The sequence below is a fragment of the Phocaeicola faecicola genome, assembly GCF_013618865.1.
Taxonomy (GTDB): domain Bacteria; phylum Bacteroidota; class Bacteroidia; order Bacteroidales; family Bacteroidaceae; genus Phocaeicola; species Phocaeicola faecicola.
In genome coordinates this window covers 57,672-107,992 of the sequence record NZ_JABSOE010000005.1, presented here as the reverse complement: position 1 = coordinate 107,992, position 50,321 = coordinate 57,672, and the positions used below count along the sequence as shown (strand labels likewise).

40 protein-coding genes, 4 tRNA genes and 2 pseudogenes (1 of these 46 only partly in view) are annotated in these 50,321 nt (G+C 49.7%); 25 read left to right on the top strand and 21 right to left on the bottom strand.

Annotation, left to right across the window (positions count from 1 at the left end; genetic code table 11):
• Positions 1-182 precede the first annotated feature (182 nt).
• Positions 183-1,073, bottom strand: a complete 891-nt coding sequence (locus H3001_RS02800; RefSeq protein WP_178244835.1) for a helix-turn-helix transcriptional regulator — start codon at positions 1,071-1,073, stop codon at positions 183-185.
• Between the two features lie 265 nt (positions 1,074-1,338).
• Between H3001_RS02800 and H3001_RS02795 the strand changes: the two genes are divergently transcribed.
• The 5 genes from H3001_RS02795 to H3001_RS02775 all read left to right on the top strand — a co-directional run bounded on the left by H3001_RS02795 (position 1,339) and on the right by H3001_RS02775 (position 6,416).
• Positions 1,339-2,742, top strand: a complete 1,404-nt coding sequence (locus tag H3001_RS02795) for a S41 family peptidase (protein ID WP_181214019.1) — start codon at positions 1,339-1,341, stop codon at positions 2,740-2,742.
• Between the two features lie 118 nt (positions 2,743-2,860).
• Positions 2,861-3,304: a LexA family protein gene (locus H3001_RS02790; RefSeq protein ID WP_178244839.1), complete on the top strand. Its 444-nt coding sequence runs from the start codon at positions 2,861-2,863 to the stop codon at positions 3,302-3,304.
• Positions 3,305-3,311: 7 nt separating this feature from the next.
• A complete protein-coding gene (locus H3001_RS02785; protein ID WP_181214018.1) occupies positions 3,312-4,580 on the top strand; it encodes a Y-family DNA polymerase in 1,269 nt (422 codons plus the stop codon).
• Positions 4,581-4,905: 325 nt separating this feature from the next.
• Positions 4,906-4,979: transfer RNA gene (locus tag H3001_RS02780), tRNA-Arg, on the top strand.
• Positions 4,980-5,927: 948 nt separating this feature from the next.
• Positions 5,928-6,416, top strand: coding sequence for a hypothetical protein (locus H3001_RS02775; protein WP_178244844.1), 489 nt, complete (start codon positions 5,928-5,930; stop codon positions 6,414-6,416).
• Positions 6,417-6,822: 406 nt separating this feature from the next.
• Here H3001_RS02775 and H3001_RS02770 read toward each other — a convergent pair whose 3' ends face one another.
• On the bottom strand, positions 6,823-7,428 hold the full coding sequence (locus tag H3001_RS02770) for a hypothetical protein (RefSeq protein ID WP_181214017.1): 606 nt from the start codon (positions 7,426-7,428) through the stop codon (positions 6,823-6,825).
• Positions 7,429-7,655: 227 nt separating this feature from the next.
• Here H3001_RS02770 and pflB point away from each other — a divergent pair, with 227 nt between their 5' ends.
• Entirely contained in the window at positions 7,656-9,878 is a 2,223-nt protein-coding gene (gene pflB, locus H3001_RS02765) for a formate C-acetyltransferase (protein ID WP_178244848.1), read from the top strand.
• Between the two features lie 136 nt (positions 9,879-10,014).
• Complete coding sequence (gene pflA, locus H3001_RS02760) at positions 10,015-10,743, top strand: pyruvate formate-lyase-activating protein (RefSeq protein WP_178244850.1); 729 nt, start codon at positions 10,015-10,017, stop codon at positions 10,741-10,743.
• 358 nt (positions 10,744-11,101) lie between these two features.
• On the opposite strand, the gene H3001_RS02755 is transcribed toward pflA, so the two are convergent.
• The 6 genes from H3001_RS02755 to tilS all read right to left on the bottom strand — a co-directional run bounded on the left by H3001_RS02755 (position 11,102) and on the right by tilS (position 16,752).
• The gene (locus H3001_RS02755; RefSeq protein WP_178244852.1) at positions 11,102-11,716 is read right to left on the bottom strand and encodes a LutC/YkgG family protein; all 615 of its coding nucleotides are present in this window, start codon (positions 11,714-11,716) and stop codon (positions 11,102-11,104) included.
• A gap of 2 nt (positions 11,717-11,718) precedes the next feature.
• A complete protein-coding gene (locus H3001_RS02750) occupies positions 11,719-13,086 on the bottom strand; it encodes a lactate utilization protein B (RefSeq protein WP_178244854.1) in 1,368 nt (455 codons plus the stop codon).
• Positions 13,083-13,823, bottom strand: coding sequence for a (Fe-S)-binding protein (locus H3001_RS02745; protein ID WP_178244856.1), 741 nt, complete (start codon positions 13,821-13,823; stop codon positions 13,083-13,085). The genes H3001_RS02750 and H3001_RS02745 overlap by 4 nt, the downstream gene beginning before the upstream one ends.
• A 254-nt stretch (positions 13,824-14,077) precedes the next feature.
• Positions 14,078-14,686 (bottom strand): response regulator transcription factor, encoded by a 609-nt coding sequence (locus H3001_RS02740; protein WP_178244858.1) that lies wholly within the window; start codon positions 14,684-14,686, stop codon positions 14,078-14,080.
• Positions 14,683-15,378, bottom strand: coding sequence for a hemerythrin domain-containing protein (locus H3001_RS02735; RefSeq protein WP_394367785.1), 696 nt, complete (start codon positions 15,376-15,378; stop codon positions 14,683-14,685). The genes H3001_RS02740 and H3001_RS02735 overlap by 4 nt, the downstream gene beginning before the upstream one ends.
• A gap of 84 nt (positions 15,379-15,462) precedes the next feature.
• Positions 15,463-16,752 carry a tRNA lysidine(34) synthetase TilS gene (gene tilS / locus H3001_RS02730; protein ID WP_178244862.1) on the bottom strand — a complete coding sequence of 430 codons (1,290 nt, stop codon included), beginning with the start codon at positions 16,750-16,752 and terminating at the stop codon, positions 15,463-15,465.
• Between the two features lie 130 nt (positions 16,753-16,882).
• Here tilS and feoB point away from each other — a divergent pair, with 130 nt between their 5' ends.
• The 7 genes from feoB to H3001_RS02695 all read left to right on the top strand — a co-directional run bounded on the left by feoB (position 16,883) and on the right by H3001_RS02695 (position 20,967).
• The gene (gene feoB / locus H3001_RS02725) at positions 16,883-19,363 is read left to right on the top strand and encodes a ferrous iron transport protein B (protein WP_178244864.1); all 2,481 of its coding nucleotides are present in this window, start codon (positions 16,883-16,885) and stop codon (positions 19,361-19,363) included.
• 12 nt (positions 19,364-19,375) lie between these two features.
• Positions 19,376-19,564, top strand: coding sequence for a FeoB-associated Cys-rich membrane protein (locus H3001_RS02720; RefSeq protein WP_178244866.1), 189 nt, complete (start codon positions 19,376-19,378; stop codon positions 19,562-19,564).
• 69 nt (positions 19,565-19,633) lie between these two features.
• A tRNA-Cys gene (locus H3001_RS02715) sits at positions 19,634-19,705 on the top strand.
• 33 nt (positions 19,706-19,738) lie between these two features.
• Positions 19,739-19,810, top strand: a tRNA-Cys gene (locus H3001_RS02710).
• Positions 19,811-19,824: 14 nt separating this feature from the next.
• Positions 19,825-19,897 (top strand) — tRNA-Lys (locus tag H3001_RS02705).
• Positions 19,898-20,055: 158 nt separating this feature from the next.
• Positions 20,056-20,562, top strand: coding sequence for a flavodoxin (locus H3001_RS02700; protein WP_181214016.1), 507 nt, complete (start codon positions 20,056-20,058; stop codon positions 20,560-20,562).
• 30 nt (positions 20,563-20,592) lie between these two features.
• A complete protein-coding gene (locus H3001_RS02695; protein WP_178245400.1) occupies positions 20,593-20,967 on the top strand; it encodes a DUF2023 family protein in 375 nt (124 codons plus the stop codon).
• A 112-nt stretch (positions 20,968-21,079) separates the two neighbouring features.
• Here the strand turns inward: H3001_RS02695 and H3001_RS02690 are convergent, their stop codons facing one another.
• Both H3001_RS02690 and H3001_RS19750 read right to left on the bottom strand, forming a co-directional pair.
• The gene (locus H3001_RS02690) at positions 21,080-21,928 is read right to left on the bottom strand and encodes a helix-turn-helix domain-containing protein (RefSeq protein WP_394367784.1); all 849 of its coding nucleotides are present in this window, start codon (positions 21,926-21,928) and stop codon (positions 21,080-21,082) included.
• Between the two features lie 60 nt (positions 21,929-21,988).
• Positions 21,989-22,094, bottom strand: a pseudogene (locus tag H3001_RS19750) (AraC family transcriptional regulator); the annotation flags it as partial.
• Positions 22,095-22,454: 360 nt separating this feature from the next.
• Here H3001_RS19750 and H3001_RS02685 point away from each other — a divergent pair.
• The 4 genes and pseudogenes from H3001_RS02685 to H3001_RS02670 all read left to right on the top strand — a co-directional run bounded on the left by H3001_RS02685 (position 22,455) and on the right by H3001_RS02670 (position 25,378).
• Positions 22,455-23,426, top strand: a pseudogene (locus tag H3001_RS02685) (alpha/beta hydrolase).
• Between the two features lie 12 nt (positions 23,427-23,438).
• Positions 23,439-24,230, top strand: coding sequence for a carboxymuconolactone decarboxylase family protein (locus H3001_RS02680; RefSeq protein ID WP_181214015.1), 792 nt, complete (start codon positions 23,439-23,441; stop codon positions 24,228-24,230).
• A 6-nt stretch (positions 24,231-24,236) separates the two neighbouring features.
• On the top strand, positions 24,237-24,779 hold the full coding sequence (locus tag H3001_RS02675; RefSeq protein WP_178245391.1) for a flavodoxin family protein: 543 nt from the start codon (positions 24,237-24,239) through the stop codon (positions 24,777-24,779).
• 26 nt (positions 24,780-24,805) lie between these two features.
• Complete coding sequence (locus H3001_RS02670; protein ID WP_181214014.1) at positions 24,806-25,378, top strand: sugar O-acetyltransferase; 573 nt, start codon at positions 24,806-24,808, stop codon at positions 25,376-25,378.
• Between the two features lie 80 nt (positions 25,379-25,458).
• Here H3001_RS02670 and H3001_RS02665 read toward each other — a convergent pair whose 3' ends face one another.
• Complete coding sequence (locus H3001_RS02665; protein WP_178245387.1) at positions 25,459-25,665, bottom strand: hypothetical protein; 207 nt, start codon at positions 25,663-25,665, stop codon at positions 25,459-25,461.
• A 301-nt stretch (positions 25,666-25,966) separates the two neighbouring features.
• Between H3001_RS02665 and H3001_RS02660 the strand changes: the two genes are divergently transcribed.
• The 7 genes from H3001_RS02660 (at position 25,967) to H3001_RS02630 (ending at position 39,546) form a co-directional block, all read left to right on the top strand.
• Positions 25,967-28,492, top strand: coding sequence for a heavy metal translocating P-type ATPase (locus tag H3001_RS02660; RefSeq protein WP_181214013.1), 2,526 nt, complete (start codon positions 25,967-25,969; stop codon positions 28,490-28,492).
• Between the two features lie 38 nt (positions 28,493-28,530).
• Positions 28,531-29,361 carry a hypothetical protein gene (locus tag H3001_RS02655; RefSeq protein ID WP_181214012.1) on the top strand — a complete coding sequence of 277 codons (831 nt, stop codon included), beginning with the start codon at positions 28,531-28,533 and terminating at the stop codon, positions 29,359-29,361.
• Between the two features lie 80 nt (positions 29,362-29,441).
• The gene (locus tag H3001_RS02650; protein ID WP_181214011.1) at positions 29,442-33,707 is read left to right on the top strand and encodes an AAA domain-containing protein; all 4,266 of its coding nucleotides are present in this window, start codon (positions 29,442-29,444) and stop codon (positions 33,705-33,707) included.
• A 33-nt stretch (positions 33,708-33,740) separates the two neighbouring features.
• Positions 33,741-34,475: an SDR family NAD(P)-dependent oxidoreductase gene (locus tag H3001_RS02645; protein WP_181214010.1), complete on the top strand. Its 735-nt coding sequence runs from the start codon at positions 33,741-33,743 to the stop codon at positions 34,473-34,475.
• Between the two features lie 160 nt (positions 34,476-34,635).
• Complete coding sequence (locus H3001_RS02640; RefSeq protein WP_181214009.1) at positions 34,636-37,026, top strand: TonB-dependent receptor; 2,391 nt, start codon at positions 34,636-34,638, stop codon at positions 37,024-37,026.
• A gap of 14 nt (positions 37,027-37,040) precedes the next feature.
• A complete protein-coding gene (locus tag H3001_RS02635; RefSeq protein ID WP_181214008.1) occupies positions 37,041-38,417 on the top strand; it encodes a DUF4374 domain-containing protein in 1,377 nt (458 codons plus the stop codon).
• Positions 38,418-38,436: 19 nt separating this feature from the next.
• Positions 38,437-39,546: a PepSY-associated TM helix domain-containing protein gene (locus tag H3001_RS02630; RefSeq protein ID WP_181214007.1), complete on the top strand. Its 1,110-nt coding sequence runs from the start codon at positions 38,437-38,439 to the stop codon at positions 39,544-39,546.
• Positions 39,547-39,731: 185 nt separating this feature from the next.
• Here the strand turns inward: H3001_RS02630 and H3001_RS02625 are convergent, their stop codons facing one another.
• The 10 genes from H3001_RS02625 to H3001_RS02580 form a co-directional block, all read right to left on the bottom strand.
• Positions 39,732-41,459 (bottom strand): alpha-1,3-galactosidase-related protein, encoded by a 1,728-nt coding sequence (locus H3001_RS02625; protein WP_246368423.1) that lies wholly within the window; start codon positions 41,457-41,459, stop codon positions 39,732-39,734.
• A gap of 416 nt (positions 41,460-41,875) precedes the next feature.
• Positions 41,876-43,264: an MATE family efflux transporter gene (locus H3001_RS02620; protein ID WP_181214006.1), complete on the bottom strand. Its 1,389-nt coding sequence runs from the start codon at positions 43,262-43,264 to the stop codon at positions 41,876-41,878.
• 29 nt (positions 43,265-43,293) lie between these two features.
• Complete coding sequence (locus H3001_RS02615; RefSeq protein WP_178245367.1) at positions 43,294-44,562, bottom strand: voltage-gated chloride channel family protein; 1,269 nt, start codon at positions 44,560-44,562, stop codon at positions 43,294-43,296.
• Positions 44,563-44,879: 317 nt separating this feature from the next.
• Positions 44,880-45,914 (bottom strand): UDP-glucose 4-epimerase GalE, encoded by a 1,035-nt coding sequence (gene galE, locus H3001_RS02610; RefSeq protein WP_178245365.1) that lies wholly within the window; start codon positions 45,912-45,914, stop codon positions 44,880-44,882.
• 75 nt (positions 45,915-45,989) lie between these two features.
• Positions 45,990-46,592: an electron transport complex subunit RsxA gene (gene rsxA, locus H3001_RS02605; protein WP_181214005.1), complete on the bottom strand. Its 603-nt coding sequence runs from the start codon at positions 46,590-46,592 to the stop codon at positions 45,990-45,992.
• 22 nt (positions 46,593-46,614) lie between these two features.
• On the bottom strand, positions 46,615-47,199 hold the full coding sequence (rsxE, locus tag H3001_RS02600) for an electron transport complex subunit RsxE (RefSeq protein WP_178245361.1): 585 nt from the start codon (positions 47,197-47,199) through the stop codon (positions 46,615-46,617).
• A gap of 16 nt (positions 47,200-47,215) precedes the next feature.
• Positions 47,216-47,872 (bottom strand): RnfABCDGE type electron transport complex subunit G, encoded by a 657-nt coding sequence (locus H3001_RS02595; protein WP_181214004.1) that lies wholly within the window; start codon positions 47,870-47,872, stop codon positions 47,216-47,218.
• On the bottom strand, positions 47,869-48,858 hold the full coding sequence (locus tag H3001_RS02590) for an RnfABCDGE type electron transport complex subunit D (RefSeq protein WP_178245357.1): 990 nt from the start codon (positions 48,856-48,858) through the stop codon (positions 47,869-47,871). The genes H3001_RS02595 and H3001_RS02590 overlap by 4 nt, the downstream gene beginning before the upstream one ends.
• Positions 48,859-48,866: 8 nt before the next feature.
• On the bottom strand, positions 48,867-50,207 hold the full coding sequence (gene rsxC / locus H3001_RS02585) for an electron transport complex subunit RsxC (protein ID WP_178245404.1): 1,341 nt from the start codon (positions 50,205-50,207) through the stop codon (positions 48,867-48,869).
• A 32-nt stretch (positions 50,208-50,239) separates the two neighbouring features.
• Positions 50,240-50,321, bottom strand: partial view of a Fe-S cluster domain-containing protein gene (locus tag H3001_RS02580; protein WP_178245355.1) — the end only. It continues 842 nt past the right edge of the window; only the last 82 of its 924 coding nucleotides appear in the window; the start codon falls outside the window, past its right edge; its stop codon occupies positions 50,240-50,242.

The window sequence follows — 50,321 nt, the reverse complement described above, 5'->3', positions numbered from 1 at the left end:
TAGTTTGATTCCCTAAGATACAAAAAATTAGGGAAACGGGCAAGTTCTGACTTAGTGAAGTTAGGGCTTGCCCGATTTTTTTTGCAGACACAAAAAAGGCCATCTCAAAGTATTTTGAGACAGCCTCTCATAAAACCTGCTGCAGATTATTCCCACTCATGCCTTTCGGCCGCCGATGTCTTTCACTCGCCAGCATGATAGATTTCACACATTTCTTCGGCATACCTCTTTATCTCGTCCCTCAATGACTTGGGGCTCAGGACCTCCAGTTCGGAACCGCAGGACAACAACTCCTGTACAAAGTCGTAGCAAGGTTTCAGGTACAGTTCAAACGTCATGTAATCATCATCCTGATGAATCAGTTTCTGCGAATGATGAAGCGGCAGTGTCTTCATATACATCCCCTGTTCACACCCCACTTTCAGGACAATTCGTTCCTTTTTCACGGGAAGCAGAATAATGCCATAGTAGTCATTGAATAAGGTTTCCGCTTTCGTTCCACTTTCAAAATGGAACTTTATATCAGAAATGCATACCGACTTCATCCGGTCAAAACCATAGATACGGAATTCCCCGGTATCCCGCTTCTTTCCGATCAGATACCACCTGTGCTTGAACAGTTTAATGTAATAAGGCTCAACACATCTTTCCCGGGGTTCATCCCAGAATGCCTGATACACCATGCGAATACACAGACCTTTCTCCATCGCCTCGGTGATCAGTTCAATAAACTCCTCTCCCCCCGATGTCGTTTCAAGCATGATGCGGTCACGAAGCCGGCTTCTTCTGCTGATGATATTGGAAGCTGCTACCGACTGAAGCAACCACCGGTACATGGTATTTTGCATGATAAAACCCGTATCTTCGATTCCGTATTCCTTAGTGACGGCATTATAGGATATTTCCGTTCCAAACAGTTCTTCAGCCTTCCTTTTATAGTTTCCGAAGGTATTTCTGTGAATTTCCACTTCCTCATTTATATGCTTCGACCATTCCCTGATAATGGTTTCCTGTGTAGCAGGACCTTTTCTGAGCAGAAAGGATACCATCCATATTGCAAATTCAACTTTCATGGCTTTATTGATTTATGACAAAAATAATATAATACTGCACAGGATTCTTGTGCATGCAGCAGATAATTTTGCAGTGTGATTAATTAACAGACAGTTATGGAAAGAGGAAACATACTCCGGAGTTCAGAAGCACAGACAGAGCCCGTCCGTGAATGCGGCAAAAAGCTGACCAAGGATAAGAACTATTTTGGGAACAAATCGGCACAACGGGATTGGGGGATTGAAAATTACGACTGTAACAAATAGGTAATAAAAGAATAAGCACATGGATACATTTGTATTGAGCCAGCTTGTATCACTGATAATTATAACAGGCGCTTCCATATACCTCTATATACAGAGGAAAGCATTGGGCCGAAAAATAGTATGCGCACTGTACCTGCTGATTCTCGGGGGAATCGTATGCGTCGGCATTGAAAACTATCCGAAATACTGGATAAGGTATCACCTTACCATGAACATAAAAGAACAGTTCGTTACGGAACAGGAGATTGAACCGGAGGCATACCTGAAAGATTTTCATGAGATCTGTGACATCGTTGAATCAAAGTACGCATTGGCTGCACAGAAAGGGATATCCCTCAAAGCCTTACGGGAGAAATACTCCGCTATGGTAAATCAAGCCAAGGACAACAGCGGATATTTCATCGCTCTCCAACGATATTTCGCTGAGTTGAAGAATGCACATACATCGTTGATATACAACAGTTATTATGCACTGGCCAAAGCCGAATGGAGGTGTGACTCTTTGTATGTCACCGGCAACCTGACGAAACTGCCCTTCAAATCCGGAGACAGAATCATCTCCATAGACGGGACAGATGCATTGTCATGGAGAGACAGTATGAAGAATTACGTGATTGCCTCTATCGAGAAGGCAAGGAACATACATACTGCCAATTATGTATTTTCAAGCCATATCGATACGGTCAGAACCTTACGCCTCAGCAGGAATGATTCTGTGTTCCAGGTAAAGGTAAGTTTAAGCAGGGACGGCAAGCAGCAGATTCTCAACCATAATAAATCCATCCGTAAGGCTGAGAAAAAAGAAATCCAGGAGACTGCCGAAAAGAAGAAGAAAGAATACCTTGCCGTCTTGACCTTGTCAGGTTTTACAGAGGAAGAGACTGAAGAATTCATTTTCAAATACAAGAAGGTGAAGGATTACCCATACCTCATCCTGGACTTGAGAAACAACCCTGGTGGACTTGTAAGAAACATGAGCAAGATTGCAGCCCTTCTGATCAAACGTCCTTATCAAGACGAGGAAATGATAGAGCCCTCCGAAGAGTCCTTTAAAGGTAAACTGTATGTAATGATAGGTCCATATACATTTTCTGCCGCCGAGCATCTGGCAAGCATACTCAAAGAGTCGGAAAGTGCGATTCTTGTAGGTGAGGAAACGGGAGACGACTTCGGAACGACTCCCTTAAAGTTCCGTACGTCACAGGGCACTTATTTCAGTATTGGATACGGTGCTCCCCAAAAGACTTTCAAGGGTGAGCCCCGCGAAGGAAAGGGCATTGAGCCTCATTTCCGGATTACTGAAAATGCAGATATTACAAACGGGATCAATATCCTGAAAACCACATTCGGGCAATTAATGAATGACGTGATAGAGAGTAAAAAAGACATGATAGAGAGTAAGAAAGATTCCCTCAAGGGGTAAGAAAGATTCCCTCAAAGGGAATGAACGGTTGGAGTAATTCCAACCGTTATTTTATCAGAATGGCACCATCACTTTGAACAATAGTAGAATATATTTACTTTTTATCTACCTTTGCGGTATGAACGAAGTGAAACTACATATCTATTCTGCCGACACCGATACGGTGCTGGCCCTCCCTTATGCAGATGAAGGAATACATGCAGGATTTCTTTCACCGGCCCAGGATTATATGTCCGAGTCCATCGACCTGAACCGGGAATTGATTCATAACAAGGAAACTACCTTCTATGCGAAAGTAGAGGGAAATTCAATGATCGATGCCGGAATCTATGACGGGGATTATGTGGTCATCGACAAGTCACTGGAAGCGAATGACGGCGATTACATTGCAGCCTATGTAGACGGTGAGTTTACCTTAAAGCAGTTTAAGCGTGATCCTCAGCATCATTGTGCCTGGCTGATACCTCACAATCCGGAATACACCCCTATCCAGGTGACTGAGGCAAATCATTTCATGGTGTGGGGAGTAGTGACCAATATCATCCGCAGATTAAAGAAATAACCGTAATATGGAACTTTTTGGCCTGGTAGACTGCAACAACTTCTATTGCTCCTGTGAGCGCGTCTTCCATCCGGACCTTAACGGGAAGCCGGTGGTGGTTCTCTCCAATAACGACGGATGTGTCATCGCCCGCTCCAATGAGGCGAAAGCACTGGGCATTAAGATGGGAACTCCTTTCTATCAGGTCAAAGACATGCTGGAGAAAAACCAGGTGGCTGTTTTTTCTTCCAACTACAATCTCTATGGAGATATGAGCAAGCGCGTCATGTCGCTCCTCTCACGGTATACTCCCCGACTGACCCAGTACAGCATCGACGAGGCCTTTCTCGACTTGTCGGGAATGGACAATCTTCAGGAATATTGCAGGGGCATGGTCCGGAAAATAAGCAAGGGAACCGGCATACCTGTCTCTCTGGGAATCGCTCCGACAAAGACATTGGCAAAGATGGCCAGTAAGTTTGCCAAACGATACAAGGGATACGAAGGGGTCTGTCTGATGGATACGGATGAAAAGCGGGAGAAGGCACTGACGCTTTTTGATGTGGGAGATATCTGGGGAATAGGGCACCGGAACGGCAAAAAGCTGGCATATCATGGAATCAAGACGGCCTGGGACTTAACACAGAAGTCTTCCTCTTGGGTCCGGAGAGAGTTGAGTGTCACCGGACTGAGAACCTGGAAAGAACTTCAGGGGGAAAGTTGTATTTCCATCGAAGAACTGCCGCATAAGAAATCAATCTGTACCAGCCGCAGTTTCCCGGGAATGGGACTGGACAGGTTACAGGATGTTGAAGAGGCAGTGGCCAACTTCGCCGCATCCTGTTCACGCAAACTCCGGGAAGAGCGTATTGCCTGTAAAAATATGACCGTTTTTGTTTACACAAGCAGGTTCGGGACCAATGCTCCGGGAGATTATATCTCTGCAAACCTTATTTTTCCTGTGGCTACCAACAATACTCAGGAACTTGTCGCACATGCCGTTCAGGCCCTCAGAAGTTATTGGAAAGGTGACGGAAAGTTTTATTATAAGAAGGCCGGGGTCTTAGTATGGGATATATACCGGACGAATGAAGTCCAAAGAAATCTGTTCGATGTAGTGGATAGAGAAAGACAGAGGAAGCTCATGCAGGCCATTGACGAAATAAACAAGAAGAACGGGCACAATACGATTCGTATTTCCACACAGGGGTATTCAAAGGCCTGGCATCTGAAAAATGAATATCTCTCCCACCAGTATACCACCAATCTGGACGATGTGATTGTGCTGAAAGTATAGGGCATGATAAAAATCTTCCAGCTATCACCACACGGGGTACTGGAACTTACCGTTTTTCGGGGATCCGCATTTACATTTACACAAAATATTTTATAGCGCCTAATTTCAGACTAATATACCCAAACTATTCACCACATAGTTCTGTAAATCATACAGAAAAGCACAATAAACCCACTACACCCAACATTACCCCATTACCAGTCTCTACAAAAAACTTTCTGGTAAAACGCACTTTTTTTCACGACACACTTGCACAATTCAAAAAAAACACATACCTTTGCACCCGTAATCGAAAAACAACCATATAACGGTTATTAAAAAGGATGGTTCCGTAGCTCAGCTGGATAGAGCAACAGCCTTCTAAGCTGTGGGTCCCGCGTTCGAATCGCGGCGGAATCACGATAAAGAGCTAAAAGAAATCTTTTAGCTCTTTATTTTTTTATCTTCTGCCCACCGTGAAATTGAAATCAACAGAAATCAAGAATCAACGTAAAAACGGATCAACGTAAAAACCTGAGGGATTCTCATATTACGCATAAATTTTCGACAGTCTAAACAGAAAGAAGGAATCAACACACAAATCTGAAGGTTTCCTTGTCCATGCATGCACATTAGCCAAAGGTCCACGTAAAAATTCACCGGAAACCCAGTTCTTCCCTTTTCAGACAAATCACTATTTCCATACACCTTCCCATTACATCCCCAAAAGCAATATTACTATCCCCGTACAAAAGAAACGGGAATTTTTCTTTATTCCCAGTTCAAAATTATTATCAGAGCAATCAATTAATGTAAAAAATATATAAATTTGTCACAGAACATCCAATTACAGATTGCCATGTGCAGTGTGGAAGCAAGTAAAACACAGTAACGAAAGGAATCGGTACAAAAAACAGAATACATTAATGCCCTTAATACAATAACACACAATTATGACAAATACCATGAACGTGATACATCAGAGACGGTAAAATGCCCGCACAGGCACACAGAACATCTTTATAAAGGATGATGTATATTTTATTGTCAGCCCGAAGACAAGCATGCCTACATCGCCAGAGGTGTTCAAGCGGCTTATTCCGTGCATAGACAATACAAGATTCTGAGACGTGGAACAGCCAACGGAATGATTCTGCATCCTTGTGCCATACAGGCACACACCCGTTTCCTCAGTCTAAAAGCCGGATATGAACAGTAAAGTATTTTCAACTATTTCATAAAGAAATATATCAACAAGCTATCCGATTCAGAAAGGTCGACCACATTAAAGTTGCCACCAGTCAGAAGACTACCGCACCTGTCACGTTTGAAAAGAATAGACTATAAACAATTTAAATGTAAATGAATATGAGAAAGAAACTATTTTTCTGCATCACCTTAATGATGCTTTTGTGTTATTTACCTATGTCCGCATTTTCTGCATCGTCTGCATTCCAGCAACGCGGCGCCCAGGTGGTTTCACCCGACCCTTCCCTGACCGTCAAGGTACTGAAAGCCTATCGCTCAGGAGAATATGTAATAGTCGATATGCTATTCTGCAATGTTTCCAGCAAAGATTTCAAAGTAAATATTGCTCTCCAGCGTAACGAGGTTTCGGTATATGATGAACTGGGAAATCAATATACCAAAGGCATTTATGGCAAATTTACAAAAGATGGAAGTCTGAGCGAATTGCCAAGAACCCTATTGCCATCCGAAGTTCCCGTACGTTTCAGCCTCTATATCAAAGACGTAGAAGAAGGAGTAACGTTTCTCCCTAAAATAATATTTGAATGCCGGACAGGGTACTCACCTGCAAAATTAAGCATCAAGAATGTGAGGATTTCAGAGCAATAAATATACTATATTTATCCGACAGGGCTCTGCCCCAAATATTGTGTAAAAGAAAGACACTGTCCACCATATTGTGTAAATGAAAACAGGATTCAGCTATAAGAAAAGACTTATAACTGAATCCTGTTTTCAGAAATACGGATAAATTACCGGATATAATTTTCCAAACGCTTATCCATTCCTCCGAACAAATTATAGTAAAAATCCCACAGCACCGTTGATTCATTAGTTAACGACGCGGATTATTAAAACCATGCCGCGAAGCCAACAGATTCCGCAGCGGATGATTCTTCCTTTTCTGTAATTCCTTCTTTTATTTATTCACGGTTGCAGTTATCCACCACCTTCATTGAAACAATTCATTTCCCGGCCAGTTCTCCTCCATCCACCGGCATCCTCTCTTTTTCATTCAGGCATGCCTGCCGAGAAGCGGTTTTTTCTGCCTCGCAAAATAATCCTCCATCACTTCCATCACCTTCAAGGCCGTCCGTCCCAATGAAGAACGGTCGAAAAGGATGTAGCAAAAGACCAGCTTCAAATCCAGGCCCTCGATGCCACCTGCCCAGTGACACAACTGCAGAGAAGTCGTAGAAGCACTCCCGAAACCCAGATGCTCCTTGAAGCGCTTTTTCAGATTACGCTCCACCTTTCCTACATAAAGCACATTGGAACCGTTGCATACCTTCGGGACATAAGAGACTGCCCTTTCCTGCGACTTCAAACCGGCAGCAGAAGCCTTTTCAATATCGTTCTTGTACTGCAGGACCGCATCATACACTTTTTCAACCACCCCACTTGCCGGTGAGTCAACCTCAAACCAATATACCGCAGCCGACCTCTTATTCTTTTCTGCCTCCAGTTCCGACAAGAAACTATTACATACCGGCTCCGACAGGCAACTGCAGTCTATTTTTACCCTCATGACCTTGGTTTCCTGCTGCCGCATCCGCGAGATCTCATCGCTCAATACCGAAAAGAACCCCTCGACTTCATTGTTAGCATTCCGATTTTCCATTCCAGCCCCGTTTAATATATTATAGGATGATACCGTCTATTATTACCCGCAAATATACAGAATATTCTTCTTACCCTTCAGGCTTTCCTTCCTTATTTATCACGTATCACATAGTTGTAATTATTACAAATTAACAACCTACCTAATATTAGGTATTGCATCATTTCTCATTATTGCGTATCTTTGCACCAGTTTAAGTGAAACACAATCAAACAAATTTATTTACTATGGCAATTAATTTCAAAGAAGGTCGTTGGAACCATGAAATCAACGTTACCGATTTCGTAAAGACGAACATCACCCCTTACGAAGGCGACGCCTCCTTTCTGGCAGGTCCGACCGAACGTACGAAAGCAGTATGGAACAAATGTTTGGAAGCCCTGGCTGAAGAACGTGCAAACAACGGAGTACGCTCATTAGATCCTTCTACCGTATCGACTATCACTTCATTTGCTCCCGGATACATCGATAAAGAAAACGAAGTTATTGTAGGTTTGCAGACCGACGAAGTACTTCGCCGTGCCATCAAGCCTTTCGGAGGTATCAAAGTGGTGGAAAAAGCATGCCGTGAAAATGGTGTTGAAGTTGACCCTAAGGTAAAAGATATTTTTACGCATTACCGCAAGACGCACAATGACGGCGTTTTCGATGCTTATACTGAAGAAATCCGTTCTTTCCGTTCACTGGGATTCCTGACCGGTCTGCCGGACAACTATGCACGTGGACGTATCATCGGTGACTACCGTCGTCTGGCACTGTACGGTATCGACCGTCTGATTGAGGCTAAGCAGGACGACCTGCGTCACCTTACCGGACCGATGACAGATGCCCGTATCCGCCTGCGCGAGGAAGTGGCAGAGCAGATCAAGGCGCTGAAGGAAATCAAGGTAATGGGCGAACAGTACGGACTGGACCTGAGCCGCCCGGCACACAACGCACAGGAAGCTGTACAGTGGGTATACATGGCTTACCTGGCTGCCGTAAAGGAACAGGACGGTGCTGCCATGTCACTGGGTAATGTATCTTCATTCCTGGATATTTACATTGAATACGATCTGGCAAACGGAATTCTGGACGAAATCCATGCACAGGAGCTGATCGACCAGTTTGTCATCAAGTTGCGTATGGTACGCCACCTGCGTATGCAGGCATATACCGATATCTTTGCCGGCGACCCGACCTGGGTAACCGAGGCTATCGGAGGACGCTTCAACGACGGACGTACTAAGGTAACGAAGACTTCATTCCGATTCCTGCAGACATTGTACAACCTGGGTCCTTCTCCAGAGCCGAACCTGACTGTACTGTGGAGCCCTGAGTTGCCGGAAGGATTCAAGAACTTCTGTGCACAGGTATCTATCGATACTTCTTCTATCCAGTACGAGAACGACGAGCTGATGCGTGAGGTCCGCAACTCGGACGACTACGGTATCGCCTGCTGTGTATCTTACCAGGATATCGGCCGTCACATCCAGTTCTTCGGTGCGCGCTGTAACCTTGCCAAGGCACTGCTGCTGGCTATCAACGGCGGACGCTGCGAGAATACCGGTACGCTGATGGTGAAAGACATCCCTGTATTGAGCGGAGATGTACTGAACTTCGAAGAGGTACTGGCCAACTACAAGAAGGTGCTGAAGGAAATGGCACGTGTATATAACGAAGCGATGAACATCATCCACTATATGCACGACAAGTATTACTACGAAAAGGCTCAGATGGCATTCGTAGATACAGACCCGGCTATCAACCTGGCTTACGGTGTGGCAGGTATGTCAATCGCTGTCGACTCTCTGTCGGCTATCAAGTATGCCAAGGTAACAGCTAAGCGTAATGAAATCGGACTGACTGAAGGTTTCGATATCCAGGGCGAGTTCCCTTGCTTCGGTAACGACGATGACCGCGTAGACCACTTGGCTGTCGACCTGATTTACTACTTCGACGAAGAGCTGAAGAAACTGCCTGTATACAAGAACGCGAAACCGACCCTGTCTATCCTGACCATTACTTCAAACGTGATGTACGGAAAGAAGACCGGTGCTACACCTGACGGACGTGCCAAGGGAGTTGCATTCGCTCCGGGTGCCAACCCAATGCACGGAAGAGACAAGAACGGTGCAGTGGCTTCATTGAGTTCTGTAGCCAAATTGCGTTACCGTGACTCACAGGACGGTATCAGTAATACATTCTCTATCGTTCCGAAGTCACTGGGAGTAGATATGGAAAACCGTATCGAGAACCTGGTAACCATGATGGACGGATATTTCGTGAAAGGCGCTCATCACCTGAACGTGAACGTACTGAACCGTGAGATGCTGGAAGACGCTATGGAGCATCCTGAAAAGTATCCGCAGCTGACTATCCGTGTATCCGGTTACGCTGTAAACTTCATCAAGTTGAGCCGTGAGCATCAGCTGGAAGTTATTTCACGTAGTTTCCACGAACGCATGTAATGCGGACGCACGTAATTGATTAATGAAATAATTATTGATCCGATTGTCATTCAGGAGGTCTGAAAAACGGAAGGCAGGGTTCATGCACTTGGTTATCAGATTCCCTGGATGACAATCCTTTTTATACGCATTCACTATGATACGAGTCCATTCTTATGAATCACTGGGCACTTACGACGGACCGGGTATCCGCCTGGTTGTCTTTCTGCAGGGCTGCAATTTCCGTTGCCTGTACTGCGCCAACCCCGATACCATCGATGCCAAAGGAGAGAGCAAGGAGACAGCACCGGAAGAGATTCTCCGGATGGCCATCAGCCAGAAGCCTTTTTTCGGCAAGAAAGGAGGAATCACGTTCAGTGGCGGAGAGCCGACCTTTCAGGCCAGGCAACTGATTCCGCTGCTGAAGATGCTGAAAGAGGCGGGTATCCATATCTGCATTGATACCAACGGAGGCATCTGGAACAAAGACGTAGAAGAAATGCTGGGACTGGCGGATCTGGTATTGCTGGATGTCAAGGAATTCAATAACCAGCGACACCAGACACTGACCTCACGCAGCAACGAGCAAACACTGAAGACGGCTGCATGGCTGGAAGAGCATGGCAAGCCGTTCTGGCTCCGCTACGTGCTGGTACAGGGATACAGTTATTTCGAGGAAGACATGGAGGCACTGGGAGAGCACTTCAAAGACTATCAGTGCATTGAAAGGGTAGAAATTCTTCCTTATCATACACTGGGAGTCCATAAGTATGAGGCCATGAACATGGAATACCAGTTGAAGGACGTGCAGCCCAATACTCCGGAGCAACTGGAGGCTGCAAAAATAATTTTCAAAAAATATTTCAAGACAGTGTACGTTAATTGATTATCAATCAACGTATTGAAAGAAAAGATTAAAATAATCTGATTTTTTTCACAAAAAAATTTCAAATGGGATGCAGTATTTTGAAGGGTCTGTCATTTAATAGATGAAACCTCGGGAAAAGAACTTCTTCCCAAAGGAAGCAAGCGGTTTACCGGTTGATTTCCGAAGTGCGGAAGGAGATGTATCCCTAAAAAGAAAACAACAGAAACACTCACTTCAATTAACTATAAATTCTCATAAAGGACATAACTTTATAAGAGAGAAAAAACTTGCCTTATGTGAATAACGCAAGTTTTTTTATTTTAAATCTTCCTGTCCGGCAACCGCACGGAACAGAAAGATTTCTCAACCCAATGTATTAATACAGAATCACAGTGACTTCTCGGGGACCGTGGGCTCCCATCACCAGTGCCTGCTCGATATCGGCCGTTTTTGAAGGACCGGAAACAAAGACTCCGAATCCGTACTCGCCCGTATCAATCAGCGGATATGCCTCGTGCATATTGTTCACCAGGCAAGTCTTGTCCAGCAGGATAATCAGTGCCTCGGCAATAAAATAGATGCCACGCTCTTCCATCTCCTGCTCCAGCCAGACGGCTCCATTCTCGCAGACTCCTACCTTGCCGCTGACAATTCCCAGATCCGTTCCGTCCAGTTCGGCAGAGGCAGCCACCTCATCCGGATGAAACGTATAACAATTCAGCTGCTGCGATTCGTTTCCTCTTTTCAGCACACGTACCGATGAAGCAATCCGACGGGCCTCGGGATAGAGTTTCCGGATGACCTCGTTCACATCTTCTCCTTCGTGCAAAAGCACCGCCTTGCCTCCTACCCGCTCCATCACGCTGCAGAACTGGCCGATTTTATCCTCGTATTTCACCGCCTTCTGTACCAACGAAGAAAGATCGGGCTTCTCATACCTCTTCTGCGTATTCCGGCGGATATTCTGTAAGATATCTTCTCTACTGCTCATAGTTATTTCACCTTATTTTTCTTCCACAATTCATTAAAACTTTCTTTGGCAAAGACTGGCATGTCATGCTCTTTTCCCCAGTCGTTCAAACCGTTGTAAATCATCCAGTGAGGTATTTTGTTGACCAGAGAAGCATTCTTCAGGGCCCAGTCGAACAGTCCCGGACGCTCCATCAGGAACTTCATGCCTTCCGACATCACATGCTTCGGCGTACTGGCCACTCCCAGACGCTGCAGCTGCTGACGCCAGCAATAAATCTGGTCGGCCAGGTCTACCTTCGCCGGACAGACATTCTGACACGAATGACAGAGCGAACAGGCCGATACATTATCATAATAATGCAACGGCGCCTTCAGCATACCCAGGTTGATACCGATCGGTCCCGGAATGAAATAGGTATACGAATATCCTCCCGAACGGCGGTACACCGGACAGGTGTTCATGCAGGCACCGCACCGCAGGCAGTTCAAGGTCTTTACGTGTTCCTTGTCGGCCAGAATCTGGCTGCGTCCGTTGTCAACGATAATGATATGCAGTTCTCCCCCCTTTCTCGGCTTGCGATAATGAGAAGTGTAAGTTGTAATCGGCTGTCCCGTACCCGAACGTGCCAGCAAACGGGTGAACACTCCCAGTGCCTCCCGGTCGGGAACGATCTTTTCCATACCGAAAGCCGTAATCTGCAGTTTCGGCTGTGAGGTTCCCATATCGGCATTCCCCTCATTCGTGCAGACCACACACTCTCCGGTGGAAGCTACGGCAAAGTTGGCCCCGGTCATGGCAGCCTCCGCCTCAATGAACTTATGGCGCAGGTTCTTGCGTGCCGCATGAGTCAGGTAAGTCTGGTCATTGTTGCCGGGCTCCGTACCCATCTCTTTGACGAACAGTTCTCCAATCTCTTCCTTCCGGATATGAATGGCCGGAAGTACGATGTGACTCGGACGCTTGTGCATGAGCTGCAGGATGCGTTCTCCCAGGTCGCTTTCCACAACCTCTATTCCTTTGTCTTCCAGGTATTCATTCAGGCCGCACTCCTCGGCAAGCATCGACTTGCTCTTGATGAAATGTTTTACATGATGCGACTCCAGGATATGATGGACGATGGAACAATATTCATCGGCATCCTTCGCCCAGTAGACATGGGCACCGTTGGCCTGTGCGTTTTTCTCAAACTCCTGCAGCAACGTATCGAGGTGACTGTTGCTGTACATCTTGATGGCCTCAGCCATGTTGCGCAAGTCCTCCCACTCCGGAAGTTCCTTGCTTATCTTGTCTCTCTTGGCACGCACCATCCAGAGGGTTTCATCGTGCCATGCAGCCAGTTCTTTATGCTGAAGAAACCGGCCGGCTGCCTTAGAATGTTTGGTACTCATAGTCCTGCTGCTAAAATTTCTACAATGTGAATGGTTTTGATGGGCAGATGATCACGGGAGATAATGCCGTTCTGGTGCATCAGGCACGAACTGTCGGCTCCAACGATGTATTCAGCACCCGTATCGATGTGCCGCTGTACTTTGTCACGGCCCATGCGTCCGGAAACCTCATGTTCTTCTACCGCAAACATACCTCCGAATCCACAGCATTCATCGGGACGCTCCGGTTCAACGATTTCAATATCCTTCACCAGGGATAACAGGTCTCGCAGCTTGTTGTAATAAGGAATGTTCATTTCGGAAGGGGAAGACAAATGAAGGAGACGGACTCCGTGGCAGCTGTTCTGGATGCTGACCTTATGCGGGAAAGAAGCCTTCAGCTCGGTAGGGCGTATCTGGTCGTGGATGAACTCACAGATATCGTAGATACGTCCTTCACTGGCACATCGATGTGTCTCTCCGGCAAGCAGCTTGCCATAATGGTCTCTGACAAAGGCCACACAACTGGCGGAAGGTCCCACGATATAGTCGTAGTCTTTGAACAGTTCATCAAAATGTTTAGCCAACTCTACCGACTCGTGTTCAAATCCTGCATTCGCCATAGGCTGGCCACAGCAGGTCTGATTCAACGGATAGTCTACCTCCACCCCCAAACTTTTAAGCAATTTGTAAGATGCCACACCCACCTGGGGGAAAACGGAGTTAATGTAACAAGGTATAAATAATCCTACTTTCATACGTCTTTTTGTTTTTGCACAGCAAAAGTAGAACTTATTATTTATCCAGATAAAAATGGGCGTTAAATATAATTAATACCTGTAAAAACTGCGTGCACCCCGCGAATCACTTCGCAGGGTGCACCCAACTAATAACTAACTTTTTAATTTGTGGTTTTACGTAATTTCATATGACTAACACTGCAAAGGTAAGGAGTTGCCGCCATGTGTGCAATACCCATTTTTAGGTATTTATTTCATACAACTCCCTCGTCTTACAGATTCATTTTCACTTCACTCAATTCGACCAGTTTGTTTACAATCGCATAGATGGTAAGACCTGCGGCCGAATGGATCTGCAGTTTGCGGGTGATGTTGCGGCGGTGCGTAATGACCGTATGCACGGAGATATACAGTTTTTCTGCAATCTCCTTGTTGGTCATTCCACGAACCACACAGCCCACAATCTCCTTTTCTCTCTGACTCAAGGTATTCGGATCACTCTCTTCATTGTCGGCATAGTTCATCAGCGTGGCAAGTTTGTTTTCCAGGACACAGGCATCGTCATACAGACTGATACGTTCATCGTATCCCTTCAGCTGATTGGCATCCACAAACGAACACAGCAAGGCAATGTATTTCACCTCCGCATCCGCATACCGGGCCTTGAACCCCTCGAGGTCGAACCAGCCCTCAAACTGAGGATTGATAATCAGGATATCCGGAGTATGGGCCTCCATACAATGCGAAAGTCCTTCCTTCGAGGTAATCTCCACTGTCTGAACACTCAAATCAGGCAAGCGCTTCAACACCGTAACCAGTCCGCTTCTGACAATGACGGAGGTTTCGGCAACAGCTATAAAAATAGTTTCCTGAGGTTTCATTTCAACTTCTCTTCCAGTTCCATTACCGCAGGAACAAACAGATAATCTTCTACCCTGTTATGCGATGCCAGATCTTCTTCACAACTGAAAACATCAAACAAGACCGCATTCAGTAACTGATTGTTGCCTGTAGCCGGATAATACTTAATAATAATGTTCTTCAACTCTGTCAGTTTGGCGTTTACCTGATCATGACGGCGGGCAAACACACCGATGCTGAAACCCGAGGGATGTTCTCCGTTCAGCAGGGCAGACACGTAGGTAAAGACCTTTACGTTCTCGTATTCCATGTGCTTGCGCACCTCGTTCACATAATCATCGAAAAAGCGGACCACCAGAGGGGTGACCTCGTTCTGCGCCGAGCAGTCGAGCGCCTCCAGCAATTTCCGGCGGAGCGTAGGCAACTGGAAATCAAGGAAAAAGGAATGCGACTGCTGCAGGTAGTTCATCAGGGCAGAGACCGAAATCTCCTTTACATGATCCTGCATGCGGTTCCCGCCCTCGGTCAGGAAATTGACCACTGTCAGGAAGGTATTGCAGTCTACCTGATTCATCTCACAGACTTCCTTTACCGAACGGTCACCGAAGCCCAAGGGAACTCCGAAACGGCTCAGTACTTGCAACAGCGCGTAGTTCTCACAAATCAGATCACTCATCTTGTCCGTTGCCCGATATATCTTAGTGCCACACATATTCAGTTGTATATTCATATTTTAAATTCTTTTGCAAAGAAACACGATTCATACCAAATGCACAATCCCCAAATCTTGGTATTCTTACTGCGCCGGACGGACCGAAAGCACCAGCACCCGCCGGGTAGCGGCCGTCACACAGAAACGCTGGTCGCAACGCTCGTTGACCAGCCACACAATCTCCTCTCCCATGCACACCACACACTGCTCCTGCTTTTCGAACAAGGAGAACTTACCGTCGCGCAGGTAGTCCCTTACCTTTTTATATCCCTTCATCCCATAAGGAATGAAACGGTCGCCCGACTGCCATTTGCGGAGTGTCAGCGTACCGGTCACCTTATCCGCATCCAGGAAAGCCTTCGTGCGGTCGGAGAAATCAGCCTTCAGTTCCTCCCGGTCCACTGCCTCAACCACAAGCGACAAAGCAGTTTCCGGTTTCTCCCTGAACTCCAGAACCAGGGAATCACGGTTCCGCAGCAACACGTATTCCGGAGAATAGAACAACTGGCCCGACATGCCTTTCACCTGAAGGTTCCGGTAAATGTTATCCAGTTGCGACGCGTTAAATCCCAAAGGAGCATACAGTTCAAAAAGAATCGCCCTGGGAGCAGTCTCTCCCAGCAATGCCGGAATACTGACCTCCCTTTCGGAGACACTCACCCGACGGCAAGCCTCCTGTATAGCTTTCCGGTACACCTCCTCCACATCCACCAGGCGGGAGGCCGTTTCAAAAATCGCATCCGAGACGGAAGGATTGATTTCTCCCAGCAAAGGCAACACCTTCAACCTGATCTTATTACGGGTAAAGTCGGTTTCGAGATTCGTACTGTCGGTCACATAATCCTGTCCGATGGCCTGCAGGTACGAAAGGATTTCGGCACGGGAGACTTCCAGCATCGGGCGCACGATTCTACCGTTGACCGGCGTAATGCCCCGCAGTCCCCGGATACCGGTTCCGCGTATCAGATTCAGCAGGAAAGTCTCCACGCTGTCATCCTTATGATGGGCCACGGCTATGACCGAAGCCCCGGTCTGCTGCCGCACCTGCTCGAACCAGGCATAACGCAACTCACGTGCCGCCATCTCAATGGAACAGCTGTGCTGTACCGCATAGGCTGCAGTATCAAAGTGCACCACCTCCAGCGGCACGGTAAGCCGCTCGCACAAGGCACGTACAAACCCTTCGTCCCGGTCCGATTCCGCCCCCCGGAGATGAAAGTTACAGTGAGCTGCCACACAGTCGTATCCCTCATGCAGCAGCACGCGCAGCAGAGCAACTGAATCCGCTCCCCCGCTCAAGGCGACAAGTACCCGATCGTGACGATTCAGCAGATGCTTGTCAGAAATACATTGATTGACCTTTTGTATAAGCATATTACAAATGTACAAAAACCGCTTCAAAGAGATTAAAAAAGGAAATCGCACCGGCTTTATTTAAAAACATTCTAAATAGTTTGCGTAAACAAAGCCAATCATATATCTTTGCCGCAAAATAGAATGAAGTATGAGACTGTCAGAACTTAGCACCGGAGAAAAAGGTGTAATCATTAAAGTCATGGGGCACGGAGGATTCCGCCGGCGCATCGTCGAAATGGGATTCGTCAAAGGAAAAACCGTAGAAGTGATACTGAACGCCCCACTTAAAGATCCTATCAAATATAAAATCATGGGATACGAGATATCCCTCCGCCGGCAAGAGGCTTCCATGATTGAAGTTGTCAGCCAGGAAGAAGCACGGACACTGATGAAGGACGAGTGTTTCCACAATCCGATTACCGAAAACGTACCGGTACCGGAGGAGGAGATGGTCAAGATTGCCCAGGGCAAGCGGCGTACCATCAATGTGGCACTGGTGGGTAACCCCAACTGCGGAAAGACTTCGCTGTTCAACATCGCATCGGGTGCACATGAGCATGTAGGCAACTACAGCGGGGTGACGGTAGACGCCAAAGAGGGTTTCTTCGAATTCCAGGGATACCAGTTCCGCCTGGTCGACCTTCCCGGAACGTATTCATTGTCGGCTTACAGTCCTGAAGAACTCTATGTGAGAAAGCACATCATTGAGGAAACTCCGGACGTAATCATCAACGTAATCGATGCGGGAAATCTGGAGCGCAACCTCTACCTGACCACGCAGCTGATTGACATGAATGTCCGGATGGTCATCGCACTGAATATGTATGACATGCTGGAGCATAGCGGGAATGTCCTGGATTACAAGAAACTGGGAGAATTGCTGGGAGTCCCCATTGTACCGACCATCAGCCGCAACGGAAAGGGTATCGATACGCTCTTCCACGTAATCATCGGACTCTATGAAGGGGCCGACTTCATGGGACAGAAAAAGGAAATCCAGAATGAGGTAATGAGGGCGTACCGCGAATGGCATGATTCGTATGTACCCGACCACAAATACGGCAGCCACGCCGAAGAGGAACACGTGACGCAGGGAAAGAGCTTTATCCGGCACATCCATATCAATCACGGTCCGGAACTGGAACGGAGCATTGATGCCATCAAGAAGGAAATCGGAAAGACAGAAAGCATCCGTCATAAGTATTCTACCCGTTTCCTTGCCATAAAACTTCTGGAGAACGACAAGGAAATCGAACAGAATGTCATTACGCTCCTGCCCAACTGTGCGGAGATCCTGGCCGTAAAGGAAAAGGAAATCGCCCGGTTGAAGCTTTCCATCAACGAAGACAGCGAACAGGCGATTGCCGATGCCAAATACGGTTTCATTACCGGTGCGCTGAAGGAAACGTATGTGGAAAAGAACCAGCATACCGAAATGTTTACCCGGATTGTGGACAGCATCGTCACACACCGCGTATGGGGATTCCCGATATTCTTCATCTTCCTTTACCTGATGTTTGAATGTACTTTCACTTTCGGAGCCTATCCGCAGGCATGGATTGAATGGCTGGTAGCCGGACTGGGAAGTATCGTAGAAACGCAGATGCCGGCAGGACCACTGAAGGATTTGATTGTAGACGGTATCATCGGAGGAGTAGGCGGAGTGATTGTGTTCCTGCCGAACATCCTGCTGCTCTATCTTTTCATCTCTTTCATGGAAGACTCCGGATACATGGCACGTGCGGCCTTCATCATGGATAAGATCATGCACAAAATGGGGCTGCACGGCAAGTCGTTCATTCCGCTCATCATGGGCTTCGGATGTAACGTACCGGCCATCATGGCTTCCCGCATCATCGAAAGCCGGAAATCACGGCTGGTGACGATGCTGATTACTCCGTTCATCTCGTGCAGTGCCCGTCTGCCCATCTATCTGGTCATGATCGGAGCGCTTTTCCCGCACAATGCCAGTCTGGTACTGTTCAGCATATATACCATCGGTATCCTGCTGGCTGTCCTGATGGCCCGTGTACTGAGCCTGTTCATCGTGAAAGGCGATGACACCCCGTTTGTAATGGAGCTTCCTCCCTATCGTATGCCTACGGCCAAATCGGTCTTCCGTCATACCTGGGAGAAAGGAGCACAGTACCTGAAGAAAATGGGAGGAATCATCATGATTGCTTCTATCATTATCTGGTTCCTGGGCTATTACCCAAATCATTCAGCATACGATACTCCGGCCGAGCAACAGGAGAATTCGTACATCGGACAGATCGGAAAGGCCATTGAACCGGCTATCGAACCGCTGGGATTCAACTGGAAAATGGGAATCGGAATCCTGTCGGGCGTGGGAGCGAAAGAACTTGTGGTAAGTACGCTGGGAGTGCTGTACACCAATGAATCGGATGTCGACAACGTGGATCTCTCCAACCGTATTCCTATTACGCCGCTGGTGGCCTTCGGATACATGCTGTTCATCCTGATTTATTTTCCGTGTATCGCTACCATTGCGGCCATCAAACAAGAATCCGGCAGCTGGAAGTGGGCAGCCTTCGCAGCCTTCTACACCACCGCACTGGCCTGGATCATCTCGTTTGCGGTCTACCAGATCGGAAGTTTATTCACTTAAAAAAACAATGTCATGAATCTGCAAAATCTCGTTGTATATATCATTGTGTTTCTCTGCATGGCTTATGCAGGGAAACATATTTATCATTTTTTCACCGGCTTGAAAAAGGGTTCAAAGAGTTGTGAATGTGGATGTTCCGGGTGTAAACTCGCCCAAAGCAAAGGGTGTGGCATAAAAAAAGTCGCAAAAAAAGAGGCGTAAATATTGCCATTTAAAAAAATTAGTTATACCTTTGCAGCGCAATTGAGAAGAACAATTGCCACCAAGATTGGTTCCTTGGATGAGTGGCTTAGTCAGCGGTCTGCAAAACCGTGTACGGCGGTTCGAATCCGCCAGGAACCTCGAACATTACAGCAAAAGTTCATCGGACAAACCGGTTCCTTGGATGAGTGGCTTAGTCAGCGGTCTGCAAAACCGTGTACGGCGGTTCGAATCCGCCAGGAACCTCGAACCGAACAGATGCACTCTTAGCTCAGTTGGTAGAGCAACTGACTCTTAATCAGTGGGTCCAGGGTTCGAATCCCTGAGGGTGTACAACAAATCCTTACTCGCAATGAGGTTGAAAATTCAATATTTTCAACCTCATTTTCTTTTTATACGGTATATTCTTTCCCCTTAAAATCATCATTTTTAGGTATTTCACCAATAAATTTTATCCCGTTACTTTGCAACATCATCAAAAACCAATTAACATGAAAAGAACGGGTATATTTTATGGATCCACTACAGGCACGACAGAGGCTGTAGCGCGACTGATTGCAGAAAAAATGGGAGTCGAAAAAGCAGATATACATGATGTAAGCAGAATCAATGCCGAAACGGTCGGAAAGTACGAAGTGCTGATTCTGGGTACTTCTACCTGGGGAGACGGAGAACTGCAGGACGACTGGTATGACGGAGTAGAAGTGCTCAAGGGTACGGACCTGACCGGAAAATACATCGCACTGTTCGGCTGTGGGGATTCGGAATCATATTCCGACACTTTCTGCGACGGCATGGGACTGATTTTCGAGAGTCTGAAAGACTCCGGAGCCGAGTTTATCGGAAGCGTATCCAGCGATGAATATACCTTCTCGGCATCGGCCGCCGAAGCGGATGGCAGATTTGTTGGCCTTGCCATTGACGATGTAAACGAAAGCCACCTGACAGCCGGACGCATCAGCCGCTGGACCGAAATGCTGAAAGCCGCCATTTCCTGAATCCCTTTTAATCAAACACAATAACTTTATATGAGAACTCCTGACATCAATCCAATAGAACTGAAAGTTTTTCTGAATCACATTTATGAGCTGAAAAAGGGCGTACGCCAAATGGTGTTGTATACCACCAACCGCAAATACGAGGATTTTGCCGTCAGACGGCTGGAAAGCCAGCGCATCCATTACGTCATCCAGTCGGTAGACAGCCAGCGCATCAACCTCTTTTTCGGAAGGACGGAATGTATCGAAGCCATCCGGACCATGGTGACCCGACCGCTCAATTTGCTGACTCCGGAAGAAGATTTCATACTGGGTGCCATGTTAGGATACGATATCTGTGCGCAATGCAAAAGATATTGCAGCAGGAAAGCGAAAAAACTGGAACAAAAACAGAAAAAATCGTGATTTCTCCTTGGGAGAGTTATTTCATTTTGCATAAAAAATCCGGTATATGAAGAAAAGCCTTCATATGCCGGTATCTTTTTCAGCCGGATGCAATATCTCCCGCTTACAGTCATCAGTTGCCGTTCAGAACCCTGCCCGTGCCGGAGGCCTGCAGACGATATTCATTGGGGGTACAGCCGACACGCTTCTTAAAGAGACGGCAAAAATGCTGCGGATACTGAAATCCCAGCGTATATGCTATCTGGGTAACGGTCTTGTCGGTCTCTGTGACGAGTTCTTTCGCGGCACAAATCATCTTTTCCTGAATATACTCCTGAGGACTCCTTCCGGTTTCCCGCTTAAACATATCTCCGAAATAATTGGACGAAAGACAGAGCTGGTCGGCGAAATACTTCACCGTAGGCAGACCGTCACGCTCGGCCATTCCTCCCTCAAAATAACGGTCAATCAGTTGGTCGAACTTTCCCTGCACGCTGTTGCCGGCCTTGATGCGGGTAAAAAACTGACGTTCGTAAAAACGCATGCAATAATTCAGCAGCAATTCGAGCTGGTTGACGATAAGTTTCTTGCTGAACTTGTCATTTCCATGACGGAGTTCCATTTCGAGCATCCGCATGCAGCCCATAACAATCTCCCTCTCCTCTTCCGAAAGATGCAGGGCCTCATTGACCTCATACGAGAAAAAGGTATAACGCTGAATGGTCCGGCCCAGCGTAGTATCCTGCAGCAGGTCCGGATGAAACAACACCCCTATCGCATTCAGCTGCACACGCCCATCCTTCGGAGTAATCTCCGTAGACTGCCCGGGAGCGAAACAGACAATCGTTCCCTCCTGATAATCGTAATTCGTGCGTCCGTACTTGATGTCACACTGCTTTTCCATTTTCAGATAAAGCGCATAAATGCCATAATGCCAATGCGTATAGTCGACAAACTTTGTCGCACGGTTCAAGTCGGCCATTTTCCATTTTCAGATAAAGCGCATAAATGCCATAATGCCAATGCGTATAGTCGACAAACTTTGTCGCACGGTTCAAGTCGGCCACACAGATCTGCGGATGCAGTGTCTCCAGTCCGTACAACTGATTATACTGTGCCACGCTGTCCAGATTAATTTGCTTATCCATTCTCCTTGCTTGTTGATTCACCTGCAAATATAAGGCAAAGTTGGATACAGGCTTCTTTCTTTACTTTTTTTAAAGTCAGATTGTACCCTTCTGCACCTCTTCGGGAGAAATCCGTAATTCAGGTTATTTTTCTGCCGAAAAATCTGTAATTTGTATACCCGTTTCCATTCAAAAACCTGATAATTTTGTTTCGTACAAAATCTGTATAACCAGAGAACCAGACTAACCTGATTCAAACGAATTTAAACGAGTAAACCAATGAAGATGAAAAAGAAACTTGCCACATTATGTCTGAGTGTCCTGACTGCATGGGCAGCAGACACCGTTTTTGCCGAAACTTATAATACCTTTACAAACGATATGGAAAAAGAACTGAACCTTACTGACCAATGGGATAAAGTATTTCCCAAAAGTCCCAAAGTAACGCATGCGAAAATCACTTTTCACAACCGATACGGCATCACACTGGCCGCTGATTTGTATATTCCTCTAAATGCCGAAGGAAAATTGCCGGCCGTTGCTGTAAGCGGTCCCTTCGGAGCGGTAAAAGAACAGTCTTCCGGTCTGTATGCCCAGACACTGGCCGAGAACGGCTTCCTGACCATCGCCTTCGACCCTTCGTTTACGGGAGAAAGTGGTGGAGAACCCCGCTACGTGGCCTCACCCGACGTCAATACGGAGGATTTCTGTGCGGCTGTAGACTACCTGACTTCCCGCGATGACGTAGACAAGGAGCGCATCGGTATCCTGGGCATCTGCGGATGGGGAGGCATGGCACTGAACGCGGCTGCCATAGACACCCGCATCAAGGCTACCGTTACATCGACCATGTACGACATGAGCCGGGTAAATGCCAAAGGGTATTTCGACTCCATGGATGAAGAAGGGCGTTACAACCTGCGCAAGGAACTGAATGCCCAGCGTACGGAGGACTACAAGCAGCACAGTTATGCGCTTGCCGGAGGAGTGCCTGATGTATTGCCGGCCGATGCTCCACAGTTCCTGAAAGATTATTATGATTATTACAAGACGCCAAGAGGATATCATGCACGTTCGCTCAATTCCAACAAAGGATAGAACAAGACTTCTGCGCTTTCTTTCATCAATATGCCTATCCTGGCATACAGCAGCGAAATACGAAGTGCCGTACTCATGATTCACGGCGAGAATGCCCATTCGCGGTACTTCAGCGAGGATGCGTTCAAGCAGCTGAAAGGAGACAACAAAGAATTGCTGATTATCCCGGAGGCCAACCACACGGATTTATATGATAATCTGGACAAAATACCTTTTACGAAAATCATTCAGTTTTTTCATGACAACCTGAAATAAAACCGTTTCAATATGCAGAAAATCAAACAGACAGCCGGACGTGACGCACTGGGTTCCTTCGCCCCAGCGTTTGCACACCTGAATGACGATGTGCTGTTCGGAGAGGTATGGAGCAGAAATGATCTGCTGTCGTTACGCGACCGTTCACTGGTCACAGTAGTGGCCCTGATGGCTCAGGGACTGACCGATTCTTCCTTTAAATACCACCTGGAAAGTGCCCGGAAAAACGGCATCACACAGACTGAAATAGCAGAGATACTGACTCATGCGGCATTCTATGCCGGATGGCCCAAGGCATGGGCGGCTTTTCGTATGGCCAAAGAGGTATGGACGGAAACCGACGGCCAGGAGGCTCCTGCAGAAGGCAAGGAGGCGCATGCCCGTTCCATGATTTTCCCGATAGGAAATCCGAATAAGAACTATGCCCGGTATTTCATCGGAAACAGTTACCTGGCTCCTGTCGTACGGGAAGGGATTCCGGTCTTCAACGTGACTTTCGAACCGGGATGCCGCAACAACTGGCACATACACCACGCCGATAAGGGCGGAGGACAGACCCTGATCTGTGTAGGCGGAAGGGGTTTCTATCAGGAATGGGGAAAAGAGGCCGTAGGACTCCTCCCGGGAGACAGTATCTATATACCGGCAGGCGTCAAGCACTGGCACGGTGCCGCTCCCGACAGTTGGTTCTCCCACCTGGCCATGGAAGTTCCCGGAGAAAACTGCAGCAATGAATGGCTGGAACCGGTGGATGATCAAGAGTATTTTTCATCCGTTCAACATAAGTGTAACACCGAAAAATAAACGATTATGAAGAAAAAAGTACTGATTATATCAAGCACTCCGCGCAAGCACGGCAATTCAGAAGCCTTGTGTGACTCTTTTCTGAAAGGAGCTCAGGAGGCCGGACACGAAGTCACTAAAATCGCTTTGCGCGATTATAAGATTAATTATTGCATCGGATGCGAACAGTGCAGCCTGCATCACAAGCCCTGCCCACAGAAGGACGATGCGGCAGCAATCATCGAGCAGATGGTCAATGCCGATGTGATTGTCATGGCTACCCCCGTTTACTTTTATGCGATGAGTGCCCAAATGAAGACCTTGATCGACCGGTGCTGCGGCAGATATACCGAGATGTCTGACAAGGCATTTTATTTCCTTGCCACAGCGGCGGAAGAAGACCCGGCAATCATGGAACGCATTGTGACTAATTTCAAGGGATTCCTCGACTGTCTGGACGGACCGGAGATAAAAGGCAGTGTCTTCTGTGGAGGTGTATGGCACACCGGAGAAATAGCCGAACGGCCCGAACTGGAGCAGGCCTATCAAATGGGATTAAGCATCAATTAAGAAATCATCATTCATACATCAGCACCATGGAACTTGAAGATTTTCTGAAGCACGTCAGTGAGAAGAAGTTATTGAATACTCCCGATATCTATTCGTTCATGGACCAATCCAGCGAGGAAGCGAGACGCATTACGTTCGAACTGAACGGAAGTTATCATACGATGGAGGAAACGCGGAGCCTGCTCTCCCGGTTGTTCGGAAAGAAGGTGGATCCCGGATTGAGGGTATTCCCTCCTTTCTATACCGATTTCGGAAAGAACATCACTTTGGGAAAGAACGTGTTTATCAATGCCTGCTGCCATTTTCAGGATCAGGGAGGCATCACCATCGGAGACGACTGCCTGATCGGGCATAATGTAGTGTTTGCGACGTTAAATCACGGCATCGCTCCCGAAGAGCGGTTCTCCATGAAACCGGCTCCCATCACCCTTGGGAAAAATGTCTGGGTGGGTTCCAACTCAACCATCCTGCAAGGAGTGACCATCGGCGACAATGCCATCATTGCGGCAGGCTCGGTGGTAAACCGGGATATTCCGGCCAATACCATTGCCGGAGGGGTACCGGCCAAACCGATACGGAGCATTTATCCGGATAAATAACCGGTCAGATAAAACGTGTACAGGCTGAGGCATTTGCTGCTCTCAGCCTGTACTGCATCTATATAAACCTAAATGAATATTCAGTATTTTACCATGCGTTTGGGAGATCCCTTCCAGGAACAGCCCAGGCAATGTACTTCCTCGAGATTGAAACCCTCCAGTGATTCTCCCGGATTTTTGGGAACGACCTCATTTTCACTTGTGACATAAACCAGACAGCGCTCACCGGCGTCATTCATCACATACATTGCAGCAATTTTACATTGGGGGCAAAGCAGTTTCTTCATTCTTCTTTTCTTTTCGTATAAAATTCAGGGAAATACCTATGTAAAACACAGTCCGATGTTCCGATAACGTGCCTTTCCGCATCCATCCGTGCGAATCACCGACTGCGATTTTCTGTTTTCAAAGTTATATATTTCAACCGTATTCCCCGGCGTACAGACGGATTATTTATCAAGCTTTAATAAAATCGCGCAATAAAAAAGATTTTTTATTTTTTCGGACATCCGTACGCCGCTTATCAGCGATACGGCTTTTTTCTTATTTTACTATCTTTGCCCTGAATTTTTGAAAGGTAAACAGCATATGAAAAAAGATACGAAAAAAGACGCAACTATCAAACAAATTTTTCCGGTCGTCGGAATGAGTTGTGCGGCCTGTGCAGCTCGGGTAGACAAGACCTTGAACAGTCTGGAAGGAGTAACCGCCAGTGTCAATTATGCAGCGGCAGCCGTTACCGTTTCTTACCCACCCGAAGCATGTTCCCCTGAGAAGTTGCGGGAGGCAGTCAGAAACGCCGGCTACGACCTGCTGATTGATACTGCCACCGACGTCGAAGCGGAGGCAGCCAGGCTGCGGAACCGGCATTATGTCCAGCTGAAGCGCCGGACCATCGGAGCCATTGCGCTCTCCCTGCCACTGTCTGTCATTTCCATGTGCTTTCCCCAACTGCCTTATGCCGGATACATCATGTGGATACTGGCTACCCTGGTGGTCTTCGGATTGGGCAGGGATTTCTTCATCAACACCTGGAAGCAACTGAAGCACGGCACCTCCAACATGGATACGCTGGTGGCCAACAGTACCGGAATAGCCTATCTGTTCAGTACCTTCAACCTGTTTTTCCCTGAGTTCTGGATACAGAAAGGCATCGCGCCTCATCTTTATTTCGAGGCGGCAGCCATGATCATTGCCTTCATCCTGCTGGGACGTACTTTGGAGGAGCGTGCCAAAGGGCAGACTTCCGAAGCAATCCGCAAACTGATGGGACTGCAGCCCAAGCGGGTTACCGTCATCAAGGACGGACAGGAAGTCGAAACGGGAATTGATTCCATCCTCCCTCAGGACGTCGTAGTAGTGAAACCGGGAGAAAGAATCGCGGTAGACGGTACGGTATTGCAGGGAAGCTCTTACGTCGATGAAAGCATGTTGAGCGGAGAGCCCCTCGCCGTCAGGAAACAACCCGGAGACAAGGTCTTTGCCGGAACCATCAATCAGAAAGGAGGATTCCGCTTTACTGCCGACAAGGTAGGCAGCGATACCTTATTGGCACACATCATCCGCAGGGTACAGGAGGCTCAGGGAAGCAAGGCACCGGTACAAAAGCTGGTAGATAAGATTGCAGCGGTATTCGTCCCTTCCATCATCCTGATTGCCATCCTGTCGTTCCTGTTATGGTACGTACTGGACGATGCCAACGGGTTCACTCACGGACTGCTGGCACTGGTCACCGTACTGATCATTGCCTGTCCCTGTGCACTGGGACTTGCCACGCCCACGGCCATCATGGTGGGTATCGGAAAGGGTGCCGGACAGGGCATTCTGATCAAGGATGCAGAAAGCCTGGAGATTGCCAGGAAGATTGACCTGCTGGTACTGGACAAGACGGGAACGGTCACTGAAGGAAAACCCGTAGTGACCGACTGGCTGTGGACTGCTGAAGGTGAAAATTGTAAGGATATCTTCTATACCCTGGAAAAGCATTCGGAGCATCCGCTGGCAGAAGCCATTGCCCAAGGCATCCGAGGAACCGAACAGACGCTGGAAGCCTTTGAAAGTCTGACAGGCATGGGAGTAAAAGGCAAAGCCAAAGGTATCAGTTATTACGCCGGGAACTACCGGATTGTGGAAGCGGCAAAGGCGAAAGTTCCTGCCCCTATGGAAGAAAAGGCCCAGCTTCTGGCAGCAGAGGCCAAGACCGTAGTCTGGTTTGTCAAAGGCAATGAGGTATGCGGACTCGCCGCCATTACCGACCGCATCAAGCCCACCTCCGCCGAGGCAGTTGCCACGCTCCAGCAAATGGGAGTGGAAGTCGTCATGCTGACCGGAGACAACTCTCAAACGGCGGCTTCCATCGCCCGGCAGGCCGGCATCCGGCGGTTCCAGGCAGAAGTACTCCCCGACCAGAAAGCCGAATGGGTGAAAAAATTCCAGTCGGAAGGAAAGAAAGTTGCCATGGCCGGCGACGGTATCAATGACAGTGCCGCACTGGCGCAGGCCGACCTGGGTATCGCCATGGGACAGGGCAGTGACATTGCCATGAGCGTGGCTCCCATGACCCTCATGTCTTCCGACCTGCTGCGCATCGCAGATGCCATCCGACTGTCTGCCGATACGGTACGTACCATCCGTCAGAACCTGTTCTGGGCATTCATCTACAACCTGATCAGTGTACCGGTCGCTGCCGGAATCCTGTATCCGGTCAACGGTTTCCTGCTGAACCCGATGATTGCCGGTGCCATTATGGCCATGAGCAGCGTAAGTGTGGTGACCAACAGTCTGCGGCTGAAAAAGAAAAAGAGTCTGGTACCCGCAGGAGTCCCGACTGTAACGGATACCTGCGAAACAGACGAACAGGAGGCTGAAACACCTCAATCCGCTGCTGCAGGTTCCGTACGGAAAGAATATCAGGTAACCGGAATGATGTGCCACCACTGCCAGGGAAGGGTGGAAAAAGCCCTGAACTCCGTGGAAGGCGTACATGCCACCGTTACCCTGGACCCTCCGGTAGCCGTACTGGAATACGAAAACGGACAACCAGTTCTGAACATTGAAGAATTGCAAAAGATTCTCACTGAGAAGGCTGGGGATTATGAAATATCAGAAAAATAGTCGTATATTTGACTTCATAAACAAAAAAAAACTGACACATGAAAGTAAAAAATTTACTGGGCCTTATCCTGCTCACATTATGTACGCTAAATATCCTGTCGTGCAAGGACAGTGAACGATATGCACCGATTACGGTAGTACCTGCACAAGAAGGGAACTCTCCCCTTCTCAATGAAACGACCGTATGGATTGACCCGTTCCAGAAAGAAGGGGTCAGCCTTTACATTCAGGGAGGAAGCGGCAGCTACAGCATCGAAAGCAATCCGGATACCGACATTGCCGACTACCGTTTCAACGGAAAGAACCTGCTGACCCTCCTGCCTCAGTTCGACGAACAGAGCGGCCTGATGAATACCGGAGAGACCAGTATGGTCATTTCCGACCATGCCGGCAACATCCTGACCCTCCGCATCGTGGTATCCTACCCTCAGACCGTTTACCCGATCAAGGCAGTAGGTGCGGAAATCAAGGGGGATGAACTGACCCAGAAGCAGTTGAACGAGCTCCGCAACCTGATTATGAATGCCTCTCCGGCCAAGGAAGGCGGAAAGTTTGTATTCATTTATACTCACCGGAACATGACTGAAGGAAAGGTGCAGATTTATCCGAACGAAAGTTCGAAGACTCCGCTGGAAGGTATCTTCACACAAGACAAGAATACCATAGACAAAGAAGGAGTGAAAATCCATATCGAACTTACCAATCAGGCGACATACGATTATGTGCTGACTTATCTTTTACCGGAAAACGGTACGGATGCCGCATCGGCCATGTCGCTGAGACAGAACGTGACCGACGTATACCAGGGAGAATACATGGCATTGAAGGAAGCCTACTGTGTACTGGTCATTCCGGGAGAAACTAAATAACGGAGATTGTCTGAACCCATACTCTCACTGCGAGCCGTCACCCGCGGCCTGCAGTGGGAGTTTTTTATGAATTTTTACTCATGTCTATCGGCCATATTGAATTACAGCCTTTTGATTTATACCGTCGTATCGAACAGATACACCGCCAGCCTGCAGCTGCTCCTGAAAACATCCGGAGCAAATATATCCTGCTTTTCAAGGTACTGGAACAGGCTTGCTACGAACTGACCCACGGGGTTACCTTTTCTTTTGCCAATCTGTTTTCCCGGCTCGACTACATCTGTAAGGAGAAGCGAATGACACCCTCCGACAAGTATGCCATCCAGACCTTGCGGAGGAACTGCAACGCGGCCATGCGCGACGACTTCCAGCCGGTCATGGAAGAATACCTCTACGACTTGCGGGCCATCGTGCGCTTCGTGTCGCTGGCATTCGGTGAAGACGTTCCGGCTTCCCTGCTTCCCGAAATTCCTCATTCCAACCGACCGTACAGAGGTACCCGCCACAGCCGGATTCCATACGTGCGGGCTGCCGTCACCAGTTGGAACGAGGAACTGATTTTCGCGGCCACCGACAGCGACGACGATCCGTTCATCATCATCAACTATGCCAAAGGAGGCTACAATGGCGACCTGCTCTACCTGCAGGATATCCTGCAGGAAAACATGCAGCTCAACCTGCTGGATGTACACATCGACGAGGAAAACCAGTACATTCCCAACCTCATTGTGGTCCATCCCGATTACCTGATTGACATCAGTTCCCTGGCAGCCTGCTTCCGCGAGTACGGCCGGCATCCGTTGAATTTCTTCATCAACAAGATCAAGCCGAAAGCCAATACCTCGCCCATCCTGATGGGTAACCTCGCCAGCCAGTTCCTCGACGATTACGTCAACGAATCGCCCGATGCCCCGGTAACCTACAACCATACGGTCAAGAAGTTTTTTGCCTCATCGGCACTTGAGTTCTGTACCTGCCCCATCCCGCCCAATTTCCATGAGCAGGCACAGGCACAGATGCTGAACATCCGTTCGTTCGTGCAGGACGTGCTTCCGCGCAACATACAGGGGTTCGACAAGCATCAGACCCTGCTCGAAGCTTCGTTCATCTGTGAGAAACTCGGACTGCAGGGACGTGTGGACATGCTGCAGAAGGATTTCAAGGTGCTCATTGAACAGAAATCGGGTAAGCGCGACGAGTACAACCGCCGCCACAAGGAGGACCATTTCATCCAGATGATGCTCTATCAGGGAATATTGATGTACAATTTCGGTCACGAGACGGAGAACCTGCAGACTTTCCTGCTGTACTCCAAGTATACCGACGGACTGATGATCGAACATTTTGCCGAAACTCTTTTCCGCGAAAGTATCCGGCTGAGAAACCGGATTGTCTGTTCGGAGATGGCCTTCGGCGAAGGTGCCATTGCTCCTGTCATGGAAGAACTGAGTACCGACCTGCTGAATGAGTTCCAGACCTCCAGTCGCCTGTGGACCGATTTTCAGGAGCCGCAGCTGCAGGAAGTCATCCAGACCCTGAAGCACTCTACCCCACTGGAGCGGGCATATTTCCAGCGTTTCTTTACTTTCGTCTCCAAGGAGCAGATTCTGAGCAAGACCGGCGGCAGGAACGAGCCGTCGAACGGGTTTGCCGGACTTTGGCACACTCCGGTGGCAGAGAAACTGGAGTCGGGAAACATACTGCTGGGACTGAAACTTACCGACAAACGGCAGAGTGCTCCCGGAAAAGGATACGACTTGCTGGACTTCCGCATTCCTCGCCAGGAGGAGGATTTTCTTCCCAACTTCCGTGGAGGAGATATTGTCATCTGCTATGCATATCAGGACGAACCGGACGTGCGTCATGAGATTCTGATGAAGGGAAACATCGTAGAGATTACTCCCGACCGGCTGACGGTGCTGCTGAGAAACGGTCAGCAGAACAAAGACATCATCGGCGACGAAGGAGATATGTTTGCCATCGAGCACGATGCCTCGGACGTATCGGCCACCAGTGCCATGCGGGGACTCTACGCCTTTTTGTCGGCACGTACCGAACGGAAGGAACTGCTGCTGGGAGTACGTCCGCCACAGCGCGATACCTCGCTGACGCTCCAGGGAGACTACGGACGATTCAACGAACTGATTCTGAAGGAGAAGCAGGCCAGCGACTATTTCCTGCTGGTAGGTCCTCCGGGAACGGGAAAGACGTCGTGTGCCCTGCGCTACATGGTGGAAGAAGCACTGACCGACCCGAAGACCTCGCTGTTGCTGCTCTCGTATACCAACCGTGCGGTAGACGAGATTTGCGGCATGCTGGTCGATTCGGGAATTGCCGAAGAGCATCCGTTCATCCGTATCGGCAACGAACTGTCCTGCGACAAGCGTTTTGTGCCCTACCTGCTGAAGCACAGCCTGGCCGACTGCCCGAAGCTGACGGATATCCGGCAGAAAATTGCACAGACGCGTATTTTTGTCGGTACGACTACGGCCATCAACAACCGCCTGCATCTCTTCAACCTGAAGCAGTTTGAAATGGCCATCATCGACGAGGCTTCGCAGATTCTGGAGCCCGACCTGATCGGTATTCTCTCGGCCCGCCATGACCGCAGCAATGCCATCGGAAAGTTTGTGCTCATCGGCGACTACAAGCAGTTACCGGCCATTGCCCTGCAGGGGGAGGAGGAGGCCAGCATCACTGATCCCTTGCTGCAGAGCATCGGACTGTATGATTGCCGGAACTCGCTTTTCGAACGGCTGTACAAGCAGAGTGCTCCGGAGTTCCGGAGTATCCTGCACAAGCAAGGACGGATGCATCCTGCCATTGCCGATTTTCCGAATCATGCGTTTTATTTCCGTGAGCAGCTGGAGGCGGTACCGTTGCCGCATCAGGAGGAGGCTCTCCCCTACGCGACGGACTGTGCACCGGCCGACAACCTGGACTGCCTGCTGATGAAACGCCGGATGGTTTTCGTCGCCGCACGGCCCTCAGAGGAAATCAATGCATCGGAAAAGAGCAACCTGAACGAGGCCCGCATCACGGCTTCACTGCTACAGCGAATCTACCGGCTCACGGCTCCTGACTTCAATCCGCACAAGACGGTAGGAGTCATCGTCCCCTACCGCAACCAGATTGCCATGATCCGCAAGGAAATCAGCCGCCTGGGGATTCCGGAACTGATGGATATCTCCATCGATACGGTGGAGCGTTATCAGGGCAGTCAGCGCGACGTCATCGTCTATTCGTTTACCATACGCAATACCAGTCAGTTGAACTTCCTGACATCCAATACCTTCCGCGAGGGAGAGTTTATCATCGACCGGAAACTGAACGTGGCCATCACCCGAGCCCGGAAGCAATTGCTGCTGACCGGGAATCCGGAGGTGCTGGGAGCCAGTCTGACCTTCTACAAGCTGATGGAGTACATCCGCATGCACAACGGCTACATCGATACGGACGTAACAAGTTTCTGCAAAGGCGATTTCGAGATTCCGGACTACGACGTCCGCTGGGACATCCGTCCGGAGAATTATGCCCTCCCCGAAAGTTTCCGGAAGGCCTTCGAGGCAGTTATCCTGAAAGACGAAACCAAGGAGGCCGATACCCTGTTCCGGGAACAGACCGATTACGGACGGATGAATTTCAGTCGGCTGGAAGCCCTTCCCGCCGAAGTACGGGCCGCCCGCATCGCCGGGTACAACCATTATTACCTGTGCCGTCAGTACAGTGCCGCACGCTCGCTCTACGAAAATAGCGGAAACAGTCTGTTCCAAGCGGTACGCAACGTGTCCGGACGGGTGGTTTTCTGCGACCTTAGCCATGAGTGCGGGGCTTCGGGACTGGCCTTCATCGACAGTTGCAGCCGGCTGCCTCACCTGGACCTGACCTATGTGGGCATTGCCCCGGTCGAAGAGGGAGAGACGGTAACCCGGGGACTCTTTGCCCAACCGCCTTACGACCGATATGCCTGTGATATTTATCCGCGACTGGCGGCCGTGAGAAACGAGTTCTGGAATGCGCATGCAGTGATTCCGGAACTGATCATTTTTAATATGAGCAACCTGTTCGACCGGATTGCTCCGGCGGAGGCAAGGGGACTGGCCCTGCAGATCAACCAGTTGATGCACGCGCGTCCCCAGAACCACTATCTGCTGCTGTTCCGCGACGACGCAGGTACCCGCATGAACCTACACTCGTATCATGCGTTTACGGCTCACCTCTCGCAGGCACTCCGTCCCTGGAACGAGCAGATGCCTTTCCAAGGCCGTTTCTACTATCAGCATGGAGGAGGCAACCGGCCAGAGTCTGAAGCATATGTATATGAGATAAGAAGCAACCGGTCTTGAGCCGGACATGTCACACAGAATGATTGAACCATTATGACACCTAAAAAAGCAATTATCATCGGAGCGGCGTCGGGCATCGGCTATCAGGTAGCCTGCCTGTTATTGAAGGAAGGATGGACCCTCGGCATTGCCGGACGAAGGGAAGACAGACTGGAAGCTTTCCGCCAGAAGGCTCCGGAACGGATTTACGTTCAGCGTATTGACATACTGGAAGCGGATGCCGACCAGAAACTGGAGCAGCTCATCGGCCGCCTGGGAGGGATGGACCTCTACCTCCACAGTTCCGGCATCGGGTTTCAGAATGCCAGTCTGAATCCCGAAACGGAAATCCGTACGCTGGAGACCAACGGTACGGGATTCGTACGCATGGTGAGTGCCGCCTACCGTTATTTCCGTACGGCAGGGAAAGGCCATCTGGCCATCATCAGTTCCATTGCAGGTACCAAGGGACTGGGACTGGCTCCGGCATATTCTGCCAGCAAACGGTTTCAGAATACCTACCTGGATGCACTGGAGCAGTTGGCACACCTGGAGCACCTGCCCCTGGTCTTTACCGACATCCGCCCGGGATTTGTGGCAACCGACCTGCTCAACAACGGAAAGCATTATCCCATGCTGATGCGTCCGGAGACCGTAGCACAGCACATTGTCAAGGCCTTACACCGCAGAAAGCGCACGGTAATCATCGACTGGCGCTACCGGATACTCGTTGCCTTGTGGAAACTCATTCCCCGTCGGTTGTGGAAATACCTGCCGGTGAAAAACTGAGCCGAAGGTTTCCCGGAACCCATTGAACCGTCCCCAAAATAGGGAAAATATCCTGACAGTTTCCGCTTCGGCCAGCCCCAATATACCTAAAAATAGGGATTGACTGCCGTAAAATATCCGTCTAATTTTGCAGCGTTTTTAATAGATATTTTACGTTGAAATGGGGAATTTAAGACAAAAGGGATTTTGGGTAACTTTATTATTTATATTTTCAGGAATTCATCTCCAGGGTCAGACCCTCAGGGGAAAAGTGCTGGATGCCCTTACTCAAGAGGCTTTGGGCTATGCCACGGTAGAGATTCACTCGTGTGAGGACAATGCATACCTTGCCGGGGGAGTCACAGGAAATACAGGGGAATTTTCGCTGACACTGAAACAGCCGGCCGGGAAAGTCCGGGTAACGGCTTCTTACCTGGGATACAAGTCTCAGGAACAGCTTCATACGTTCAGGCCGAAGGACAACTATCTCCGGTTTGAACTGGCGGAAGACGCACACAGCCTGAATGAAGTGATTGTAAAAGGCTTGAGTCAGGCAGAAAAGGTGCAGCGTCTGGCCTATAATGTCTCACTGATTGAAACCACACAACTGAAAAATACCACGCTCGACCTGTCGAGTGTGATTGACAAGATCAGCGGGGTAAAAATCCGGTCGACCGGAGGAGTCGGCTCGGAATCGAACGTGACACTGAACGGCTTTTCGGGAAGGCACGTAAAGATCTTCATCGACGGAGTACCCATGGACGGGATGAGTTCTGCCTTCGGACTGAACAACATTCCTGCGGGACTGGCCAAGCGGGTGGAGGTCTATAAGGGAGTGGTGCCCGTAGAACTGGGCGGGGATGCCCTGGGAGGTGCCATCAACATCGTGACCGACCATACCCGACGTACCCGGGTCAATGCCTCATACTCTTTCGGTTCCTTCAATACACACAAGAGCAATGTGTATGCGGAATGGACTTCCAAAAAGGGATTCTACGTTTCGCTGAATGCCTATCAGAATTATTCGGACAACGACTACAAGGTGAACATCGACCATTATACCCGGTTCGGGGAGAACGGAAATACAGTGGTCTACGAGGACCTGAAGGTCCGGCGCTTTCATGCCAAATACCATAACGAGGCAGCCATACTGAAAATCGGTGTGGTCGACAAGCCTTTTGCCGACCGCCTCCTCTTCGGATTTACCGGAGGTTACGAGTACAAGCAGACACAGAATGCCTCGAACATGAACTGGGTGTATGGGGCCCGCTATACAACGGCCAATACCCTCATGCCTCAGTTGACGTACGAGAAGAAGTTCAAGGTACTGAAAGGCTTGCATGTATCGATGAACGGCAACTACAATTTCGGGCAGTCGTATGCGGCCGATACGGCCAGCTGCAATTACAACTGGCTCGGGGAGCAGAGCAAGCCGAAGAGTGCGCCGGGCGAGCTGGCGTATACGAAGTACCGCTACCGCGACAACAACGGGGCGGCGAATTTCCGGGTGGCTCTGTTTCCGGCAGAAGGACATGCCCTGTCACTCAGCAGTACACTGACCACCTTCTCGCGTTCGGGAAAAGACGAGACACAGGTTAAGGCCGAATACGAGCATCCGCAGAAAAGCCGGAAACAGGTAACGGGACTGAGCTATAAGTACGACCACAAGGGGAAATGGAATATCTCGCTCTTCGTAAAGAATTACCTCAACCACCTCGAGGCTTACCTCGATCCGGAGGGAGGCAGCAACTACCAGGATTACCGCAGTACCTCTTCGTACTGGGGCGGAGGAATGGCCAGTACGTATTTCTGGGGAAAGCATACCCAAGTACGGCTGTCGTACGAATATGCGCTTCGCCTGCCTACCAGCCGGGAACTCTTCGGTTCGGGTGACGACATCGAACGGGGGAACTCGGGACTGAAGCCTGAAAGCAGCAACAACGTCAACCTGGGCATTACCACCTCTCCCATCGACCTGCTCCACCACCGGCTGACCATCGATGCGGCCTTCCAGTACCGTGAGATACAGGACTACATACGCCGGAGCACGAACAACGACAACGGGCGGGCCTCGTCAAAAAACGACGGTGGGGTACGGAACCTGGGAGGAGATTTCGGGGTGCGCTATACTTACCGCAACTGCTTCTTCGTGGGAGGCAACTTCAGTTACATCGACATGCGGAGCATGACCCGGTATGTGGCCGGTACCCAGCGCGAAAGCAAGAACTACAAGCAACGGATTCCTGCCATCCCGTACATGTACGGCAACGGTGAGGCCGGTGTCACGCTGCGCAACTTCCTCCGCCAGGGTACGACACTCGATATTCATTACATGATGAATTACATCCATGCCTTCAGCTACGAGTGGAATGACTACCACAATCCGGAACTGGAGGTACCGACCCAGTTCTCGCACGATATTTTCGTGAGCTATAATTTCGGGAAACAGTCGGAGTTCACCGTATCGGCCGAATGTACCAACCTGCTCGACGCACGGTTGTACGACAATTTCAAGATGCAGAAACCCGGCCGTGCCTTTGCCATTAAATTCGGATATAATTTTACTAAATAAGACCAAAAAGAATCATGCAGACAAACACTTTTTTTCAGATTTCAGGGCTTGCCCTGTGTGCCTGTATGCTGAGTGCATGCAATGAAGACTACGCCGGCAGTCAGGCTTCGGATATGGGCGGCAATTCACCCACACAACACATCGTCATCAGTGGCTCAGGGGAAAACAACGGAGCTTATCTGCAGCAGAAGGATGATCCTGCCAGCGGCATCGTCGACCCGACCCGTCCCGACGGTCGTATTTTCTTCAGCGGGAACAACCCCGACTTTGTCAATTACCATAACGAGATCCTCATCGGCATGAATTATCCTTCACAGGGTGGCTCGTCTTCCGACTATATCACCAAGGCCTGGAAACTGGTCGACCGGAAACTGACCCCGCACGGCAACGGAGTGGCGCTCGACGGGGACGTGAAGGCAAGGGGTATCTTCAAGAATTACCTCATCGGGATGTCCGACCAGACGGGAAACGGCCATTACGAGCGGGTGAAGTTCATCGACTTGACACAGTTCAGTGCCGCAGTGGTGGACGGTGTCATCGACTGTGACGACCTGAGCAAGGAGCCGGCCAGCCTGATGGAAGGCGAGACATGGGGGGTAGGCGATATTGCCGAGTTCGGAGATTATGTATTGCTTTCCTACACCACCAAGCATCTCTTGCCCGATCCGGCCAGCCGGGCCAAGGCAACTTACAGTACCGACCTGGCAAACAACCTTTACATCGGTGTCTACGAGTTCAATCCCGAAGACCCGGAGAAAGAGTATCTGAAGTACCAGCATGCCATCGTCCGCAAAAGCAAGGACCATCCGGGCAAGGAAGCCGGACAGATCAAGGGCAACCAGCGTTCGCGTACGGAAACGGGAATCGAAGTGGTTGACGATGAGATTTACCTGTTCTGCCAGAGCACGGCCAAGAATTACGGAAAAACGGTGCCGGAAGTTCCTTCTGCGGTATTGCGCATCAGCGGAAAGAACATCGAAAACGGAAAGCCGGTGGGCATAGACGACGATTATTATGTGAACCTGACTGAGAAAACCGGTCATTACCTGTGGAAGTGCTTCTATATAGGCGACCATAAGTTCTGCCTGCAGTTGTTTACCGAGGCCGGAACGGCAGGGGTTACGGAAGGCTCCCACAAGCGCTTCGGTATCTTCGATGTCCGTACCCAGGCCTATACCGAGGTAAGCGGACTTCCCGAGCCGGCCCTCATCAACGACATTGCCCTGGCCTGTGCCGTCGATACCGACAACCACACCATCACATTTGAGATTGAGACTGCAGACAGCCGACTGCCGGCACTCTATACCATCGACAAAGAAGGAAAGGCCACACGTGGCGCCGAGGTGGATACCGAGTCTATCAAGGGAGTCAGTCTGTTGAAGGAAAAATAAGCAGTTATCATTGATTGTCATGAATAAACTATTCCACCACATCCATTTATGGATATCGCTTCCCCTGGGACTGGTCATTACGGTGATCTGCCTGACAGGGGCAGCCCTGGTCTTCGAACGGGAAATCACCCGAGGAATGAATCCTCATCTTTACCGGGTTACGGAACAAGGAAACATCCCTCCCCTCTCTCCTTCCGAAATAGTAGCACGGATTGGAGAGCAAGTGCCTGATTCGCTGCATCTGACCTCTCTGCAGCTTTCAGGCAACCCTGGGGAAACCTGGATGGCCGCTTTCAAGGAAACGGGGAAACGCTCCCTGAGCCTCAATCCCTATACGGGAGAAGTGAACGGCTGGACACAGACCCATCCGTTTTTCCAGACCCTGCGCAAATTGCACCGCTGGCTGCTGGACCCTCCGGCCTTCAAGGGCGGAGCCTCGGCCGGTAAAACCGTGGTAGGCATCACTACCCTGCTCATGGTGTTCATCCTGGTATCGGGACTGGTTATCTGGATTCCGCGCAACCGGAGGGCATTGAAAAACCGTTTGCGGGTAGCCTGCAACAAGGGATGGAAAAGGTTCTGGTACGACAGCCACGTGTCTCTCGGCTTTTATGCCACTCTTTTCCTGCTGGTCATGGCACTGACCGGTCTCACCTGGTCCTTCCCGTGGTACCGGAACGCTGCCTACAGTCTGCTGGGGGCTTCGCCTTCACGGTCGCAGGCACCGAAATCGCCCTCCCATTCTTCTCCCAAAGAAGAAAGAGCCGCCGCATTCGACTATGCGGTCTGGGACAAGGTCATGCGAGAGCTTCATCAGCAGTATCCCTCGTATGCCTCCATCACCCTGAGCCGGAGTGAAGCCAAAATCAGTCTTCCCGGCAGGATGAGACGCAGCGATACGGTCCGTTTCGACTCCCGCACCGGCGAGATACGGAAGGTCATTCCCTATCAGGATACTCCACGGGCGCAGCAGCTGAAGATGTGGTTTTATGCCTTCCATACCGGAAGCTGGGGAGGCCTCACCACCCAGATACTTTATTTTCTGGCAGCCCTGATCGGAGGTATCTTGCCGCTGAGCGGCTACTACCTCTGGTTCAAACGGACCAGAAGACGGAAGACAACTGTCTGACAGGTCTTTCCGCCCCCGGAACAGGGCCGGTGGTCCCATCTATCTGTAATTTGTCCTCTTTTCAAAGGCCATGGTAAGATGCAGCGCATCCCGTACTATGGCCTTTGTAGTTGGGAACTCTCTTTGCGGATGGTCTCCCGGATACAGCCAGTCTCCGAAGATACAGTCCGAAACCTCCCTCCCGGTTATCTGATAAAGACATTCTTCACCCGCTGCAGCCAGAAGCGGCTCTGATTGAAATGGAAAGGCTTATATTCCGTATTGGTCTTTATGACGTTATTGCGGAACACCAGTCCGTCTACCGATTTGGCATACAGCACAGGCGCATCGAACACATCGAATTCATTTTCCTCTATGACAATAGCTTCCTGATTTCCCCCGTGGAAATACTGCGTCTGACCGTCCAGGTCGGGTATTTCGGGATAAATGGAAATCACCGCATTGGTAAACTGGTACATACTGGTAAGCGCATTGATAAACTGATTGTGACGGATGCGCACGTCGCGGCAGGCACCGGTCTCATACCACCCGTTGCAGTCGCCGCAAAGCAGGATAGCCGTCCCCGAAGTATGGTCAAATACGTTATGCTCCACTACCGTACGGCGAGGGGTACTGAACAGCGCACCCCGTGCACGGTTGTTCCTGATGACATTGTGACAGAACTCCACTTCCGGCGACCAGGTAAGATTTTCCATTCCGAATCCCTCCTGTCCGCTTACCTGCGCCGGAACATCACTGCCGAACGTAATTAGATATTCCCTGGCTCCCGCTATTTCCTCCTTATCGTAAGGACGGATAGACACAATGCGGCTGGTGTCTCCCACAATCTCCATGGTTTTCGAAGCAATGAACTGCACGTCATCGCCAGGACGTCCCCACTCAAATCCCCAGGACTGTCCGTGCATGTAACGCCCCACCAGCGTACGGTTGTCAATGCGCCTGATCACTTTCAGATACGTACCGTGCACGTTGATGGCATCATCCATCATCCCCTCATACAGTCCGTTTCTGGAAATAATCTTTCCCTTGCATCCCGAAAAATGAGTCGCATCCGCCTGCGTCGTAAAATAGCGCGGATCGTTTTCCCCTTTCAGGCAAACGTTGAATCCGTCGAGCGTAATGTTCTCGCACAACTGTGCCAGAAGTCCCATTCCCTCCGCATAATGCACGCTGATGCGCGACAAAGAAGTGTTTACGTTGTGCGACAGGAAGATTCCCGGTGCAGGCCGTCCCCAGCCCCGCATGGCAAAGACAGTCCCCGGCACCAGCCGCGGGTCCTTCCATCCCGGAGCCTGTATCCGGTTTTCACCCACCTTATATACCCCTTTTACCGGACAACCCATATCTCCGGCATTGTATATCAGCCGACGGGTATCCGGCTCAAAAGCCACTCCCCACTGTGGAGTCAGTTCCCATCCTTCGCCATAAGCTTCGAATATCGAATCCCGGGTAATACGGCAGTTCACCCAGGGAGCCGGTTCAAAGGTAATCCCCTTTTCCGGGTCGGAAGCCACAATCTTCACCTGCGTGATATGAGGAGCAGCGAAATCGATGCTGAAATCCTGCAAGGTACAGTTCTCCGAATGCAACAGCGATACGGGCAGCATCCGTCCGTGAAAGACCAACTGCGCCCCGTTTCCCTCCACGGTAAGATGCTTCATGCCCTCCAGCGGAAGTCCCACCTTTTTGGGATTGTCCTGATCGTGGTTGGAAATATAATATACGCGCGAAGCTGCCCCCTTTTCGTGAAAATGATACACCCCCTCATGGAAGCGGATGACTATGCTGTCGCTTTCATCGCACTCCTGCTTGATGGTGTCGACCAGCCTGTTCATTGCCTGCGACACATTCTTCTTTGTTCCGGCCTTGAGACCGTATTCCGCCACGTCATACACCTTTACCGTCTGTGCCATACCCAGGCTGCAAATACAGGCGAATGCACACCATAATATTCTTCGTTTTTCCATAGTCGTTTTTCAGTAAAGTAAATAAATAAACACATTACGGGACAAGCCGGTTCACCTCACGCCTATCCCGCAATAAATATAGGAATAAATCATGTAATCCCCATCAACAAACCGTCTGGAAGTAAACGGGCAGTCGGCCGTGCACGATTCTTCCACCGGTTGCACGATGTACCAGTTCCGGAACAGATCACGGCATGTCACTTCCCCTGCATAAAGGTATTTCCGAAGACACACCTTTATGCACCACATAAAAGCCCGCCATGTTTTTCAAAAAGACGGCGATGATTTTGAAAAACATGGCGGGCTGTTGCATGACGCATAACGATGCGTGTCCGCATCCCTGCTTTTGCGCAGGCATTTCCTTAAGCAGAAACCGGAGCGTTCTCTCCGCTACCGTCCCTGCCCTCTTTCTGTACAATCTGCCGCAGCCGGCGGTACATATAGATAAAGGCCGGTACCAGGAAGAGATTGGCAAAGATCCAGGCCGTAGAATCTCCGAAGCAGACTCCGGTAAATCCCCATATCGGCACGATGACCACACTCACCAGGATACGGGCAATCATCTCTGCCACCCCCGAGAACATGGCCAGCATGGTATATCCCGCTCCCTGAATGGAATAGCGCAAGATACACAGCGAGCCCAGGAAGGGGAAGAACGATACATTGATATGCAGGAAGAGGGCCGTATAGTCGATGACCTCCGTTTCCGACGGATCGATGAACAGCATGGCAAACGGCTCGGAGAAGCCCCACAGCAAGGCAATGACACAGGCCACATAGACCAGCATCATCCACGTAGCCGACTTGATTCCCTGCCAGATGCGTTCCGGCTTACCGGCCCCGTAATTCTGTCCGCAGTAGGTGGCCATGGCCATACCCAAGCTCTCCAGCGCACAGAGGAAGACCATCTTGATACGCATGGCCGCCGTGAAGGCAGCGACACAGGCCGTTCCCAGGGCATTGTTCGCACTCTGGAGCATGATGCTTCCGATGGCCGTAATCGAAAACTGAAGTCCCATCGGCACCCCGATTCCCAGCAGCTGCTTTGCCAGTTCCGGACGGAAGCGGCGGTCGGAAGCCGTGGTCTTCAGAATATCAAACTTCCGGTACATGTAATGACAGCACAGGAATGCCGAAAGTCCCTGCGAAAAGACCGTCGCAAGGGCCGCTCCAGCCACTCCCCATCCCAGTACCAGGATACAGAAGATATCGAGCAGGATATTCAGTACCGTAGCAAAAAGCAAGAACCAGAAAGGCGTCTTGCTGTCGCCCAATGCACGGATAATGCTGGAAAGCAGGTTGTAATAAAACGTACAGGGAATACCGATAAAGGTAATCAGCAGGTAGTGGTAAGCCCCGTCGAAAATGTTATCGGGCGTCTGCATGCTGTGCAGGATATAAGCACAGAGCAGGCTGGTCACAAGGGCAATGCCCACCGACATCACTCCCGCCAGTTTCAGGCTCACCGACACCAGGCGCCGCATGGTCATATAGTCGCGTGCCCCGAACTTCTGGGCCACCGGAATGCCGAAGCCGCTGCAACAGCCGTTACAGAAACCCAGAATCAGAAATACGACCGAAGTACTTGCGCCCACCGAAGCCAGCGCATTAATTCCCAGAAACTTCCCCACAATGGCAGCATCCACCAGCGAATACGTCTGCTGCAGCAGATTCCCCAGCAAAAGGGGCAGTGTAAAATTCAGAATCAGGGGCAAAGAAGGCCCTGACGTCATTTCTTTTGATTGTGCCATAATTTATCTTGTCTATATTCGATTGTTCCTCAAGCCTGCAGCGTCTTTCCCTTCATCCGCATGAAAGCACTGTGTTTCGGGCTGCCGATCATCTGGGCCGTGTAAATGCTGGTGTGACCGGAGAAGAGATAAGCAATCACACAGGCAATGCCCAGGTAGAGTCCCCCTTCGGCACCAAAAAGCTCAATCCCCATGAGGGTACAGGCAATCGGGGTATTGGTGGCCCCTGAAAATACGGCCACAAAACCCATTGCGGCCATCAGGCTCATGGGCAAGGGAAGAAACATGGAAAGGAAACTGCCCAGGGTAGCTCCGACGAAGAAGAGCGGAGTCACCTCTCCCCCCTTGAAACCTACACCGATGGTAAAGGTGGTAAGCAAAATCTTCAGCAGGAAGTCGTACCACATCTGCTGTTCGGAAAAAGAAGCGACGATAGTAGGCACACCCAGACCGATGTACTTGCTTGTTCCCAACAGCCACACCGCCAGTGCGATGACGATACCTCCCAGCAGCGGACGCAAAGGAGGATAGGCCACATAACGGGCAGCCAGCCGTCCCCACATACCGATGCTGCGCGAGAAGCACATGGCAGCCACCCCGAAAAAGATACCGGCCAGTATGGTCCACAGAATCGTCTCTACGTTCAGTGAAGGCACCACCGGATGCGGATAATGCGTGTGTGCCACTCCCCAGGCCACACAAGTGAGATGTGCAAAGGCTGCCGAAAGAAAAGCCGGCAGAATGGCCTCGTAACGCATCCTTCCGATGACAATGACTTCCAGGCCGAATACGGCACCGGCCAGCGGAGTACCGAAGACCGAGGCGAAACCTGCACTGATACCGATCAGTACCATCACCCGGTGGTCGCGCTTGTGCAGGTGAAAAAGCTGGGAAAAGCGGTCGGCAATGGCTCCACCCATCTGTACCCCCGTTCCTTCCCGTCCGGCCGATCCTCCGAACAGGTGCGTAAGGACAGTACCCACATACACCAGGGGCGCCATACGGAACGGAATGATATCCTTCGGAGAACGTATCTCCTCGATCAGGAAGTTATTTCCACGGGCAGCCGTACCCGCCCAGTAATGATACATTGTTCCAATCAGCAAGCCCGCCAGCGGAAGCAGGGCAATCATCCACAAGTGACTCTCACGGAAATCCGTAGCCCAGCTCAGCGATACCAGCAACAAGGCCGAGGCACTGCCGATACATACTCCGGCCACTACCGAAAGGCATAGCCACTTCACCAAATACACCAATAAGGGAAACTGTTCAATCTTTAACCAACTCTTTCTGTTCATAATACCTTATTCATCCTGAAAACGACCGCAAAAGTACTACTATTCGGGAAAACAGACAAAGAGTTTAAACTCTTTTAGCGGAAGCACGGGGATAAAAAAAATGTTCCCCGGCTCACGCCGAGGAACAATCACAACACAAACACAAAATAAAACACGACAAAACTACTATATAATGAGCATCTTTTCCGAATGAACGGTACACTCTTCCGATATTCACATATCCAAAGCGTGCAAGAGGCTCACCTTTGAAATAATAACACCTGAAGGTGTAAAATTGTTCGTAGTTTATGCTATTTTTTTTTTGAAAAAATCAAATTTTATTGCACTCCGGTCTCACGAAGGTGAACCTGCCAGTTCCATGCAGACCGCAAAGTGTCTTCGATAGTCGCTTCAGCCTTCCATCCCAGCTCGTTGTTTGCGTAAGAAGGATCGGCCCATACCTTCACGATATCACCGGCACGACGGCCTACGATCTGATAGTTCAGTTTCACTCCGGTAGCCGATTCGAATGCATGAATCAGTTCCAGTACAGAAAGTCCGCGTCCGGTACCCACGTTGAATACTTCCACGTTTTCCTTCTGCTTGTTTTCCAGAATACGGTTCATGGCAATTACGTGTGCCTTTGCCAGGTCGACTACATAAATATAGTCGCGGATACAAGAACCGTCAGGTGTATCATAATCGTCACCGAATACGCTCAGTTTTTCACGGATTCCCATCGCTGTCTGTGTCAGGTAAGGAATCAGGTTCTGCGGAACACCGTTTGGCAACTCACCAATCAATGCACTTGGATGCGCACCGATCGGATTGAAGTAACGCAACAGGATCGCACGGATCGGAGCACCTGAAGCCACTGTATCACGGATGATTTCTTCGTTCACCTGCTTGGTATTTCCATAAGGAGATTCTGCCTTCTTGATCGGAGCCGCTTCGGTTACCGGCAATACATCCGGCTGTCCGTATACCGTACAAGAAGAAGAGAAAATAATGCCCTGTACATTGTGCTTCGGCATCAGTTCCAACAGGTTGATCAGCGAAACCAGATTATTACGGTAATATTTCAATGGTTTTTCTACCGATTCTCCTACAGCCTTGCTTGCCGCAAAATGAATCACACCCTGGATACCCGGATATTTAGCAAACACCGCATCCATACCTTCATAATCCAGACAATCCACCTTTTCGAAAGCCGGGCGGATGCCTGTAATCTGCTCGATGCTGTCTACCACTTCAGCGCGGGAATTCGACAAGTTATCTACAATAATCACTTCATACCCGTTGTTCTGAAGTTCCACTACGGTATGTGAACCGATGTATCCGGTTCCACCTGTAACTAAGATTCTTTTTTTCATCTTATAAATGATTTAGTATTTACGACAAAAATAAAAACAATAATCGGTAAATCCAATTACATGAGCCGATAATAATCATTCCAGACCGAACAATACGGCCAGACCTTTATCTACACCCGAGAAGCCCATGAAGGCCATTGCCAGCAGACCGGCAGTCACCAGTGCGATAGACATGCCTCTCATTCCCTTCGGAATGTTCACCAGACTCAGCTGTTCGCGGATACCCGCAAACACAATCAGTGCCAGTGCAAAACCCAGGGCAGTAGAGAACGCATATACCACACCTGTCAGCAGGTCATAGTCTTTCTGGATCACCAGGATGGTCACACCCAGGATACAGCAGTTGGTTGTAATCAGCGGCAGGAACACACCCAGAGCCTGATACAACGAAGGAGAAACCTTCTTCAGGATAATCTCCACCATCTGTACCAGTGCGGCGATGACCAGAATAAAGGCAATGGTCTGCAGATATCCCAGTCCGAATGCATCGAGCACGAACTTCTGGATGACATAAATCACGATGGTTGCCAGCGTCAGCACGAAGGCCACCGCTGCTCCCATTCCCATAGCGGTTTCCACTTTCTTGGACACTCCCAGGAACGGACAGATTCCCAAAAACTGTGACAACACTACGTTGTTCACAAATATCGCTGTAATAAATATCAATATATATTCCATAATCTTATCTGTTTTTTAGGAGTTACGCTTTTTTCAGACGGTTCACAATCGCAATCAGGTATCCCAGTACGATGAACGCACCCGGAGCCAGCACAAAGATCAGCATACCGTAGTCTTCCGGCATCACAGTGATGTTGAACAACTTTCCGGTACCCAGGAATTCACGTACGCCGCCGAGCAGTGTCAGCGCAATGGTAAATCCGAGACCCATACCCAGTCCGTCGAAGAACGAAGCCACCGGATTGTTCTTGGCAGCAAAGGCTTCGGCACGTCCCAGCAGGATACAGTTCACCACGATCAGCGGGATAAAGAGTCCCAGCGTAGCATACAGCGCAGGCACATAAGCCTGCATCACCATCTGCAGCAAGGTCACGAACGACGCAATCACCACAATAAAGATAGGAATACGCACCATGTCGGGTACCAGTCTCTTGATCAGCGAAATCACCACATTCGAGCAAACCAGCACGAAGAGCGTAGCCAATCCCATACCCATACCGTTGATAGCCGATGAGGTAGTACCCAAGGTAGGACACATACCCAGCAGAAGTACAAACGTAGGATTCTCTTTTACAATCCCATTCATCAAGACTTTAAAATTATTCATAAGTATGTCTCCTCCATTAATTGTTATCCACATTAACTGAATCCACCGGAGCTGCATGATAAGTAGCTCCACTGGTTCCGTCGGTAGCTACCGTAGTATCTCCTGACTGTTTCTTATAAGCCGCATAAGCATCGTTCACTGCTTTCAGGAAGGCACGTGAAGTAATGGTTGACGCCGTAATCGCATCAATCTGACCACCGTCCTTGCTGACAGTCAGCGGAGCCTCACCCGGGTTCTGTCCGGTGATGTCACCCTTCGCACCCTTCTTGAACCAGTCGGCTGCCTTCGAGCCCAGTCCCGGAGTCTCGGCATGGCTCAGCAGCGAATAGTCGATGATGTTTCCCTCGTTGTCGAAACCCACCAGGACCTTCAGCGCTCCACCGAAACCGTTGGCAGTCGATTCCACTGCCGCTCCGATAGGCTGTCCTTCCTTGGTAGCCTGATAAATCTTATAAACCACCCCGTTCAGTTCCACTTCCTGAGGAGCCTCAGCAGGATTGTTGTCAAATCCCGGAACCACCACAGCAATCGCGTCACTCAAGGTTTTTGCATTGGCCTGGGCAATCGGCTCGGCAGTAATGTCGTTCACCCATCCCAGCAAGGCTCCTGCCACTACCGAGAATCCGGTCAGTGCCAAAGCCATATTTTTCAAAGACGATTCAAGTTTTTTCATTTCTTAGCTACCTCCCCAAAACGTTTAGGTTTACAATAAGTATTGATAAGCGGAGTAAATGCGTTCATGATGAAAATAGCGAACGACATACCTTCCGGATAAGCACCGAACGTACGGATGACCACGGTCAGGAAACCGATGGCGATACCGTAGATTACCATTCCCTTATGAGTCATCGGAGAAGTCACATAGTCGGTTGCCATGAAGATCGCACCCAGCATCAGTCCACCGGTAAACAGGTGAGTAAGACCATCGGCATACTTCACCGGATCGGCCAGGTTCAGCAAGGTAGCAAATACGAATACAGTAGCAAGGATTGAAACCGGAATGTGCCATGAGATGATCTTCTTCCAAAGCATGTAAGCCAGTCCCAGCAACAGCGCCAGGGCACTGATTTCACCGATACATCCCGGATTGTTACCCAGGAAAAGATCGAGGGTAGAAGGCAACTGTCCCAGAGCCTCCGTGTCACCGTGTACCGCCATCTTCATCAGCGCCAGCGGAGTAGCCGCAGTCTCAGCATCCGTATAGGCAGTCAGCTGTCCGGCTACCGGCCATGAAGTCATCTGTACCGGATACGAAATGAGCAGGAAGATACGTCCCACCAGTGCCGGGTTGAACGGGTTGCATCCCAGTCCGCCGAATGTCATCTTACCGATACCGATGGCCACCAGCGCACCGATAACGATGATCCACAACGGAAGATTGGAAGGAAGATTGAAGGCCAGCAGCAAGCCGGTCAGCGCAGCCGAACCGTCCATGATGGTAGTACGCTCACGCTTCAGTATGAATTTGGTAATCGCCCATTCGAAGAACAGACAAGCAACGACCGAAGTCAATGTCACGATAACAGCCCCCAGGCCGAACATATAGAATGATACCAGCAAGGCAGGCACCAGAGCTATGATTACGCCATACATGTTTTTCTGTACGCTATCGCCGCTGTGTACATGGGGGGATAATGATACAATTAATTTATTAGCCATAAGATCTTTTATTTTTTAGCATTACGAGCGCGGATAATAGCGCCTACCTTACCTTTACCTAAACGAATATAATCCAGCATCGGACGGTGTGAAGGACATGTGAACTGGCAAGAACCACATTCGATACATGACATGATCATTTCCTGTTCCACACGTTCCCAGTCGCCGTGTGCCGAGCAAGTAGCCAGCAGGAACGGTTCCAGTCCCATCGGACATGCGCTGACACATTTGGCGCAACGGATACACGGCTGAGGTTCAGCACGACGGGCTTCCTTGTCGTTCATGATCAGCACACCCGAGCTACCCTTGCAGATAGGCACCTCTGTATTGGCCAGTGCCTTACCCATCATCGGACCACCACCGATTACCTTGCCGGTATCTTCCGGCAGACCGCCTGCCGCATCAATCAGCTGGCTCATCGGAGTACCCATACGTGTCAGGAAGTTCGACGGGTTCTTCAATGACTTACCTGTCACCGTTACGATACGTTCGAACAGCGGCTTGTTCTTCTGTACGGCCTCATACACCGCATAGGCAGTTCCCACATTCTGTACCACCGCTCCTACATGGATAGGAATGGCTGGAGGAGCAGGTACCTGACGGCCGATCACGGCATCGATCAGCTGCTTTTCACCTCCCTGCGGATATTTCACTTTCAGCGGAACAATCTCAATGCCCGGATAGGCAGCCGCCTTTTCCGTCATCACCTTGATGGCATCCGGCTTGTTGTTCTCGATGCCCACATATGCCTTGCTGACCTTCGCAGCCTTCATCAGAATCTGTACACCCACCAGGATTTCATCCGTCTTTTCCAGCATCAGACGATGGTCGGCAGTCAGATACGGTTCACATTCCACCGCATTGATGATCACACACTCAGCCTTGCATCCGGGAGGAGGCATCAGTTTGACGTGTGTCGGGAAACAGGCACCACCCATACCTACTACACCCGCATCCTTGATCTTTGCAACGATTTCCTCGGGAGTCAGGTTACATTCCTTTACCAGGTCTGTGCTGCGGTCGATGCTTTCTTCCCATTCGTCACCTTCCACATCGATAAAGATAGCCGGCTTGCGGTAACCGCTGGCATCAATGATGCTGTCTACCTTGTTTACCTTACCCGATACAGAAGAAAATATTGGAGCTGAAACAAAACCTCCAGCCTCAGCTATTTTGGTACCGACCTTCACTACATCCCCTTTCTTTACAATCGCCGTAGCCGGAGCACCGATATGCTGAGACAAAGGGAAAACAGCTTGTTTAGGGAGTGCAAGCGTCTCGATTGCTTTACCGGCAGACAGTTTGTTCTCAGCCGGATGAACTCCACCAATTCTAAAAGTCTTCACTATGATATTCTATTTATGGTTTCTACTTTATTTAATTATGCTTCAGGCTTGGTTTCTGCCTTTGCCTGCGGCTGTGCTTCCACTTTAGCCTCTGCCTTGACTGCCGCATCGGCTGCC

Coding starts and splice junctions, on each gene's coding strand:
- H3001_RS02800 (WP_178244835.1), bottom strand. CDS start 1,073: ATGAAAGTTGAATTTGCAATATGGATGGTATCCTTTCTGCTCAGAAAA.
- H3001_RS02795 (WP_181214019.1), top strand. CDS start 1,339: ATGGATACATTTGTATTGAGCCAGCTTGTATCACTGATAATTATAACA.
- H3001_RS02790 (WP_178244839.1), top strand. CDS start 2,861: ATGAACGAAGTGAAACTACATATCTATTCTGCCGACACCGATACGGTG.
- H3001_RS02785 (WP_181214018.1), top strand. CDS start 3,312: ATGGAACTTTTTGGCCTGGTAGACTGCAACAACTTCTATTGCTCCTGT.
- H3001_RS02775 (WP_178244844.1), top strand. CDS start 5,928: ATGAGAAAGAAACTATTTTTCTGCATCACCTTAATGATGCTTTTGTGT.
- H3001_RS02770 (WP_181214017.1), bottom strand. CDS start 7,428: ATGGAAAATCGGAATGCTAACAATGAAGTCGAGGGGTTCTTTTCGGTA.
- pflB (WP_178244848.1), top strand. CDS start 7,656: ATGGCAATTAATTTCAAAGAAGGTCGTTGGAACCATGAAATCAACGTT.
- pflA (WP_178244850.1), top strand. CDS start 10,015: ATGATACGAGTCCATTCTTATGAATCACTGGGCACTTACGACGGACCG.
- H3001_RS02755 (WP_178244852.1), bottom strand. CDS start 11,716: ATGAGCAGTAGAGAAGATATCTTACAGAATATCCGCCGGAATACGCAG.
- H3001_RS02750 (WP_178244854.1), bottom strand. CDS start 13,086: ATGAGTACCAAACATTCTAAGGCAGCCGGCCGGTTTCTTCAGCATAAA.
- H3001_RS02745 (WP_178244856.1), bottom strand. CDS start 13,823: ATGAAAGTAGGATTATTTATACCTTGTTACATTAACTCCGTTTTCCCC.
- H3001_RS02740 (WP_178244858.1), bottom strand. CDS start 14,686: ATGAAACCTCAGGAAACTATTTTTATAGCTGTTGCCGAAACCTCCGTC.
- H3001_RS02735 (WP_394367785.1), bottom strand. CDS start 15,378: ATGTGTGGCACTAAGATATATCGGGCAACGGACAAGATGAGTGATCTG.
- tilS (WP_178244862.1), bottom strand. CDS start 16,752: ATGCTTATACAAAAGGTCAATCAATGTATTTCTGACAAGCATCTGCTG.
- feoB (WP_178244864.1), top strand. CDS start 16,883: ATGAGACTGTCAGAACTTAGCACCGGAGAAAAAGGTGTAATCATTAAA.
- H3001_RS02720 (WP_178244866.1), top strand. CDS start 19,376: ATGAATCTGCAAAATCTCGTTGTATATATCATTGTGTTTCTCTGCATG.
- H3001_RS02700 (WP_181214016.1), top strand. CDS start 20,056: ATGAAAAGAACGGGTATATTTTATGGATCCACTACAGGCACGACAGAG.
- H3001_RS02695 (WP_178245400.1), top strand. CDS start 20,593: ATGAGAACTCCTGACATCAATCCAATAGAACTGAAAGTTTTTCTGAAT.
- H3001_RS02690 (WP_394367784.1), bottom strand. CDS start 21,928: ATGGCCGACTTGAACCGTGCGACAAAGTTTGTCGACTATACGCATTGG.
- H3001_RS02680 (WP_181214015.1), top strand. CDS start 23,439: ATGCAGAAAATCAAACAGACAGCCGGACGTGACGCACTGGGTTCCTTC.
- H3001_RS02675 (WP_178245391.1), top strand. CDS start 24,237: ATGAAGAAAAAAGTACTGATTATATCAAGCACTCCGCGCAAGCACGGC.
- H3001_RS02670 (WP_181214014.1), top strand. CDS start 24,806: ATGGAACTTGAAGATTTTCTGAAGCACGTCAGTGAGAAGAAGTTATTG.
- H3001_RS02665 (WP_178245387.1), bottom strand. CDS start 25,665: ATGAAGAAACTGCTTTGCCCCCAATGTAAAATTGCTGCAATGTATGTG.
- H3001_RS02660 (WP_181214013.1), top strand. CDS start 25,967: ATGAAAAAAGATACGAAAAAAGACGCAACTATCAAACAAATTTTTCCG.
- H3001_RS02655 (WP_181214012.1), top strand. CDS start 28,531: ATGAAAGTAAAAAATTTACTGGGCCTTATCCTGCTCACATTATGTACG.
- H3001_RS02650 (WP_181214011.1), top strand. CDS start 29,442: ATGTCTATCGGCCATATTGAATTACAGCCTTTTGATTTATACCGTCGT.
- H3001_RS02645 (WP_181214010.1), top strand. CDS start 33,741: ATGACACCTAAAAAAGCAATTATCATCGGAGCGGCGTCGGGCATCGGC.
- H3001_RS02640 (WP_181214009.1), top strand. CDS start 34,636: ATGGGGAATTTAAGACAAAAGGGATTTTGGGTAACTTTATTATTTATA.
- H3001_RS02635 (WP_181214008.1), top strand. CDS start 37,041: ATGCAGACAAACACTTTTTTTCAGATTTCAGGGCTTGCCCTGTGTGCC.
- H3001_RS02630 (WP_181214007.1), top strand. CDS start 38,437: ATGAATAAACTATTCCACCACATCCATTTATGGATATCGCTTCCCCTG.
- H3001_RS02625 (WP_246368423.1), bottom strand. CDS start 41,459: ATGGCACAGACGGTAAAGGTGTATGACGTGGCGGAATACGGTCTCAAG.
- H3001_RS02620 (WP_181214006.1), bottom strand. CDS start 43,264: ATGGCACAATCAAAAGAAATGACGTCAGGGCCTTCTTTGCCCCTGATT.
- H3001_RS02615 (WP_178245367.1), bottom strand. CDS start 44,562: ATGAACAGAAAGAGTTGGTTAAAGATTGAACAGTTTCCCTTATTGGTG.
- galE (WP_178245365.1), bottom strand. CDS start 45,914: ATGAAAAAAAGAATCTTAGTTACAGGTGGAACCGGATACATCGGTTCA.
- rsxA (WP_181214005.1), bottom strand. CDS start 46,592: ATGGAATATATATTGATATTTATTACAGCGATATTTGTGAACAACGTA.
- rsxE (WP_178245361.1), bottom strand. CDS start 47,199: ATGAATAATTTTAAAGTCTTGATGAATGGGATTGTAAAAGAGAATCCT.
- H3001_RS02595 (WP_181214004.1), bottom strand. CDS start 47,872: ATGAAAAAACTTGAATCGTCTTTGAAAAATATGGCTTTGGCACTGACC.
- H3001_RS02590 (WP_178245357.1), bottom strand. CDS start 48,858: ATGGCTAATAAATTAATTGTATCATTATCCCCCCATGTACACAGCGGC.